The 57,671-nt window shown below is 41.9% G+C and carries 44 protein-coding genes and 1 pseudogene; 28 read left to right on the forward strand and 17 right to left on the reverse strand.

From position 1 onward, the window contains the following. Positions 1–2 precede the first annotated feature (2 nt). Positions 3–2,123 carry a catalase gene (locus tag V7K48_RS30205; protein WP_335078254.1) on the forward strand — a complete coding sequence of 707 codons (2,121 nt, stop codon included), beginning with the start codon at positions 3–5 and terminating at the stop codon, positions 2,121–2,123. 319 nt (positions 2,124–2,442) lie between these two features. Continuing rightward, positions 2,443–2,910 carry a hypothetical protein gene (locus tag V7K48_RS30210; RefSeq protein WP_335078256.1) on the forward strand — a complete coding sequence of 156 codons (468 nt, stop codon included), beginning with the start codon at positions 2,443–2,445 and terminating at the stop codon, positions 2,908–2,910. A gap of 73 nt (positions 2,911–2,983) precedes the next feature. Here V7K48_RS30210 and V7K48_RS30215 read toward each other — a convergent pair whose 3' ends face one another. The 7 genes from V7K48_RS30215 to V7K48_RS30245 form a co-directional block, all read right to left on the reverse strand. Further along, positions 2,984–3,871, reverse strand: a complete 888-nt coding sequence (locus V7K48_RS30215) for a hypothetical protein (protein ID WP_335078259.1) — start codon at positions 3,869–3,871, stop codon at positions 2,984–2,986. 49 nt (positions 3,872–3,920) lie between these two features. After that, positions 3,921–4,430: a hypothetical protein gene (locus V7K48_RS30220; protein ID WP_335078261.1), complete on the reverse strand. Its 510-nt coding sequence runs from the start codon at positions 4,428–4,430 to the stop codon at positions 3,921–3,923. A gap of 353 nt (positions 4,431–4,783) precedes the next feature. After that, the gene (psbA, locus tag V7K48_RS30225; protein ID WP_273764150.1) at positions 4,784–5,866 is read right to left on the reverse strand and encodes a photosystem II q(b) protein; all 1,083 of its coding nucleotides are present in this window, start codon (positions 5,864–5,866) and stop codon (positions 4,784–4,786) included. A 303-nt stretch (positions 5,867–6,169) separates the two neighbouring features. Next, positions 6,170–6,841: a hypothetical protein gene (locus V7K48_RS30230; protein ID WP_335078394.1), complete on the reverse strand. Its 672-nt coding sequence runs from the start codon at positions 6,839–6,841 to the stop codon at positions 6,170–6,172. A gap of 192 nt (positions 6,842–7,033) precedes the next feature. After that, the gene (locus V7K48_RS30235) at positions 7,034–7,711 is read right to left on the reverse strand and encodes a DUF2834 domain-containing protein (RefSeq protein ID WP_335078263.1); all 678 of its coding nucleotides are present in this window, start codon (positions 7,709–7,711) and stop codon (positions 7,034–7,036) included. A gap of 133 nt (positions 7,712–7,844) precedes the next feature. Next, positions 7,845–8,975, reverse strand: a complete 1,131-nt coding sequence (hrcA, locus tag V7K48_RS30240) for a heat-inducible transcriptional repressor HrcA (RefSeq protein ID WP_335078265.1) — start codon at positions 8,973–8,975, stop codon at positions 7,845–7,847. 437 nt (positions 8,976–9,412) lie between these two features. After that, complete coding sequence (locus V7K48_RS30245) at positions 9,413–9,772, reverse strand: rhodanese-like domain-containing protein (protein WP_335078267.1); 360 nt, start codon at positions 9,770–9,772, stop codon at positions 9,413–9,415. A 211-nt stretch (positions 9,773–9,983) separates the two neighbouring features. Between V7K48_RS30245 and V7K48_RS30250 the strand changes: the two genes are divergently transcribed. The 4 genes from V7K48_RS30250 to V7K48_RS30265 all read left to right on the forward strand — a co-directional run bounded on the left by V7K48_RS30250 (position 9,984) and on the right by V7K48_RS30265 (position 13,934). After that, on the forward strand, positions 9,984–11,645 hold the full coding sequence (locus tag V7K48_RS30250) for a DUF3352 domain-containing protein (RefSeq protein ID WP_335078269.1): 1,662 nt from the start codon (positions 9,984–9,986) through the stop codon (positions 11,643–11,645). Between the two features lie 458 nt (positions 11,646–12,103). Further along, positions 12,104–12,304 carry a hypothetical protein gene (locus tag V7K48_RS30255; protein ID WP_335072327.1) on the forward strand — a complete coding sequence of 67 codons (201 nt, stop codon included), beginning with the start codon at positions 12,104–12,106 and terminating at the stop codon, positions 12,302–12,304. A gap of 679 nt (positions 12,305–12,983) precedes the next feature. Next, entirely contained in the window at positions 12,984–13,313 is a 330-nt protein-coding gene (locus V7K48_RS30260; RefSeq protein ID WP_335078271.1) for a hypothetical protein, read from the forward strand. A 72-nt stretch (positions 13,314–13,385) separates the two neighbouring features. Next, entirely contained in the window at positions 13,386–13,934 is a 549-nt protein-coding gene (locus tag V7K48_RS30265; RefSeq protein WP_335078273.1) for a GIY-YIG nuclease family protein, read from the forward strand. A 154-nt stretch (positions 13,935–14,088) separates the two neighbouring features. On the opposite strand, the gene tmk is transcribed toward V7K48_RS30265, so the two are convergent. Continuing rightward, complete coding sequence (tmk, locus tag V7K48_RS30270) at positions 14,089–14,751, reverse strand: dTMP kinase (protein ID WP_335078396.1); 663 nt, start codon at positions 14,749–14,751, stop codon at positions 14,089–14,091. A 616-nt stretch (positions 14,752–15,367) separates the two neighbouring features. On the opposite strand from tmk, the gene V7K48_RS30275 reads away from it, so the two are divergent. The 5 genes from V7K48_RS30275 to V7K48_RS30295 all read left to right on the forward strand — a co-directional run bounded on the left by V7K48_RS30275 (position 15,368) and on the right by V7K48_RS30295 (position 26,198). Continuing rightward, positions 15,368–18,169: an ATP-binding protein gene (locus V7K48_RS30275; protein WP_335078275.1), complete on the forward strand. Its 2,802-nt coding sequence runs from the start codon at positions 15,368–15,370 to the stop codon at positions 18,167–18,169. Between the two features lie 180 nt (positions 18,170–18,349). Next, positions 18,350–21,757 carry a leucine-rich repeat domain-containing protein gene (locus tag V7K48_RS30280; protein WP_335078277.1) on the forward strand — a complete coding sequence of 1,136 codons (3,408 nt, stop codon included), beginning with the start codon at positions 18,350–18,352 and terminating at the stop codon, positions 21,755–21,757. 190 nt (positions 21,758–21,947) lie between these two features. After that, positions 21,948–24,107, forward strand: a complete 2,160-nt coding sequence (locus tag V7K48_RS30285; RefSeq protein ID WP_335078280.1) for a hydantoinase/oxoprolinase family protein — start codon at positions 21,948–21,950, stop codon at positions 24,105–24,107. Between the two features lie 10 nt (positions 24,108–24,117). Then, the gene (locus V7K48_RS30290) at positions 24,118–24,564 is read left to right on the forward strand and encodes a GNAT family N-acetyltransferase (RefSeq protein ID WP_335078282.1); all 447 of its coding nucleotides are present in this window, start codon (positions 24,118–24,120) and stop codon (positions 24,562–24,564) included. 68 nt (positions 24,565–24,632) lie between these two features. Beyond that, positions 24,633–26,198, forward strand: a complete 1,566-nt coding sequence (locus tag V7K48_RS30295) for a hydantoinase B/oxoprolinase family protein (RefSeq protein ID WP_335078284.1) — start codon at positions 24,633–24,635, stop codon at positions 26,196–26,198. Between the two features lie 134 nt (positions 26,199–26,332). Here V7K48_RS30295 and rlmJ read toward each other — a convergent pair whose 3' ends face one another. Next, on the reverse strand, positions 26,333–27,223 hold the full coding sequence (gene rlmJ / locus V7K48_RS30300) for a 23S rRNA (adenine(2030)-N(6))-methyltransferase RlmJ (RefSeq protein ID WP_335078286.1): 891 nt from the start codon (positions 27,221–27,223) through the stop codon (positions 26,333–26,335). Between the two features lie 18 nt (positions 27,224–27,241). Next, positions 27,242–27,397: a hypothetical protein gene (locus tag V7K48_RS30305; RefSeq protein WP_335078288.1), complete on the reverse strand. Its 156-nt coding sequence runs from the start codon at positions 27,395–27,397 to the stop codon at positions 27,242–27,244. Positions 27,398–27,725: 328 nt separating this feature from the next. Between V7K48_RS30305 and V7K48_RS30310 the strand changes: the two genes are divergently transcribed. Next, positions 27,726–28,088 (forward strand): hypothetical protein, encoded by a 363-nt coding sequence (locus V7K48_RS30310; protein ID WP_335078290.1) that lies wholly within the window; start codon positions 27,726–27,728, stop codon positions 28,086–28,088. A gap of 887 nt (positions 28,089–28,975) precedes the next feature. On the opposite strand, the gene V7K48_RS30315 is transcribed toward V7K48_RS30310, so the two are convergent. Beyond that, positions 28,976–29,431 (reverse strand): hypothetical protein, encoded by a 456-nt coding sequence (locus V7K48_RS30315; RefSeq protein ID WP_335078398.1) that lies wholly within the window; start codon positions 29,429–29,431, stop codon positions 28,976–28,978. A 138-nt stretch (positions 29,432–29,569) separates the two neighbouring features. On the opposite strand from V7K48_RS30315, the gene V7K48_RS30320 reads away from it, so the two are divergent. After that, the gene (locus V7K48_RS30320; RefSeq protein WP_273765083.1) at positions 29,570–29,929 is read left to right on the forward strand and encodes a VOC family protein; all 360 of its coding nucleotides are present in this window, start codon (positions 29,570–29,572) and stop codon (positions 29,927–29,929) included. A 92-nt stretch (positions 29,930–30,021) separates the two neighbouring features. Continuing rightward, on the forward strand, positions 30,022–31,338 hold the full coding sequence (locus tag V7K48_RS30325; protein WP_335078292.1) for a recombinase family protein: 1,317 nt from the start codon (positions 30,022–30,024) through the stop codon (positions 31,336–31,338). Between the two features lie 193 nt (positions 31,339–31,531). Here V7K48_RS30325 and V7K48_RS30330 read toward each other — a convergent pair whose 3' ends face one another. Beyond that, entirely contained in the window at positions 31,532–32,452 is a 921-nt protein-coding gene (locus tag V7K48_RS30330; RefSeq protein WP_335078294.1) for a ribonuclease D, read from the reverse strand. A gap of 479 nt (positions 32,453–32,931) precedes the next feature. Between V7K48_RS30330 and V7K48_RS30335 the strand changes: the two genes are divergently transcribed. Continuing rightward, complete coding sequence (locus tag V7K48_RS30335) at positions 32,932–33,390, forward strand: BON domain-containing protein (protein ID WP_335078296.1); 459 nt, start codon at positions 32,932–32,934, stop codon at positions 33,388–33,390. A 396-nt stretch (positions 33,391–33,786) separates the two neighbouring features. Here the strand turns inward: V7K48_RS30335 and V7K48_RS30340 are convergent, their stop codons facing one another. The 3 genes from V7K48_RS30340 to V7K48_RS30350 form a co-directional block, all read right to left on the reverse strand. Next, entirely contained in the window at positions 33,787–34,809 is a 1,023-nt protein-coding gene (locus V7K48_RS30340) for a zinc-dependent alcohol dehydrogenase (RefSeq protein WP_335078400.1), read from the reverse strand. A 117-nt stretch (positions 34,810–34,926) separates the two neighbouring features. Beyond that, positions 34,927–35,112 (reverse strand): hypothetical protein, encoded by a 186-nt coding sequence (locus tag V7K48_RS30345; protein ID WP_334970049.1) that lies wholly within the window; start codon positions 35,110–35,112, stop codon positions 34,927–34,929. Positions 35,113–35,168: 56 nt separating this feature from the next. Further along, a complete protein-coding gene (locus V7K48_RS30350; RefSeq protein ID WP_335078298.1) occupies positions 35,169–36,239 on the reverse strand; it encodes a glycosyltransferase family 4 protein in 1,071 nt (356 codons plus the stop codon). Between the two features lie 458 nt (positions 36,240–36,697). Between V7K48_RS30350 and xth the strand changes: the two genes are divergently transcribed. Then, the gene (gene xth, locus V7K48_RS30355; protein ID WP_335078300.1) at positions 36,698–37,480 is read left to right on the forward strand and encodes an exodeoxyribonuclease III; all 783 of its coding nucleotides are present in this window, start codon (positions 36,698–36,700) and stop codon (positions 37,478–37,480) included. A 172-nt stretch (positions 37,481–37,652) separates the two neighbouring features. Here the strand turns inward: xth and V7K48_RS30360 are convergent, their stop codons facing one another. Both V7K48_RS30360 and V7K48_RS30365 read right to left on the reverse strand, forming a co-directional pair. After that, positions 37,653–38,765 (reverse strand): T3SS effector HopA1 family protein, encoded by a 1,113-nt coding sequence (locus V7K48_RS30360; protein ID WP_335078302.1) that lies wholly within the window; start codon positions 38,763–38,765, stop codon positions 37,653–37,655. Positions 38,766–38,923: 158 nt separating this feature from the next. Further along, on the reverse strand, positions 38,924–40,180 hold the full coding sequence (locus tag V7K48_RS30365) for a phosphotransferase (protein WP_335078304.1): 1,257 nt from the start codon (positions 40,178–40,180) through the stop codon (positions 38,924–38,926). Between the two features lie 903 nt (positions 40,181–41,083). Between V7K48_RS30365 and V7K48_RS30370 the strand changes: the two are divergent. The 12 genes and pseudogenes from V7K48_RS30370 to modA form a co-directional block, all read left to right on the forward strand. Continuing rightward, positions 41,084–41,239, forward strand: a pseudogene (locus V7K48_RS30370) (IS701 family transposase); the annotation flags it as partial. Between the two features lie 243 nt (positions 41,240–41,482). Further along, positions 41,483–41,968 carry a gluconokinase gene (locus V7K48_RS30375; RefSeq protein WP_335078306.1) on the forward strand — a complete coding sequence of 162 codons (486 nt, stop codon included), beginning with the start codon at positions 41,483–41,485 and terminating at the stop codon, positions 41,966–41,968. Positions 41,969–42,104: 136 nt separating this feature from the next. Next, positions 42,105–42,443, forward strand: coding sequence for a DUF1815 family protein (locus tag V7K48_RS30380; RefSeq protein ID WP_335078308.1), 339 nt, complete (start codon positions 42,105–42,107; stop codon positions 42,441–42,443). A gap of 424 nt (positions 42,444–42,867) precedes the next feature. Then, entirely contained in the window at positions 42,868–43,764 is an 897-nt protein-coding gene (locus tag V7K48_RS30385; protein WP_335078310.1) for an inositol oxygenase family protein, read from the forward strand. Positions 43,765–44,845: 1,081 nt separating this feature from the next. After that, entirely contained in the window at positions 44,846–45,859 is a 1,014-nt protein-coding gene (locus V7K48_RS30390; RefSeq protein ID WP_335078312.1) for a substrate-binding domain-containing protein, read from the forward strand. 140 nt (positions 45,860–45,999) lie between these two features. Further along, complete coding sequence (locus V7K48_RS30395) at positions 46,000–47,046, forward strand: ABC transporter substrate-binding protein (RefSeq protein WP_335078314.1); 1,047 nt, start codon at positions 46,000–46,002, stop codon at positions 47,044–47,046. Positions 47,047–47,512: 466 nt separating this feature from the next. Beyond that, on the forward strand, positions 47,513–49,066 hold the full coding sequence (locus tag V7K48_RS30400; protein WP_335078316.1) for a sugar ABC transporter ATP-binding protein: 1,554 nt from the start codon (positions 47,513–47,515) through the stop codon (positions 49,064–49,066). Further along, positions 49,063–50,058, forward strand: a complete 996-nt coding sequence (locus tag V7K48_RS30405) for an ABC transporter permease subunit (RefSeq protein WP_335078318.1) — start codon at positions 49,063–49,065, stop codon at positions 50,056–50,058. Before V7K48_RS30400 ends, V7K48_RS30405 begins: the two co-directional genes overlap by 4 nt. Positions 50,059–50,392: 334 nt before the next feature. Then, on the forward strand, positions 50,393–51,793 hold the full coding sequence (locus tag V7K48_RS30410) for a sugar porter family MFS transporter (protein ID WP_335078320.1): 1,401 nt from the start codon (positions 50,393–50,395) through the stop codon (positions 51,791–51,793). 333 nt (positions 51,794–52,126) lie between these two features. Continuing rightward, complete coding sequence (locus V7K48_RS30415; protein ID WP_335078322.1) at positions 52,127–53,173, forward strand: Gfo/Idh/MocA family oxidoreductase; 1,047 nt, start codon at positions 52,127–52,129, stop codon at positions 53,171–53,173. Positions 53,174–53,301: 128 nt separating this feature from the next. Next, positions 53,302–54,915, forward strand: a complete 1,614-nt coding sequence (locus V7K48_RS30420) for an iron uptake porin (RefSeq protein ID WP_335078324.1) — start codon at positions 53,302–53,304, stop codon at positions 54,913–54,915. Between the two features lie 710 nt (positions 54,916–55,625). Further along, positions 55,626–56,513 carry a molybdate ABC transporter substrate-binding protein gene (gene modA / locus V7K48_RS30425; protein ID WP_335078326.1) on the forward strand — a complete coding sequence of 296 codons (888 nt, stop codon included), beginning with the start codon at positions 55,626–55,628 and terminating at the stop codon, positions 56,511–56,513. Positions 56,514–57,671 lie beyond the last annotated feature (1,158 nt).

Genomic DNA, 57,671 nt, shown 5'->3' on the forward strand with positions numbered 1-57,671 from the left:
ACATGACTGAACACAATCCGATCAACGAGCAAAGCAAACAGAAGGATCTAGACTCTTCTCGTCAAGAAGCCGGAGAATATCTGACCACCAATCAGGGAGTCCGGGTTAACAACACAAATGATTCCCTCAAAGCTGGATCGCGTGGTCCCACATTGATAGAAGACTTTCACTTCCGCGAGAAGCTGGCACACTTTGACCGAGAGCGGATTCCAGAGCGGGTAGTTCATGCACGAGGAGCAGGTGTTCATGGGTACTTCCAGCCTTATGAATCCCTGGCAGAGTATACAAAGGCAAAATTTCTCCAAGATCCCTCCGTTAAAACTCCGGTCTTTGTTCGATTTTCGACGGTTGTCGGATTTCGGGGTTCAGCTGATACTGCCCGCGATGTGCGTGGATTTTCTGTCAGATTCTACACTGAAGATGGCAACTATGATATAGTCGGCAACAATATTCCGGTCTTTTTTATCCAAGATGCGATCAAGTTTCCTGACTTGGTTCATGCTCTTAAACCCGAACCACACAACGAGATACCCCAAGCGGGAACTGCTCATGATAACTTTTGGGACTTCATCTCGCTGATGCCGGAATCAATGCACATGATTATGTGGATACTGTCCGATCGCACCCTTCCCAGAAGTTACCGGATGATGCAAGGGTTTGGTATTCACACTTTCCGCTTTGTCAACGAACAAGGCAAAGCAAGGTTTGTGAAATTTCACTGGAAGCCGATTCTGGGCGTTCATTCAATAGTGTGGGATGAGGCGCAGAAAGCAGGCGGAAAAGACCCTGATTTTCATCGCCGAGATTTAGGGGATGCGATCGAAATGGGCGATTATCCGGAATTTGAACTTGGTGTGCAGATTGTGGAGGAAGAGGACGAATTTAAGTTTGATTTTGATATCCTTGATTCCACCAAGCTGATTCCCGAAGAACTGGTTCCTGTAAAGCCAATCGGCAAAATGGTACTCAACCGCAACCCAGACAACTACTTTGCCGAAACGGAACAAGTTGCTTTTCAACCTGCCAATATTGTACCAGGCATCGACTTCTCGGATGACCCACTGCTGCAAGGTCGGATCTTCTCCTACGCTGATACGCAAGTACACCGTTTGGGAAGTGCAAATTATACCGATCTACCAATTAACCGCCCCGTTTGTCCGTTCGATAATAACCAGCGGGACGGCGTTATGCAGTACAAAATTCCCACTTCAAAGGTGAACTACTACCCCAATTCCCTCGGTAATGGTTGCCCGATGACGGCTCCGGAAAATCTCGGCGGCTTTGTCAGCTATAAAGAGCGGATGGAAGGTAATAAAATTCGAGAACGCAGCCCTAGTTTCCAAGACCACTTCAGTCAGGCAACCTTATTTTGGAACAGTTTGTCTGATCCGGAGAAAGAACACTTAGTCAAAGCCGCACATTTTGAGCTGGGCAAAGTGATGAACCCTGCCGTCAAAGAGCGGATGCTGGAGTTATTTAACTCTGTTGATCATCAGCTGGTAACCCGCATTGCTGAAGGACTGGGCTTACCTGCTCCTGGCGAAGTAACACCAAATCATGGGCAGAAATCTCCGGCACTCAGTATCCAAACTATGCTGGAGTTGATGCCAGAAAAAACGATTAAGAGTCGCCGGATTGCAATTCTAGCGACGGATGGTGTAAATGCTCAGGAACTGGCCGCACTCCAGCAGGCACTGAAGCAGCAGGGCGCTCATGCGAAGGTCGTTGCGACTCATGGCGGTAAAATTAAAGGCGATGATGGTCAGGAGATCCCAGTTGAGATGACCTTTGTGACGGCTGCTTCTGTGATGTTTGATGCGGTGTATGTACCTGGTGGAGCGCAGAGTATCAAGATGCTCAAGCAGCAGGGAGAAGCGGTTCACTTTATTAACGAGGCATTTAAACACTGTAAAGCGATCGCCGCGACGAGCGAAGGTGTCGAACTACTATCGATGGCTAACCTTGAGGGCGTGAAGTTGTCACAGGACGGGGTGCGCTCTGAAATGGGTGTGGTGACTTCTGGGCAAGCCTCTGACTTGAAATCGATAGCTGATGATTTTATCAGTGCGATCGCTCAACATCGCTATTGGATGAGATTTCAAAAGGAAATGGTACCTGCATAGCCACTTGCTTGACTTTGTGAACGGTAACTAATCTTAAATGGGACAGAAGCAGGGTAAACCTAACTTCTGTCCTTTCCATTTTTACAGCCGCCAATATATATTCTTATTTAGAGAAGTTTATTGATATTAAGTTAAATAGCCGTATGTTTAATGCACCGTTGTGCGCCCCTACCTTCTAGCTCATTCCCCAAAGAAGCGCTATAGTTTGTTGAGTTCCATTTGCGGAACTCGCAGCAATATAAATTCATTCTTCCTCTATACCCATAAAGTATTGTAGATATCGTTAGTCTGCAATCCTTGGCTCTGAATTTTTAAGAAAATGTTACGACTTTATCATTTATTACTAGGTTCTATTTTGCTGGTGTTAATACCACTGGGAGCAAAATTTGTTCTCCCCCAATTTTCTCCACCCAAAGAGGTAAAATCCCCTACCGTTGCAAAACTTCCCAACCCTAATGAGGAAAATATCTGGCAGAAAATCCTGGGAAATGCTGCTGCTCCAGCTAACTGGCAAGTTGCCGCTTGTAAGGGAAATGCACCTTTATTGTGTGTCTCCTCCAAAGAGGAACGTTTGGGTACAGTTGAGATTAACGTTTACCCATTAGCAAACAATGAGGATTTCCAAAAGAAACTCATAGCAGCTGGTATTCCACCTGGCTCCCAAACGGACTACCAAAGTTCCAAATACCAAACCCAGGTATTACTAGCGCTCAAGGCTTGGGTTGAAGACCAATACGCTGTTTTTGCAAAAGACCGTCAGGGTAAATATGGAAAAATTCAATTTTAAATTTTGGATTTTAGATTAAATTTCAATCTAAAATCCAAAATCTAAAATTCCCACTCCCCAGCCCCCAATCAACCTAAATCTCAGCCACCGCCCGTTCAATCAAGCGACGAGCTAAAGTTTGCGTGCCCGTGTGTTCATAATAATTTGTTGCTACATCCAGGAACGCTGCGAGGTAGTCTAACTTGTCATCCGCAATATCAACAAAACTTTGCAAGTTGGCAACTACCTTTTGTGGCGTTAAATTATTGTCGTTAACAATACTACTCATCCAACCTTTAACTGAGTCAAAACTTTCGCCAATAAAGTTAAGTTTACTACCAGCATTGTTCCCTGGAATCACATCTTTAATGTTTTGGAAAGTCGAGTTTTTTTCTAACTCCTGTGGATTTGTTTGATTAAGCCCAGATATCGCTTTGCTGATGAAGTCTGGGCCCAAAGGGATCAAACCATCAACACAAACTAATGCCACCATGCGGATGAGTGACTCACCACTATACTCACCTAAAGAGACGACAAAATCCCCAATACTGTCTCCAGGAATGCCGTTAATTTGGCAGAAGGCTACCAACTCAGCTACTAATTTTAATGTCAGATCGATGGTTTGAGCTTTGTCAGGTTTGGGAGTGACAGAGTTTAAAAAACCCAACAAAGGAATTTTCTCGCCAACCTTGTTAGCTAAAGCTGCTGCACCAATAGCTCTATCTGTACCATCAACGGTTTGATATAACCACAAGGCTGTTTGGTATCCTTGGGATTTGTCGTTGAATAGATAAATCGCTCTTTCACCAATTTGCTGAATTAAATCTTCGTCATCTTCGCCAGTAACCGTCTTAATAGTGTTGACAAAGCCGACAGTATTTTGCCACTGGCCAGGAGCAACAAAATCAAGGGAATTCAACATAGAAATGGTCAAGCCGCTAGTTGGTAATTGATCAACCAACTCAAAAATCGATTTGCTCACAAAAATCTCCTTATTTAGGTTTTGTTATCTTTAATGTTGGTAATGCAGCTCATTTCAGGCTAGCTAGACGACTAAGATTAAACTTCTCTAGCCAATCTGCGCGATCGCTAGCTGTAAATGAGGAATCGCGAGAAAGTGCTTTTACTTGGTACTTTCCTACCAAAATTGCAGTTTGCGTCTTACCAACTTCTACTGCGGGATAACCACCAATTTTTTTGGTGCTTTTCGAGAACTTGGCTACTGTACTTGGTGTACTGGTGGTATCAGAAATAGACAGCAACGCTACTTCTTTACCGCCTTTTTTCAACTTCGCTTCCGCAAAGCCTTTTTTCTCTTGGGTATAGACGCGCTGATAGCCATCACCTGCATTAGGGAAAAGTTTATTAAATTCACCACCCTGAGTTGCGGTCTTAGTCACCGCTTGACCTTTTCTTTGTTGAGTACTTTCCTTTTGCGTCTGGTCAAAACGTCCAGGTGCTTTGGCATTACAAGCTGTTGTCAGTAGTAACACTGACAGCAACAAAGCAGCTACCGCTTTCCGCCCACAGTGTAAAATCATTCTTGGCTTTTCCTTATACTTGAGCTTTGAGGCAATTATCTGCGCTGCTAGCAATTATTACCCGTAAAATTTACTTTTTGATCATTATTGCTTAAGTTCTGAACTATAACGATCTAGTTTTGATGCAACACCGATCAATATTTTTGCACTTCAAAAAAGTGTCCAGTGCTATGCTTAATGTCCCAATACGCTTGGGTTAAGAAAATTCCTCAGTGGAGGCAGGGGAAGAAAAATAGGCTTATCTAAACCATATTGGCTTAACGTCCCAATTAACCCAATGCAAAAACGCCCCCCCTTTCGGGAGAGCGTCTTTTATTTATAGATCAGCGTGAACAGCGGATCTCAGATTATGATTAACCGTTGATCGCAGGAGCGGTTAGAGCTACAGGAGCAAAATCACCTGCTGCCAAATCTAAGGGGAAGTTGTGAGCATTGCGCTCGTGCATTACTTCCATACCCAGGTTAGCCCGGTTGATTACATCTGCCCAAGTCGCAATTACACGACCTTCAGAATCAATGATTGATTGGTTGAAGTTGAAACCGTTCAAGTTGAACGCCATTGTGCTGACACCCAAGGCGGTGAACCAGATGCCGATTACAGGCCACGCTGCTAAGAAGAAGTGCAAACTGCGGCTGTTGTTAAAAGAAGCGTATTGGAAGATTAACCGACCGAAGTAACCGTGGGCTGCAACGATGTTGTAGGTTTCTTCTTCTTGACCGAACTTGTAACCGTAGTTAAGAGATTCGGTTTCAGTGGTTTCACGAACCAAGGAAGAAGTAACTAGACTTCCGTGCATTGCAGAGAACAAACTTCCACCGAATACACCTGCTACACCTAATTGGTGGAAGGGGTGCATTAAGATGTTGTGTTCTGCTTGGAAGACGATCATGAAGTTGAATGTTCCGCTTATACCCAAGGGCATACCATCAGAGAAGGAACCTTGTCCGATTGGGTATACCAAGAAGACTGCACTTGCTGCTGCTACTGGTGCTGAGTAGGCTATAGCAATCCAAGGACGCATTCCTAAGCGGTAGGATAGTTCCCATTCACGTCCCATGTAGCAGAATATGCCAATCAGGAAGTGGAAGATTACCAATTGGTAAGGACCACCGTTGTACAACCACTCATCTAAAGAAGCTGCTTCCCAAATTGGGTAGAAGTGCAAGCCGATAGCGTTGGAGGAAGGTACTACTGCACCGGAGATGATGTTGTTTCCATAAATTAAGGAACCTGCAACTGGTTCACGGATACCATCGATGTCTACTGGAGGTGCGGCGATGAAGGCGATTACGAAGCAGGCGGTGGCTGCTAGCAGGGTGGGGATCATCACTACGCCGAACCAACCGATGTAAATCCGGTTGTTGGTGCTGGTGATCCACTCGCAGAATCGATCCCATACGTTGGCGCTTTCGCGACGTTGAATGGTTGTTGTCATTGTTTTATAAATGCGATTATTTGTGAATGAATTAGGTAGGTTTCACTACCTGTTACACATCTTAAATAATTTATTGCGTTTTGTAAAGTACTTTCAGAAAAAATTTTCTCTTGGAATTTACGCACCGGAGTAGAAAATCCCCAATCCACTGAAAAAAGGGAGGCTCTGCGTAATCAACAGTAGCGATGAGAGGGATATCTACGACGGGCTACCCTACGCACTTTTATCATCTAGGTGCGTTGCCTCCAAAACTCCCACACTTCCTCCTGGCATTGAACCTCGGTGATAAATAGAAGAAATCTATTACCGATTAGCTATCAGCGATTCTTCAGGAATAGTTGATGGTAGGGGCGGGCGCAAGCAAAGATAAGCAAGTGGCCCAAGTAGCGGGACAAACGCTACTGCCCAAAACACCTGGGGATTATTCCAGTGGCGACGAGCCATATCATGGATAAGGATTGTGGGGAATAAAAGACAAAAAAGGCAAAATGCCAAGCTCATCCCATTAATAAAGCGATCGCCTTGGAACTGCTGGACAAAATCTCCCCAGTCACCTAAGGCAAACGCATAGGCGAACAAGCCAACAGTGCTTAAACTCAAAACAATCCCAAAAGAACGAGAATCTAGGAGCCGTAAAAAAGCATCTTTTTGTCCAGAAAATTCTTGATTTGGTTCACGAAAAGCCAAATAAGGTAAGAGACCAAGCACTCCTGACCCTATTGATGCCAAGGCAAAAGGCCAAAAATGAATCCGTTGCATCCTACCATCAATGAACAACAAACCACTGTAAATTAGTAGCCAGATACCCACCAGAGAAAATAAGGAAAGGATAATTGGATTTATCGCAAGCCACTGAAGAGTAAATATATTTTTCAGTAGCATTAGCGTTTCTTCTAAGTGCAGGGGCGGTGCTAACAGTAAAATATAGGCGATAAATCCAACCCATAGTAACCACAATGCAACTTTTCTATTCATCATCTTTAGATGGCGTGCATTTAACATAATTACGAATTATAAATTAGTAATTTTTGAGTCTAAATCCCCCTTTTTGTAAAATGCTGCCTTTAACTTGCTTAAGAATAGGAATACGTATGTACGTGATTGTTCTTTCAGTTGGGGATTTAGACCCCGACTGAAACTATCTTTAATTACGAATTAAAAATTGCTTTAATTTGCAGCTGGCTGCTGACTGGGCATTGCCTCTATGCCCACTTCTGGTAGAAGTGGACGCACACATAAATAAATCAATGGCCCGAATAGCGGTATCAAAGCTGCTAACCAGAACATCTGTGGATTTTTCCAAGCGCGACGCGCCATATCATCCCCTACTAATGCGGGAAATAATAGGCAAAGTAGACAGAAATCTAAACTGATCACATTGATGAAACGGTTATTTTGCCACTGTTGCACAAAATTACCCCAATCTCCTCCTCTTAAACCATAAACAACTAGAATAACCGTGGCTACAGTCAAGACAACCCCAGTCACACGAGAATCTAGTAGCTTGAGCAAGGCATTCTTTTTACCGACAAACTTATTATTTGGTTCCCTAAGGGCTAAGTAGGGTAACAAGGCAAATATCCCAACTGCGAAAGAGGCGATCGCAAATAGCCAAGCAGGTATTTTTTGCCCTCTACCGTCAATCAATACTACTGCACTGTAGATGAGAGGCAAGATGCCCATGAGGTTGAATAGTGCTATGACTAACAGGTTAATGCCTTGCCACTGGCCAGTAGAAAGGTTTTTAATTAACTCGAATGTATCAGGTTGCTCAGGAGGAGCAAGGAAAAAAGCATAGGTAGTGAATCCCAGCCACAGCACGCCAAAGGCAATTTTTCTAACCATAGAAGAGTTAAAAACTATTAATTATTGATTTTCCCAATATAAATTGGGCTTATCTGCCTGCTATGGTATTATTCTTTTGTCTAAATCCGTAGCAGCTTCTCTCCAGACATCACCATAATCCGATTAGTCACTATTAGGGATTGAAATAACTGAAAGCTTCTGAGAGGTAATCAGCAGCAGATGCCACGACTGCGATCGCACCTTCATAATCTAGACGCGTTGGCCCCAAAACTCCCACACTTCCTACTGGTATCGAACCTCGGCGATAGTTTGAAGAAATTAAGGTGCAGGTGCGTATCGGTTCTAGTGGGTTTTCTGTACCAATACGAACCGTTACCTTTGGTTTACCAGCATCCTCCGGTTCTGGTTCCTCAAATATTAATCGCCACAATTGGTCTTGTTCTTCTTCCAGCAGGTGGATAATCGTTTGTACTTGCTGTAACTGGGAAAATTCCGGCTGGCGCAAAACTTCTGACACACCCCGGACCATAATTTGTGTTGCAGTTGGTGCAAGAGTGCGACGGGTCAATTCCGCAACTGAATTTTTCAAGAATTCCCCATAACGCTGGAACTCCTGATCTAGTTGACTCCAGTCAAGATAGGCTAATTCCAATAGACTTCGCCCCCGTAAGTGGCTATTCAAAAAGTTAGAAACAATCTGCAACTCGCGATCGATTACCTCTGGTTCGCGTTGTGTTTCCTCTGGTACTGGCGACAAATCCATCAACTTGGAATGTGTCTCATAACCATCTGTTACCACAATCAGCATGATCCTTCCGGCTTCAATTTGCACTAATTGCAGATGTCGCACTAGCGCTGTAGTTGTTTGCGGCATAGTGATCAAGCTAATGCAACCACTCAAGGTTGCTAAAATTTGCGCGGCTCCTTGCAGTAGGGTTTCTAAACTCCAATCTTCCCACTGGAGACGTTTTTGCAGTGCCACCTCTACTTCGCGGCCTAAAGTTTCGGTTCGCGTAGCGTCTGTCTGCGACACGCTGCGCGAACGCAGAGCAGGTGTAATTAGCTGGTCAACATAAATGCGATAGCCTGAGTCTGAAGGTACACGTCCGGCGGAGGCGTGTGGTTGGTAAAGTAACCCAGACTTTTCTAAAACGCCCATCACATTGCGAATTGTGGCTGAACTTACACCCAGGTCGTACTCATCAACCAAAGCTTTTGAACCAACAGGCTCTGCTGTAGCAATATAGTGACGTACCGTTGCCCAAAGTATATGCTGTTGTCGATTTGTTAACTGGACTTCCATATGGCATGTTTTACTGAAGGCAAATTTTAATCAAACTCTGAAAAAATTTCTGTATTTGATCGCAAACAGAGATTATTAATAATTAATTAAGATAGCAAATTATACACTTGTATAATAATAAGTATTTTTAAAATTTACGTCCAGCATTTTTTGAGAGTACGCTTGAAATATGAGCTAGGCTTGGACTGCAAAAGCTGCCTTTAGTTATATTAATAACAGTATTTTTGCATAACTTTCAGATTATAACAGTATGATTGAATACGTATTTTTATGGAATAGCTGATATGTTTGGGTCGAAAAGCTCCGTGAATATATACTCACTAGCGAAAGGTCTAAACTTTACCTTCAAAACCCTAAGTTGATACAGTTCTATTTTTAGAATAGCAGAAGCCAGCTGGAAGAGTAAGTCCCAGCTGAGTCATGAATTCACTCAGAAATTAATACTGGGGAATTGAAGGATCTATTAATAAGGAGTAGGCATCAATACCACCTGAAATGTTTTGAACATTTGTAAAACCTTGAACAACTAACCACTGACACATCTGGGCAGAGCGGATGCCGTGGTGGCATAGCACTAAGGTTTCAGCTTGGGGATTGAAGAGAGTAGGTACTTGATCTGCCCATTCAGCAAATTGACTTAGGGGTAAGTTAACAAAACCCTCAATGCTAGCGATCGCCAATTCTTGTGGTTCGCGTACATCTACTAGCTGAATACTTGCATCACTACTAGATAGACGTTGTGCCAGTTCTTCTACACTAATTTGGTTCATGGGTTGACTAAAAGAGTTCCCTGTCATCAGGTTTGTGTAAACAGTCCTAATACTATTAATGGTGACAGAAAATCTCTGCCTTGGCATGAGCATCCATTCTCAAAAGGACGCAGGGATATCATGATCACACGGGGACATTTTTATTCTTTGCGTCTTCCCCTCTCTGTGTGTCCTCTTCATCAAAAGGCTGGGCTTTCTGCTTAAATGGCTGTAAATTGTCTTTTTTAATAGGTTTAATGTGAATAGGCAACGTTCATTTATCGGTTTTATCGTCGCAGGTGCGATCGCCCTATTAGTGATTGCGATCGCTGGCTTTTACTGGTTTTTCGCCAAAAGTCCGGCTAACCTCATTGGTTCTACCTCTGGGCCTAGTGCAGCCATATTCGTGTCGAAACTTTCACCTGTAATGGTTTCATTGCTGGCGAATCCTGACCGTTTGCAGGCGCTGGAGCGTGAAGAGGAACTATCTAAACTCAAAACCAGTTTATTCGCCAAGAGTGGCATAGATTACAAACAAGACATTCAACCCTGGTTAGGGGACGAAATTACATTAGCTATCACCACCTTAGATATTGATCGCGATCGAGAAAACGGACAGCAGCTAGGGTATTTGTTGGCACTAGCAACCAAACAACCGGAGAAAAGCCGCGAGTTTGTCGAGTTATTGTTTTCCAAACGGGCGTTAGCTGGAGCAAACTTAGCTGTTGAACAATACAAAGGCATAAAGTTAATTTCTGACAATTCTCCACCAGAGCAGGACTTACTTGCAGGTGCTGTTGTCGGTGAAGGCTTTGTGTTATTTGCCAACGATCCGAAGGTGTTGCGAGATGCAATCAATAACGTCCAAGCGCCCGATCTGAATTTGACCAGTTCGTCTGAATACCAAAAAGCTACCAAAGAAGTGCCCAAAGGGGGTTTAGCTGTAGCTTTCTTGAATCTTCCAATTGTGGCAAAATGGCAAGGGTTAGAGTTACCAGAACAACTTTATAACAGCCAAATTATATCCTTAGCGTTGAACCCCAAAGGATTGCTAGCGGAAACCACCTTTCTGACTTCATCGGAAATTCTCGCTCCATCTGCACCGCTATCTAAACCTGTGGGAGCCTTGCAGTATATTCCAGCGTCCGCAGGTTTGGCAATTTCCGGCTCAAATTTGAGTAATTTGGGTAACAGTGATTTAGGCAAACTCTGGAAACAAGCAACAGCAACTTTATATGGTTCTAAGGAAGATGTGGTTTTTCGGTTAGCAAAACCTTTGGCGGATGTTCAAAAAAGCTGGGGTATAAATTTCCCAGAGGATATTTTCAGTTGGGTAGAGGGTGAATATGCCATAGCATTGCTAACAGCGAAAGAGCAAATAACCCCTGATTGGATTTTTGTGGTGGAAAAATCCGAGGCTGTAGAACAAGGCGTTGCTCGTTTGGATGCGATCGCTTCATCCAAGGGACTGAGCATCAGCCCTCTGACTATAGATAAGCAAAAAATCTCCGCTTGGACAGAGTTAACTACGGCTACAAAAAAAACCAATGTCAAAGAAGGAGCATCTTTCAGTATTGAAACAAAAGTGCGGGGATTGCATACAACTTTAGGAAATTACGAAATCTTCACCTCTGACTTAGAGACAATGAATGAAATTCTCACAGCCAAGAATAATTCCATAATTGATAATCCCAATTTCAAAGATAGTATTGCTGCAATTCCCTTACCAAACCAAGGCTATATATATCTTGACTGGACAAAGAGCCAGAATTTATTAGAGCGTCAAGTACCGATTCTCAAGTTAGTGGAAGTCTTAGGTAAACCATTTTTTAACAACTTGCGATCGCTCACAGTTAGTAGTTATGGAACTGACACGCGATCGCTCAAAGGTGGTGTCTTCTTCAAACTCCATAATTCGTGAGATTTTCACATCTGTTCAAGGTGCAGAAGGTAAAAGAATTTTTTACCTTCTGCATTTTCTTGCCTGATCATACTTACGTATATTACTTGTGCTATTTGCTACTTTGTATTAGATGCCATCTTGGTTATGACAAGTCTGCTATGAATAGCTGTGACAGCAACTCTTTTAGATTTGCCAACCGGGAAAACCATTTACTATTTACGGCCAATAAAACCACCTAAAAGCAATTTCAAAACCATCTTAGACATCCAACCCGTTTCAAGTTCTCCCTTAACAACAGCAAGCGTTCTCAGGTTAACAAATTCTATATTTATGGATTTTTGTCAGCATACATGAGTAGTACTAAACAATACTTTCGATAGAGGGGCGAATCAGCCATAACTATATTCTGGATAGATGCACTCAAACCTTAAATTTTCTTAAGGTAATACTAAGAATAAATGATTAGGAATTTAATCATGGCTGAAGAACAAAAACAAAAATCTGATAATCAAGAAACTACGCCCAGTTCTTCTGGTGGCTACCAAACCCCCGTCGACGAAAGTATCCGCAAAACTGGTGATGCTGAAAAGAGTGATGCTAAACCCTCTGCTACACCAGAAGCACCAGGAGAAGATGGTATAGCAGGTAGCCCCAATCAGGGAACTGAGTCACGTTAATTAGTTTGAACTTTCCCAAGTTTCAATCATCTATTAAGTTTTTCTTGTAATCTGGATTTAGTAAACTTTGAGTGGATAGTTGTGGTTTATACCATGATTATCCACTCATTTTTATGATATGAGAATCGTTTTTAGCGAGGGTAGGGGCTGGTGTGGTAAGTGCGTAGGCGCAGCCTGCACAACTCTTGGAGAGGCTGCGCCTACGCTTAAGGCGCAGCCTAAGAAGAGAAGCTATGCCGCAGGCTTTACGACTGTGCTCAGTACAAGTCAGTGACCACTGTAGGCATCACTTCGTCTTATGGCGTTACTATAGTGCCATATTATACTATTATATTTTGATTGTACTCCATGCTGAAGAAATGATTTTCCTTGTATTTAGTTATGGATTTGATATTAATTTTTCTAAGTATAATATCTGAAGTTTGTCAGCACAGCGTTAAGAAGAAATCGCCTATCCTAAAAAAGCTGCTAAACTTCACGATTCTTAATCATGCCAGCTTCCTCCTATGGCTGACAGAAGTCCCACAATCCAATAGGCTGATCTTAAAGCGGTGATTTTTCACAAAGCTTATCTGCATAAAAAGGTAGGCTTCATTGTCCAATACTTTTGGATAACTATGTGTAAAATCTTGCCTAACCTCTATCATCACTTAGTGGTTAATAACTACCTATACAGAAAATGCCCCTTAAAATCGTCCACAACTTTGATGGCAGTTTCACTCTTGAAGCACAAGCTCAAAAAACTCTATTCAATTTATTGACAAGCGTTGCTTTCTTAAACCAAATTTCTCAACAGTTGCAGTGTGAGCAAGTTAAATTTACAGAATTACTTTTCCAACCAGTTCCTTATAGCTTAACTACCACTAAAGGAATGCCAGCAGAATTTGAGAAGTATCATGAATCTGATGAATATACCATCATCAATGTCCCACCAAATTTCATGTTTAGTGCCAAGATTTTTAAACCCAGTCGCCTTTGTGCAATTTACCAAAAATTGGGTAATGGGTAATTATTAAAATAATCTTTTCCTAGTTAGCAATTCTCAATTCTGAAGGCAAATAGTAAGTTTGATATTTGATGTATGACTCTTGAAACGAATCTTTCTTCTTTGGCAACCCTGGAATACATTCCTTACATTGACGATCGCGGCCAATTACCCGAACAATTTCAGAGTAAAATTGGGGTATATGCTATTTTTAACCAAGAAAAATTACTCCAATTTGTAGGATACTCCCGTGATGTTTATCTCAGCCTTAAGCAGCATTTAGTCCGTCAGCCACAGCAATGCTATTGGGTCAAAGTTCAAACTATTGAACGCCCTAGTCGCACAATTTTAGAAAATACTGAAAATGCTTGGATTGCTGAAAATGGCAGTGTGCCCTGGGGAAATGGGGATAACAAGGAAAAATGGACTCATCCCATTGATGTGAAAGTGATAATGACACCTGAAGAACAGGCAAAATATCAAAATCCAGCTAATGATGAATTAGCACAAATAAAAATTATTAAAAATGTGGCACGGAGAGTAGAAGCAGAGATTTCAACACAATTGCTAGAGATGCGAGGTTTGCAAATGCAAATTCGTTTCAATCCTAAATTGAAAGAAGAAGGTTTACTAGATTTGAAATGAGGTAGTTATGGGGAAAACTATCATTTTAAAACCCTTCATATAAATGAAGGGTTAATAGCGTTAGGACAAGGAAATTATTTCACACAATTCCTTAAACAAGAAGTTTACTACTTTACTGATCCTCTGATTAAAAACTTTTAGGTTTATTTTTGCCCTACCTCGCCAAGTGCAGGCGATGGTCGCTTTGCGAACCGCCGAAGGCATCGCACAAAATTTCTTGAATTACTTGTTGTACAGCTTCTTTACTCAAGCTGCCATTTACTTGAACAATTCGTGAGGGATAGGATGCTGCTAAATGTGCGTATCCTTGCTGAACTCGCCGATGAAAAGCGATTGTCTCTTGTTCAATCCGGTCTAATCTTACTCCATCTAAGAGTTTGCGGGCCAGTCCTACTTCGACATCGACATCTAACCAAATAGTTAGGTCACTTTCTAAGCCACCAGTAGCAATATAGTTAAGCTGATTGATTAAACTCATATTAAGACCACGACCATATCCTTGGTAGGCAATGGTAGAGTCAGTGTAGCGATCGCATAAAATATATTTCCCTGCTGCGAGATTTGGTTTGAGTTCTTGTTCAACGTGTTGCGATCGGTCAGCAGCATACAACAAAAGTTCTGTCACTTGTGCAACTGGTTTATCCTCTGCCTTCTCTAGTAGCAAGCGGCGAAGATGTAAGCCTAGTTCTGTTCCCCCTGGTTCACGAGTAACAACCACAGAAATACCCAGACTTTCCAACCACTCAGAACAAAGCTGGATTTGGCTGGTTTTGCCACAGCCTTCCACCCCTTCAAATACAATTAATTTGCCACCCATGCTATTTTGTGTTCGCTGCAATAAACTTGTTCGCTGACGTTTGATCAAGAATAGTAAAAAGTAGTTAATCAACATTAGGAACTTCGCACTGTGCTTGAGTTTCAAGCTCTTAAATACTGATTAGACAGTCAGGGCATCAATGGTTGTCTGGTCATCAAGTACCAGCGCTTCTTGCAGCAAGGCTTTGTTTATGTTGAGCGGTGTAGCTACGATCGCTCCTGAATTCGACGACTAACTAAATCAATGTTATCGCACTTTCTCTTCTTTGCTTCATCCAAGAATCAGGAGCGATCACTCTCTCAAGGTGATTTATCTCATTTCGAGCCACGATCACTCTTTACAACTCCCCTACTGAAACAATTTCACTCGCCATTCAAGTTCATCCTTCACATCATTCAGGAGAAGCAGTTCCAGGTGCGATGTCTACGACGTCTGGTCAAACCAACTTTTGGATGAACCAGTAGCCAGGAGTGACATTCCCACTTCCACCTTCATTGTTGATCTATTGTGACATCTAACCATAACTTTGGGCTAAAAGTCTCTGTTCAGAACATTTAGAAGATGGGAACTCTAGCTAATAAGCTCAATTACAGTATCCCACCCTGCACTGCCAATCATGTCCCATCCTGCTCATGCCACTTTGGGCCAATCTTCTTACCCTCGCTTGACTAGAAGTCTGAGTGCTGTTGAAAGTTGGGGCTTTGGTTTGACAGCTCATATTTCCTGGACAGCATTAGTTCCAGCAATTCATGATGCTCTCGGTTCCCAAGCTATTTTTGTCTGGATACCTGCGGTGATTTTTGGAATGCTGCTCAACTATCAGGTAAAACGCTTGGGTATGCATTTTAGGAATGTGGCTGGAGGAACACCTAACTATGCTACTAAGCTGCTGCAAAACTACTCCGGACTAGCTCGCTATGCCGCAATTGGATACCTCCTCAACTGGGTTTCCTACTTAGCAGTTAATACGATCGTCCTCAGAGATTTAATTAAAGTGAATTTGGAGGCACTGAGTATTACCTGTCCAGAAAGATTTTTGGATATTGGCTTTACACTGTTGCCGTTTATCGTGGCGTTTAGTGGGACTCGCGCCCTGAGTATTTTACATTTGTTTTTTGTAATTCCAGCCTTTGGATTGCTAATCACCTTCTGTGTGCAGGGTCTTGGCTGGTTAGCGTTCTCTGGTGATAGTCCTGGGTTTTTTCCTAGCAATTGGTCATCTTTGGGCTTCGTGGATTGGGCTAAGTGGTTCTTTTTCGTCACCTATGCAACCTACAGCTGTGAAACGGCTTCTTCCTTTGTTGCTGATAGCCGCCAACCCACCCAGACGCTGCGCTTTCTAGATTTTGCAGCTTGGATGATGCCACCCATCTTTTTAGGGGGGTCTTGGGTAATGATGCGGTTAGCAACAGATCCAAGCCTTAAAGACAATGCTTTTCTGAATCTTGTGGCGGCTTCTCAGCCCTTTTGGGGAAAATCAGCGGCTATAAGTGTTTCCTTTTTGCTAGTAGCTGCAAGTCTTTTAGGTTCGGCAACGGTCGTTTCTAATTGCCCTCGAATTTTGTATCAGCTGGCCTTAGATAACCATCTCTCACCAGTATTTTCCGTTGTATCACGTCGGGGTGTGTTTGTCCCAGCATTGACATTGACATTGGTGTTGTGTTTGATCTATCTGATTTGGGGAGATGTAGCGCGAATCGTGGCTGTTGGTAACATCGGTTGGTTTGTCTCCTTTATGTTATTCCATTTGGGGCTTTGGCTGAGGCGCGATCGCCCGGAAGTTTTGTTCCCTCGCATATCTCTGGGCATTCTGCTGTTAGAAGTTGTGGTGCTGTTGGTGGGTGGATTTGCCTGGGGTTGGCTCAACTTGCTCATTGGGCTATTATTTCCTATTGGTGTCATGGGAATAGATGCAGTGATTCGCCGCGTGGTCTTTCCTCCATTCCATCCCGGTTGGTGGATGCGACGATATCGCACGCGCCCTGTGGTAATTATCAAGGACTCAGTAGTTCTCCAGGTGAGTATCCTGATTTTTTTACTGTGCAGTGCATTGGGAGTTGGCTGGTTATTTGGTGTCAAACTTAACAAAGTTGCAAATGCGGCGGGTGAAAATCTATTTGTGGTGCTGCTAATGAGTGTGGCATTTGTGGGAGTAGCGATCGCCTGTTGGACAACTTTACCGCAAGTGGTGGCGATCGCAGAAGCCCGAGAAGCTGCCGAACACCTCTTTACCGTCGCCCAAGATGGTATTTTAGTTGTGGATGATCGAGGCATTATCCGACAGGCTAACCCTGCCACTGAATCTTTCTTTGGTGTCAACCCATCTGAGTTGCTGGGAGATCATCTCAACAAATGGCTACCCGCATTAGTCTACTATCCAGACCAGTGGACAAAACGCAGCGAACAAACCTTACTCTGCAATGGGAAAAACCAAATCCTGGAAGTTTCGATCTCAGACCGACCCCATCAGGATTTTCAGGAGTATGTTGTCATTCTCCACGACATTACCCAGCGCAAACAAGCAGAAGAGATTTTGCGACACTCAGAAGCACAATTGCGCCAAGAGGCAAAGCACCTAGCATCTCAACTGGTACACAGTGAAAAAATGTCCAGCTTAGGGCAGTTAGTAGCAGGTGTAGCGCACGAAATCAATAACCCAGTTAACTTTATTTATGGCAATATCACTTTTGCCAATCAATATATCCAAGATTTACTTAGTTTGTTGCAATTATACCAGCAAAACTATCCTAATCCAGTCACCGAAATTCAAGAAGAAACAGAAGCCATCGACTTAAATTTCGTGATGGCAGACTTGCCAAACTTGCTAACTTCTATGACAGTTGGTGCTGAAAGAATCACAGAAATCGTCCTATCTCTACGAAACTTTTCCCGCTTGGATGAAGCAGAGATGAAAGCTGTAAATATCCATAATGGTATCGATAGTACATTGATGATTCTGGAACATCGCCTCAAGGCTAAATCTGACTCTCTAGCAATTGAGGTCATTAAAGAGTACGGCGACCTACCATTAGTAGAATGTTACGCTGGACAACTCAATCAAGTATTTATGAATCTTCTGGCAAATGCGATCGATGCAATTGAAGAGTCATTAGTCATTAGTCATCTGTCACTTGTACAAGATAGAGGACAAATTCGGATTCATACTAAACTCACCATTGAAAAGCAAGTAGTTATTCGCATTGGTGATAATGGTTTAGGTATTCCAGAAAACGTACAAAAACAATTGTTTGAACCATTCTTTACTACTAAACCAGTTGGTAAAGGTACTGGGTTAGGTTTATCTATTAGTTATCAGATTATCACCCAAAAACATCAGGGAAAATTACAATGTATTTCTGCTCCTGGACAAGGTACAGAATTTGTAATTGTAATTCCGCTAAACCAGCAAACTATTTAATTGTCAACATCATCTCACGTAGTTAAATTTTTAACAAAGTAAAATTTTTACCTTTGGCGTTGCTTGCTGTTTATTAGAATGTTAGGCTGAGATTTTCTGGCTAAACCACCTGTATAGCCTGTTACGCAGAAAAAGTCTGGCTATTACTCCGATTTTGATTGTGAGAAAAAGGATTTGGTCATGGCACAAGATAAAGCTTATCGGAAAGCAGAGCAGCGGATTAAAAAGGCACGGCGAGAGGGAGCAATAGAACTTGATCTCAGCGATATGGAACTCTCTGAGATACCAGAGGCGATCGCATCCCTGACTCAGTTGCAAGTGCTTGACCTCGGCGACAACCAACTGACCGAACTGCCAGAAGCGATCGCATCCCTGACTCAGTTGCAAGTGCTTGACCTCGGCGACAACCAACTGACCGAACTGCCAGAAGCGATCGCTTCCCTAACTCAGTTGCAAACACTTAAACTCTTCAATAACCAACTGACCGAACTGCCAGAAGCGATCGCATCCTTGACTCAGTTGCAAGAACTTAACCTCTCTGGCAATCAATTGACCCAACTGCCAGAGGCGATCGCATCCTTGACCCAGTTGCAAACACTTAAACTCTTCAATAACCAACTGACCCAACTACCAGAGGCGATCGCATCCCTAACCCAGTTGCAAGACCTTAACCTCTCCGAAAACAAACTGACAGCACTACCAGAGGCGATCGCATCCTTGACCCAGCTGCAAGACCTTAACCTCTCCAATAACCAACTAACGGAACTGCCAGAGGCGATCGCATCCCTAACCCAGTTGCAACAGCTTAACCTCTCCGAAAACAAACTGACGGAACTGCCAGAGGCGATCGGCTTTCTCACTCAGTTGCAAGAGCTTCACCTCTTTTTTAACCAACTCACGGAACTGCCAGAATCAACCAAAAATTTAACGAAACTAACTGTACTGTCACTTTCTGTAAATGAATTTGTCTCGTTTCCGAACGTAATTACGAGCTTGCAAAAATTGAGAGAACTTTATGTGATCCACAATAAAATTGAGCAGCTTCCTAATGAATTCGGTAATTTAACACAGTTAATAAAACTTTGCTTAGGAGGAAAGCAGATTTCTTCTAATGCGTCGTTTGCTGAACAGGTTTATGGGAATAATCTGACATCACTGCCTCACAGTTTTACTCAACTTGCTCAACTAGTTGAACTTAATCTTGACGAAAACCCCTTGAACCCTGAACTAGCGGCAGCATATGAGCAGGGACTCGACGCTGTTATGGCATATCTTCGGGCAAAGGTAGAAGCGCAGATTGTGCTGAACGAAGCCAAGCTGATTCTAATTGGTGAGGGTGAGGTTGATAAGAGTTGTCTGTTGGGTGCATTGCGAGGGGATGAATGGGAAGATGACCGCTCCACGACTCATGGAATTGAGATTAAGCCTGTAATCGTCACTGATCCTGACAGTGGCACAGAAATCACGTTGAATGGTTGGGATTTTGGCGGTCAACGGGTTTATCGACCAACGCACCAGTTGTTTTTCAGTGCGCCTGCCGTATATCTGGTGATCTGGAAACCACGGGAAGGCCCCCAGCAGGGCTTTGTCAAAGAGTGGATTACGCTGATCAAGAATCGGGAACCGGAGGCAAAGGTGCTGGTGGTTGCAACGCACGGTGGACCCGGACAGCGACAACCGGACATTGACAGACAAGAACTTTTGGATCAATTTGGCAAAGATACAGTAATCGATTTCTTCCATGTAGACAGCAAACCCAACAAAGATACAACGCATTGCACTGGGCTTGCAGAATTGAAAGAAGCGATCGCTCATGTCGCTGCATCTCTTCCCGAAATGGGGCGTTCCGTTCCAGCAAAGTGGCAGCAGGTGCGGGAAATTTTGCAGGCAAGTGACAAAGCCTATCTCCCCTACGATGATGTCATTGCCATCTGCGCTGAACAGGGAATCGATAAGGAGCAAGCAGAACTGTTCCTTCGCATTTCCCATACACTGGGGCATTTCATCCATTATCATTACGACCCAACACTACGCGATATCGTCATCCTTAAACCCGACTGGCTGGCAAAGGCGATCAGCTTTGTGCTGGATGATGGAATGACACGCAAACGCAATGGTTTGGTGGAATTTGAGTATCTTAGCCAGTTGTGGAGCCATCCGCCATTTGAAGGCGAAGAAGGCTACCCCTTAAAATTGCATCCAATCTTTCTGCGATTGATGGAACGCTTTGATCTGTCCTACAAAGTGGTGTTTGATCCGTCAGAAACTAGCAATACCAGCCTGATTGCTCAACTCGTTCCTGATACACGCCCGGAGCCATTGCCCAATTGGGGAGAGCAACCAGAAGCAGGAGATAGACAACAAGTGCAAATCTGCCGCATTGTGGACAGTCGCGGACAGTTTGCAGTGGCAGAAGGGTTGTTTTACCAGTTGATTGTCCGCTTGCACAAATACTCACTTGGACGGGCTAATTACGAAGACAGCATTCACTGGCAACGGGGCTTAATGCTTGACAATGACTATAATGGTCGAGCATTGCTGGAGTATGTTGGCACTGATGTAAAAATCACAGTGCGGGCAGCCTATCCTGAACGGTTCCTGTCCTATCTCACCGAAGAGATTAAATGGCTAGTCGAGAATTTCTGGGAAGGGTTGCGTTGTAATGTGATGGTTCCCTGCATTGCACCTTGCAGCATGAATGCGCCTGGAAACGGACTGTTTGAGGTACAGAAACTAATTGAAAGCAAAAAGAAAAATCGTGATGAGTTCCCATGTCCCATTTCCGGGTGTGGTGAATGGCAAAACATAGATCGACTGCTGAATAACGCACCGACTGCTCAACCCCCATCCCAAGAAATTGGTATTGAGCAGTTCCGATACATTGTAAAAGACGAGCTAAACATCATCCGCAAAGATTTGGTTATCTTAGATCGTCGAGATCAAGCACGCTTTCAGTCATTGTCTCAGAAGCAACGCACCATTTTAAGCCAGGTCGATCAGCAGTTTGCAGTACTGATGCAGATGCTCACCGATGAAGCCAAAGACGGGCCGCGCCTGTTCAGCTTTAAGCCCGTAGATCCGAAATTTTTTGATAGTCGCAAATGGCTCAGGGCCAAGTTTCAACTCACCCTCTGGTGCGAACACGCCCGTCTACCACTTCCAGCCTTAAATCCCGACGATCAAAAGAAAGGAGTCTATGAATTAGATTTGCCCCGCGAGTGGTTCACCAAAGTAGCCCCCTTTCTCAAACTGTTGACAACAACTCTCAGCCTAATCTTACCTGTCGCAGCTTCTGCAACCAAGTTGATACTTGATGATACCGCATACAAAGGCATTGAAGAACAACTCGAACTGGGACAGAAAACTACCGAGTCTTTCTTGAAAGGAGGCGATATCGCTTTTGCTGGGCAGTCGAAGAGTGAATCTTTCTTTTTGGAAGGCGATGCAATCCGCGCCCAAGGCTCTATCTTACGAGAATTACACGCCCTTCTGAAAGGAAAAGACCCTAGTTTCGGCGGTCTGGTGCGGGTGCAAAACAAACGCCGTGAATTTTTGTGGGTTCATCCTCAATTTGTAGATGAGTATTAATTTTGGGGATGAACTTTTTTGATGTCGATTTGGGCTTTGACTACACCTGAATCATCTGTGCGTTCGATCCGAAAACCAAGTTTTTTACAAACTTTTTGCATGGCATAATTGTCATGAAATTAAAGACCAAGTAGAGCAAGCATTAGTTTAATTTGGGCTAATTTTTCATGATTATACAGGAAACAGAGTAATGTTGAAGGTTTTTGCTGACCGTGGTGGTACATTCACAGATATTGTTGCCGTTACTAATAATCAGGCAATTATAGATAGACTCTCAAGATATCCTGAACGTTTTTTAATTGTGACTCTGCCTAATCGGCAATGGATTATAGTTTACAAACTGCTTTCAGAAAATCCCGAACAATACCAAGATGCAGCCATCCAAGGTATACGGGATATTATGGGTATTTCCGGCAACGAACCTATTCCTAGTGAAGCAATAGAAGTGATAAAAATGGGGACAACAGTAGCAACAAATGCGCTGTTAGAAAGGAAAGGAGACAGGGTTGTTCTTCTGATCACCAAAGGGTTTAAAGATGCGTTGCGAATTGGCTACCAAAACCGTCCTAACATCTTTGCCCGTAATATCATTTTACCAACTATGCTTTATGAACAGGTGATAGAGATTGATGAACGTTATGATGCTCATGGAAATGAATTAATTCCGATCAATGTTCAACAAGTCAAAAAGGACTTACAAGCAGTTTACAACACAGGAATTCGGAGTTGTGCTATTGTTTTTATGCACAGCGATCGCTATCCTGCCCACGAACAACAAATAGCCCAACTTGCCCAAGAAATCGGCTTTATACAGATATCCGCATCCCATCAAGTTAGTCCGTTAATGAAGTTGGTTAGCCGAGGGGATACAACAGTAGTAGATGCTTATTTGACTCCTATTCTCCGTCGCTATGTCAACCAAATAGCGAGTCAGTTAAGAATGGGGAATGGGGAATGGGGAATAGGGAATAGGGAAAATAACCACTCCCCACTCCCTACTCCCCACTCTCTGATTAAATTAATGTTCATGAAATCTGATGGAGGTTTAGTCGCAGCCCAACAATTTCAAGGCAAAGATAGTATTTTGAGTGGCCCGGCTGGCGGTATTGTCGGCGCAGTTCAAACTAGTAAAAGGGCAGGTTTCGAGTTAGTTATTACCTTTGATATGGGAGGAACAAGTACAGATGTTGCCCACTTCAAAGGAGAGTATGAACGACAACTAGATTCAGAAATTGCTGGGGCGCGGATGCGAGTTCCCGTATTAGCAATTAATACTATTGCTGCTGGAGGCGGTTCAATTCTATTTTTTGATGGTTCTAGTTATCGTGTCAGTCCTAAATCTGCTGGCTCGAATCCTGGGCCTGCTTGTTACCGACGTGGTGGGCCATTAGCGGTTACTGATGCCAACGTGATGTTAGGCAAAATCCACCCGCAATATTTTCCCTCAGTTTTTGGAATTGATGGCAATTTACCTCTAGATAAAGATACTGTCATTCAGCAATTTACACAATTAGCCCAAGACATTCAAGCTGCGACATTAAATCATTGTACTCCTGAACAAGTAGCGGCTGGATTTATAGCGATCGCAGTGGAAAACATGGCGAACGCAATTAAAAAAATCAGTCTACAACGGGGTTATGATGTCAGTCAATATGTGCTTTGTTGTTTTGGCGGTGCAGGCGGTCAAGTTGCTTGTTTAATTGCTGATACTTTGGGGATGAAAAAAATATTTCTTCACCCTTATGCTGGTGTTCTTTCTGCTTATGGAATGGGATTAGCTGATGTCCGGGCAATTAGAGAAGGGGGAGTAGAACAACCTTTAACCCAAGGATTAATCTCTAAATTATACCAGTTAATAGAATATTTAGAAACTCAAGCTAAAAGTGAAATAAATGAAGATAATATCCAGGCAGAAGTAGTCCGCAAAGTCAACTTAAAATATGAGGGGACTAACTCTACATTGTCCGTTAATTTTACTGATGAAGTAGCAGTGATGCGGCAACAATTTGAAGCTGAACATAAATCTCGTTATGGTTTCATTCAATTAGAGAAAACCTTAATTGTTGAATCCGCCTCAGTGGAAGTAATTCAGAAGATGGAGACTCCCGAAGAACCTGTAATTATTCGGACTCGCCCTTTAGATGAAGCTCCTGCATCTGTTGAAACAGTAAGGATGTTTAGTACTGATAGATGGTATGATACTCCTGTTTATCGGCGGGAAGATTTACAACCAGAAGATAGGATTAATGGGCCTGCAATTATTGTAGAAAAAATTAGCACAATTGTAGTTGAACCTAACTGGAACGCCAGATCAACTGAATGTAATCATCTGATTTTAGAACGTCTATAAACTGGCTGTTGTGCTGGAAAATACTCACCCTCACTACACTAAGCTAAACACGGTACGGTTTTACAACAAACCAGATGCTTGCTACAGTTACGGTGCAAAGGCTTACGAAGAGTCTGCACCAACCCCCGAAGATGGTAAACGTCTTGGCAATAGCCTAGCAGCAGGCGGAATCGCTGTACTTGCTTGTGTTGCCGCAACAGGCGAACCTGTGGGGGCAGGAGTGTGTTCCGTACTGGGAAATCAGACGACAGAAATCGCTGGTATCGGTGTGCGTGTTGCTTTTCGCCGACGCGGCATAGCAGCAGCCTTAACAACCCGGTTAGTGCGAGAAGCTTTCGACGCAGGTGTTACGGTGGCGTTTCTGATGGCGGCACATCAAGAGGAAATGCGAATTTACATCTGCGCTGGGTTCTCTACAATAGGCGAAATTTTGCACATATCGCTTTCGCCCAAGTAGACAGCGATAGTTAAGTAGTAAATATTGAAGTGTTTAAGCGATTACTACAAATTTTTTAGGAGTTAAAAATGTACACAACATCTCAACCCGATCCCGTCCGCTTAGAAATATTCAAAAACCTCTATCAATTTATTGCCGAACAAATGGGGATTGTTCTCCAAAACACAGCAACGTCTGTAAATATCAAAGAAAGGTTGGATTTCTCCTGCGCTATTTTTGACTCTTCTGGATTATTAGTTGCTAATGCCCCCCATATTCCTGTACATTTAGGCTCAATGAGTGAAAGTGTCCGGAGTTTAATTCATGATAAAGGTGACACCCTAAAACCGGGAAATGTCTATTTATCAAATAATCCCTATAACGGCGGTACACATCTTCCTGACGTAACTGCAATTACCCCTGTTTTTCTAGAAAGTGGAGAAAATTCTGCATCCCCTACTCCCCTATTCTACGTCGCTTCTCGTGGACACCAAGCAGATATCGGTGGAATTACTCCCGGTTCAATGCCTCCCCATAGTACCACAGTTGAAGAGGAAGGAATTCTTTTTGATAATTTTCTCTTGGTTGAAGAGGGAAATTTTCGAGAATCAACAGTAAGACAACACCTCTCAAATCATACTTATCCTGCTCGTAACCCTGACCAAAATATAGCTGATTTGAAAGCACAAATTGCCGCCAATGAAAGGGGAGTTCAAGAACTGTGTAAAATGGTGGATCAATACGGACTTGGGACAGTTCAAGCTTATATGAATTTTGTGCAAGCTAATGCTGAGGAGTCGGTGAGAAAGGCTATCAATCTTCTCAAGCATGGCTCATTTATTTATGAAATGGATAATGGAGCAATAATTCAAACAAAAGTTACGATTCATCAACAAAATCGCAGTGCTACCATTGATTTTACTGGTACATCTAGTCAACTAAATAGTAATTTCAATGCTCCTAAAGCTGTAACTCAAGCAGCAGTCTTATATGTCTTTCGGACTTTGGTTGATGATAATATTCCTCTTAATGCCGGTTGTCTTAACCCTCTAGAAATTATTATCCCGGTCGGCTGTATGCTGAATCCAATTTATCCAGCAGCAGTAGTAGCAGGTAATGTAGAAACTTCTCAAACCATTGTTGATGCTTTATATGGCGCTTTGGGTGTCATGGCTGCTTCTCAAGGAACAATGAATAATTTTACTTTTGGTAATGAGCAATATCAATATTATGAAACTATCTGCGGCGGCTCTGGGGCAGGAATTGATTTTGATGGAACTGATGGTGTTCATTCTCACATGACTAACTCCCGGTTGACTGATCCAGAAGTTTTAGAAACCCGTTATCCTGTACTTTTAGAAAGCTTTAGTCTTCGTGCCGATAGCGGTGGTAAAGGAAAATATTCCGGTGGTAATGGAGTTGTCCGCCGCATCCGTTTCTTAGAACCCATGACAGCTAATATTCTCTCTAGTCATCGGGTTGTCCCTCCCTTTGGATTAAATGGTGGGGAAGCCGGAATTGTTGGACGCAACTGGATACAACGTCAGAATGGAATTGAAGAGAATTTAGACAGCACAGCAACAGTAGAGATGAAAGCTGGGGATGTTTTTGTGATAGAAACTCCTGGAGGAGGCGGATTTGGTAAAGCCTCCTAGTACCAGTAATTTCCGCTGAATTAAAAAGCAGACGCCTTGATTTTGTAGGATTTTCAAATAACTTGGCAACTGGCTGTACTTTGAAGATGCTTTATAATGATTTGTATTCCACATATGTGAAAATTGCTGAAACTCTACTTCTCAAATGTAATTGCTTGATATCGTAAAGCGCCACTACTCCCACTTGGAAAAAGTGCATTTTCATATATAGCAACTAACTCTTTTCCAAGTTGCTGACAATTCTCTACTGAAACTTCGCTGAGATTACTGGCAACAATTCCACACCTTAACACTCCTGGATGTTCATCGAAGATTGGATCATCTATTGCAGCTAAACTTACGTCACCACACCAAATTCGTGTTTCTATTAAACTCACTTTATATTTTGTAAAAGAGAACTTTATTTCATTGATTAAAGTGTCTCTGTATTGATAGGAATCATAACCATACCAATACAAGACTTTTAAACCTTGCTGACTCAATTGGCTAAATAAGTCTATTGAATGCAGTCCGTTAGCAGACCGTATAAATGGACGGAAAGGATCAATATGTACAAATGTGCTTGAAGCATCTTGTACTGACAACTTCGCTGCTTTTTCTGCTAATGTATGAATTCCGTCTGCGTGAATCACCTCAACAACTTTTGATGCCCCTTCAACATCCGCTACTTCTTGAATATTCTTCAAGCTTTTATTATCTATATCACAAAACAAAAATTTAGATTTGTTTTCATGCAAAAGTTTTAATGCAATCAGCGGCGAACCTGGGTAGCTAGATAATTGTCCATTTTGTTGGTAAGTGTTAAGAATATGCTTGTATACCGACGCTTCAAGCGTTGGAGATTCGGTTGTATGCTCTATGAAATAAAACACTCCATAATCCCTTTCAAGAGAATGTGTGAGGGTGTACAATGCAGAACCAGCATGAGATTCCCAGTACGAAAATGGCTTTTCAACTCTCAGAATTTCAGCTAATGGCAAATGTTTCCAAATGTCACCGATTCTTCCGAAGTGTCTATTTGTCATATTGATTTGCAAAAGATTTTATCTGTAATAACACTTATCAATCCAAATTCGCATTTCTTCTTCAGAACCAAAACAAGCCGAGCGTCCTGTGATTGGATCGTAGGCGTGCCAACAAGAAATGTGACCACGCCGATCAGATTCCTGCCACACTTGCAGGTCAGAACTACTAGTCATCCATATGACAAAATGTTGCCAATATTTTCGTAAATTTAACAAAAAATTAAATTTATTCATAGTGAAAGCGCCTGATCAACAGTAAGCTATTACTTTTACTTTCACGTAATAATTTTCAACTGAGAAGGTACAGTTTTGGCAGATTTTATCTAGTGCAGTTCAGCGCCATCCCAACTGGTATAGTAAAGAATCTCGCAACTGTACTAGGTAAACTTGGTAAAAATAGTTTATATTGCCAGTATTGATGATTATTCAGTCATTAACGAGTGCGCCAAAATGAAAATTTTATTAGAACGACAATCACACAAACCCATTTATTTGCAGATCTATGATCAGCGATGCCTACGGCGGGCTACGCCTACGCACTTGTGTACTTGATCGTGGTACGACAAAGTTTGAAGTACTCCAACACGACTTCGGAGTACCTCAACACGACTTTCAAGTACCTCAACACGATTTTGGAGTACCTCAACACGACTTTCAAGTACTTCAACATGACTTCGGAGTACCTCAAGACGACTTTCAAGTACTTCAACACGATTTTGGAGTACTTCAACATGACTTCGGAGTACCTCAACACGATTTTGGAGTACTTCAACATGACTTCGGAGTACCTCAACACGATTTTCAAGTACTTCAACATGACTTCGAGGTATCTGTTGCTTATATAGCAGTCCTAAATCATTCGTAAGAATTTGAGATCGTTTTAACCTCCCGTAATCCTGCCTTGGTAAGCTACGGTGTATACACAAGTCTGAAATAGGTTACTCACCTGGTTTTTTGCGTCAGTTTTACCCCACCCTAACCCTCCCCTTGTGAAGGGGAGGGAACAAGATTTCTTATTTTCCGCTTTTATAAGGGGGAATTACAAGATTTGTTATTTCCCCCCTTTATAAGGGGGAATTACAAGATTTCTTATTTCCCCCCTTTATAAGGGGGGATTAAGGGGGGTAATTCGACTGTATATACACGGTAGCCTTGGTAACGGGGGACGGCTCAGACATTGAGATCAAAAGTGCGATGCCTGCTCTGGGCTACGCCATCGCCTGATATTGTAGATTGGGTTGAGGAACGTAGCAAGATCCCGCAGGGTAACCCAACATGATCAAGTTTTGTTGGGTTTCGCTGTCGCTCAACCCAACCTACAATTATCCTTAACCCAAGCGTATTGGCTCAGAACTCGGAAGGTCTAGCTCTTATCTCGAAGCTTTGAGATGGGAACATGAAACTAGAATATTAGACCTCTTGCAAAAATCCTTGAATCACCCCTCCCTAACCCTCCCCTTGTAAACTATTTATTACCCGGATCTTTCTTAACATGGCTGAAAAGCAGACAAGATAAAGGTTATAGAAAATGATATTCTTGTGTGGCTTGACAAAATAAAATAATTATGTAGATGGTGATAAATTCCGATAAGTGCGATCATTAACTAGCCTTTCACACTTTTATTAAGTATCTTGTTTGATTGTTAAGAAAGATGCGGGTAATGGATAGCCTTTTAGGAGAGAGGTTTGGAGAGAGGTCAAAATATATGCCATACACAAAGCATCCAGGGCAATGATTTGCAAGGTATCGCATCAGTTTCCTGGTGCTAGAATTGCAGAATTGCCAATAGATGGTTCGGTGTATTCGCAAAAAATATTCAAGCCGATTTTGAGGATATATAAAACAATAACAGTTGCGATCGCTGGATCAATTGGCAAACCGTGTGCCGTCGCTACACCAACAAGGGAGATAATCAACCCTGTCAGCAAGGGCGAACTCCCTGGATTTTTTGTGTAATCTTTAAGTTGACCACGAAAACCATCATCGCCACAAAGTTCTTCACGCAATACTTTTAGTGTTACTTGCCAAAGTGATTTACTTTGCTGCATCAACGGTTGCCCATTTTTCTCAATCCACAAATCCTCAAAAGCGGTTTCAACTTTGCCATTGTGTTTTTCCAAGTGATTCAATGCGTGCTGTGCAGGATCGTAATCTTGTAAAATCTCCCGTGCAGCATTCATTTCCGTATGACTTAATTGAGCATCCATCATTTATCCTCATTTTTTAGTTTGTTATTGGGCATTGGCATGAGGCATTGGTTATTATTATTCTCCCCTGCTTCCCTGCTTCCCGCAAAAGTTCAAACTACGTCAAAATTTAGATAAACGCGATCGCACTTACTGATAATGCAGATTACCCAAAGTCTCCATACAGCAATTCTTGTCACTGACTTAGAACGCTCCGAACACTTTTATGGCAAAGTATTGGGATTATCTAAAATAGATCGTTCCCTGAAATACGCTGGTGCATGGTATCAAGTCGGCAACTATCAAATTCACCTGATAGTCGCAACCACTGTCCCCACCGAAAACCCAAACGAAAAATGGGGACGCAATCCCCACGTCGCCTTCTCAGTAACTGACTTAGATGCTGCCAAACAGCAATTCCTCAATCATAACTATCCAATTCAAGCCAGCGCTTCCGGTCGCGCTGCCTTATTCACTCAAGACCCTGATGGAAATATTATTGAGTTGAGTCAGCAATGAGAGGGAGTGGGGAGTGGGGGACAAGGGAGAATTATTGAAAAAGTCTCTACCTTGTTTTGTCCTAATGACCAATGACCAATGACAAATGACAAATGAAAATCATTGCTTACTCTTATACCAATCCGCTATTAGAATCTGCTCCCGATCAAGCCGATTGGGGATGGGAGGTGGATCGGGTTTATGAAGATTTGGGCAAGCCAGAGTCCTGCGGACACGCTGCGCGAACGCAATTACAACAATTATTTACTGATTGCCAAACTGAAGGAGCAGATTATCTCTTGATTCGTCGGTTGGAAGAATTAGGGGATACTGTAGAGGAAATTAGCGATCGCTTGAATCAACTCGAAGCAATGGGAGTAGCGATCATCGCCACAGAACAGCCCTACACTTCCGAAAATTACCCTCTGGGCGCTGACTTGCTGAATTTGCTACACGCAATCCAACGTCGACAACGTAGTCGTCGCATCCGTGAAGGACACGCCCGTAATCGTCTCGATGTTGCACCGCCACCGGGCAAAGTTCCCTACGGCTATCGCAGAGGTAAGGGAAAATATACCATTGACCGCAGTACTTCACCAGTAGTCAAAGATTTTTTTGAACACTTTTTACTCTATGGTTCCTTGCGGGGTTCAGTTCGTTACTTGGCGAAAAAATACGCCAAAAAAATCTCTGTTACCACAGGAAGACGCTGGCTGACTAATCCTGTTTATCGCGGCAATACAGCTTACCAAAATGGTGAAATTATCTCCGATACCCATATTCCGATAATTTCTAAGTCAGAAGCAGCTCAAGTTGACCGACTTTTACGCCGTAACAGCCGTTTACCATCCCGAACTGCTAGTGCGCCGCGTTCTTTAGCTGGGTTAGTAGTCTGTGCTGAGTGTCAGTCACACATGACAGTTACTCGTGTCACCCAACGCAATCAAGATAAGGAGTATCTTTATTTACGTTCTACTAACTGTCCTCAACGTCCCAAGTGTAAGGCTATTCCTTACCAAGATGTTTTAGAACATACAATTGAAACGGTTTGCCGTGACTTACCCTTAGCTGTAGCGGGGATGAATTTTCCTCAGTTGGATGCAGTCAAAAATAGTTTAGGGCAAGCGATCGCTCGTCAGCAAGAAATACTTGCTCAGTTACCCGCTTTAATTGAAACTGGAATTTTAGATGTTGAAACAGCAAAGTTAAGGGCTTACAAACTCCGCACAGAAATTTCTGCACTCGAAGCAAAGTTAGCGACTCTTCCTCCAGTTAACTTGCGTTCTGTTGCTCAAGCTGTTTCCATTCCACAATTTTGGTTAGATTTGTCAGAAACAGAACGACGATTTTACTTTCGAGAATTCATCAGGCAAATTGAGATTACTCTTCAGAATAAAGAATTAAAACTACAAGTTATTTTTATTTTTTAAATAAGTAAACCACGCAGTAAGATTCTATTCTCGTTAAGAGTCTCCGACTGGGATACCCCTCATTGAGGCTCCGCCTACCTTACTCGCAACAACCCAATAAACAGCATAGCCAGAGGCTCTTAACGAGGTTTTAAAGGGGTTTTACCGTTAAGTTGACACCAATGAGCAATGTTCACTACGACATGTGAACAATTTACTCATCCTCAGTTTCACTCTCTTGAGTTTTAGGAGTTAGCCGCCAAGAGGTGGTTTTGTCAATATCTACAGACAGATATTCCAGATTTTGCCCTAAATCTTTTTGGAGTTTCTGAGTTAGTGTGATTGGAAAATCTAAATTAATATCTTGGGTTTGTGCTAGCCTTGCCAATTCTATAAAAGTAGCTTTGACTGTAGTGCGCTCATAACTAGTCAGCTTGTAATCAGAAGTTTCTGATATATTCTGAGCCTGCATGGCTTTTTTTATGCGTTCTTGCAAATGCTCAAATTCTGAATTCAACAACTTCCATTGTTGCTCAAGTTGCAAGTATCTGGTATTTAGTGATATTAAGTCTTCCGTTGCGGGGTCGGGGCTGGCTTGGGCTTGTAATCCTAACAGATTTGAGTGGATTTGAGCAAGATAAATACAGTCTAGGTAAGCATACTCTATCTGTTCTTCAGTCAGGGGACGTTTTCCCCAATCGCTTTTTTGTTCTTGTTTATCAATATTGTTAAAGCTACAAAGTGCCATAGCTATGGTTTTGAGTTGGTAATTTGGTAATGGCAAGAGATAGTAGGGAATTTTTTTTGCCATTTCCAAAGTGCAAGTAATATTTTTGGCTTTCTTGTTACCGAGAAATTTTAGATCATAACTAGCCTGGTGAAAAACTTTTTCAATGGCAGAATTTATCATGATTTCTTGAATAAATTCAGCTACAATATTAGATTGATCTAGCACATCTAAAAGGTAGACGCGATCGCCACTCATATCTTTAGGATTATCTAATACCTGAATCAGCGATAGTCGGGGATTACGACTTTTATAGTCTGCTACTTCTGTATCTATCCACAGCGTTTTAGCATTGGTATATTCAGCAACAATGGCACGAATTTCGCAGACGGAAGTAAGGTACGGCATTGGCCAATATTTCCTGATATTTAGGGCATTATTAAGTAAGCCATAGTTTTCTAAAGTAACATTTTGTTGGTAATTTTGCTGGTACAATATTGCAAAAACGCTGAAGTTTTAAATTGTCGCAGCTACGCCCGTCATAGACATCGCCAAACTGACTCAAATCTGATAACATCGAGTCACCACTGTCAGGTTGCATAGTCTACCCTCAAAAAAGCTCCTTAGCATCTACGTTAATATTGACACGGAGCCACGACTGTATGCACTATATTGGTTAGCAGCCGTCAGGAAAATTGAATTGGCGCTTTTCAAAACTGGCTGCAAAATCTTAGCCTCAAGAAATTGTCCAAGTTCCAATTTTCAGTAACCTGAGAACTTACTTGGGCACTTTTGCTACTTCAGCTTTAATTGCTTTTTAACATCTGCTCCTCACCATGACACACACCTCAATTAATCGCTTCAAATACTCAATTCGGAGATAGATAATGAAAAAGCTAATTCCATTACTAGTTAGTAGTATTTTGGTAGTTGGTACTTTTGGCTGTCAAGAGGCAAGGGAAACTGGTTCGGAAACTCCTAGCACTTCTAATGAAGCCGCTCAAGCACCTGCAAAACCAGCTTCTCAGACAACTCAAACTGCCAAAATTCCAGGAAAAGAAACGACTCCTTTAGCAGCCAGCACAAACACTAAAGTTAAAACCGATTCTGAAAAAACGGCAGCAACAAAAGCTAAGAGTGACTTAAAAACTGAAGTTAGCAAAAAGTTAAACAAAGGCTTACCAGGCAATAAGTTACAAGTTGAAAACAAAGAGAGTGAAATTATCCTCAAAGGCACAGCAAGTTCTCAAGAAGAACTCCAGAAAGCTGAAACCTTGGCTAAAGAAGTTCAAGGTGTGAAGACGGTAAAGGTGGAAGCAAAAGTTGAAGCTGGCAAAAAGCCATAAAAGAATAACTAAAGCTCTCAGTTAACGGTAGACTAGCTAAATCAGCTGACATCATCATAAAACATAAACAGGATTTACGTCTGTGTAAACCCTGTTTTTTTTGCTTAAATAAGGGTGAGGAATTGGCAAGATAAAACTTCTTTATTCAATATTTTGACCACGTTTTATGCATTTAACTTTAATGTTTAATTACCTCCTGTAATTATTAGTTGACAGTGAATAGTTAACCCTTTCAAGGTGACTCATAAAATCTCTGCTTTCCTCTCTGCGCTCTCTGCGCCTCTGCGGTTGAAAAATAATTTATTTAACCTTATTAGGCGCAGAGAACACAGAGAAAATAGGAATCCTATACATAGTTTGGCTAGACCCAGATCATCTGCTGTATCCAACAAAAAACTAAGGAATCATTGCTACCTTAATAACTTGACGCGCCTTCATCTCATAAAACACCTGTTCTAAATCTTTTAATGGCCGCTGCTCACTAATAAGTAACTCAAAGGGAATATTGCGACTAGCAATCAGTGCAAGCGCCTCCCGCACATATTCTGGTGTATTATGAAACACGCCTTTAATAGTAAGTTCACTGTAGTGTAGCTGTTCTGTATTCACGCTAATGCTAGTATCTCGTGGACATCCACCGAATAAGTTGACTGTTGCACCAGGACGGGCGCAGGCGATCGCAGTTTCCCAAACACTTGGTACACCAGTTGCTTCAATCACTACATCTGCACCCCATCCTTGGGTGAGTTCTTTCACCACACTGGGAATATCCGGGATTTGATGATAATTAAAGGTCTGAGTTGCACCCAATTTGTGACCAATTTCTAGCCTGTGGTTATTACCTCCCCACAGTAACACCTCAGCTTTCCCACTCAACGCCGCCACAAACATCAGCCCGATCGCCCCATCTCCTAAGACAACTACTTGATCTTTGGCTTTGACGTTAGAGCGGGCTACACCATGCAACACACAAGCTAAGGGTTCTGTCATCGCTGCCAATTCCCACGGCAACTCATCAGGAATCTGCAACAAATTATGCTTTACTATCGGTGCGGGAATTTTCAGATATTCTGCAAAAGTCCCATTATTCCAGGTCAGATTTGGACATAATGAATACTCTTGACGTTGACAAAAAAAGCAATTTATGCATGGGGCAGAATTATTAGCGACGATGCGATCGCCCACTTGCCAACCAGTAACACCTGCTCCCAAGGCAATAATTCGCCCAGCAGCTTCGTGACCAAACAGCGTCGGCGGTATCAGCATTTTGGCATGACCACCACGGCGCCAGACTTTCAAATCCGTACCACAAGTTGTTGCTACCCCCACTTGGATCACAACTTCGCCAGCCGCCGGAGTGGGGTTAGCAACCTCCTCTAGGCGTAAATCTTTTTGACCATACAGTAACGCTGCTAACAAAGCTTTAAACCTATCAATTAGCTCCATTCAATTTTATCAGTTGAAGCTATTTGATAGGTTTAAACTAAATCAGTTTTGATTTTTAGTAGGCTTTTATTAATCTAAAATGCCGTAAAACTAGGAATTCACAGCTGGCTGAGGAACCACTCCAGTGTTCCGGGTTTCCACATTTGGCAAGCGAGTAACAGTTAATAGCGGTACTTCTTGTCGGCACGACAGGCAAAACCAATATAGTTCACCATGACGGGCATGACGCAGGAGGGAACCACCGCAGCATGGACAGGTGTTGGCTCTTGTACTCATCCTAATGTCCTCCTTGAAAAAAGTTATTGTTTAAGCTGGATAAAAAAAGTAATTCATTAAAACTGGATTTTAGCTGCATGAATGCGGCCATTCGATTCTATGCGGTCTTTAATAATTTGTCTGTAAACAGCTTCGTATCCGTTAACCATTTGGCTAACACCAAAGTTGTTTTCCACATATTTTCGACAGGTTTCACGATTGAGTTCCAAAGTTAGTGGAATAATTGCCGCCATTTCTGCATAGCTTTTGCAGATAAAACCTGTTTTATCGTGGGCAATTACCTCAGGTACAGAGCCTAAATTCATGGCAATTACTGGTGTACCCGTTGCCATTGATTCAATCATTACTAAGCCAAAAGGTTCTTGCCAGCTAATGGGAAAAAGAGTTATAGCAGCATTGCCCAGAAGTTCAGCCTTTTCGGCGTGGTTAATTTCGCCTAGATATTCGATTTGCTGACCATCTATGAGGGGGGCAATCTCTTGTTCAAAAAACTTGGAGTCTACTAAATCTACCTTTCCTGCCATCTTCAAGCGCCAACCAGTCTGCTTGGCAATAGCGATCGCATGTTGTGGCCCTTTTTCTGGCGAAAAACGACCTAAAAATGCCAAATATGGAGGTTCTGACGGTTGGGCTACAAATGGATAATCTGCTAGCTCAATTCCGTTATAAACCGTGCCAATATAATTGAGATCGATTTGACGCTGCGAGTTACTAATGCTGACGTATGGTTGCTTTTGGTGGTAACTAAATGCTTGACGGTTGTCCTTTGTAAAATTACCGTGCAGGGTGTGCACTGTAGAAGTTACTGTTATCAAACTCGCTAAAGGTAATGCCGAAATCCCTAAATGAGAATGGATAATATCGAATTGGGCAGCACCTTGGTAAACTTGGCTCAGTTCCAGCATTTCGTACACTGCATACTCTTTGACATTTGGGTCTAAGCGCAATGCACACGGATAAACTGCTTCTAAATGAGCCAAAGTTTCAGAATCACCAGAGGCAAACAAAGTTACCTCATGACCACGACGAACAAGTTCATCGGTCAAGCGACTCACTACCAGTTCTATTCCTCCATAATTAGGAGGTGGAACCCTTTCCCATAAGGGGGCGACTTGAGCGATTTTCATAAGTTTTTTCGGTTCAGTCTCTGAAATTGCTCTCAATATAATGAGTTGAATCATTATTGTATGAGAACAGAGCATTTGTACTTACTCTTTTGACATTTAAATTAACCTAACAGGTTACCAAAAGCGTAATAACGATTAACCGTACCGCAAATTTTCTGCAGACAAATCGTAAAGACTATCGGCAAAAGTCAACTCTGAGCTACACTTCTAGCCTAGAGGCAATCAGTTGATTGTTGCATCTGTCTTCGGAATCATAATGAAGTAGAATATTTTGTAGCAGAACTTACAAAAATGAATATTTTGTAGCTGACAACACTAAAATATTTAATGGGATCAAGTCATTAAAGCTTAGTTTATACGTAATTGGGAAATAGAACAGAAATTATAAATGTTAAATAATTGTACAAAAATTACATAATTTGTAATTGGTAATTTGTAAAAACTCTGATAACTAACTAATGAAAATCGCTACTTGGAACGTCAACTCAATTCGCACTCGCCTCGAACAGGTTACCGACTGGTTAACCCTGAATCCCGTTGATGTTCTCTGCTTGCAAGAAACCAAAGTTGTGGATGCCGAGTTTCCGCGATCGCCTTTTGAGCAGTTAGGCTATAACCTTTATATATCAGGACAAAAATCTTATAACGGCGTAGCTCTGATTAGCCGCCAGCCACTCCTAGACGTAACTAGCGGGTTTAGGGCGATTTTGCCAGATTTACACCACGAATGGGATGAGCAAAAGCGGGTGATTACAGGTGTAATTGATGGTGTTCGGATTGTAAACTTATATGTTCCCAATGGCGCAGCAGTAGGAACTGAGAAATATGAATACAAACTGCGCTGGTTGACAGCGCTACGCGAGTATTTGCGATTGCTCGTGCTGTCACAACCTGCAATTTGTGTATGCGGAGACTTCAACATCGCCCTGGAAGATAAGGATATTCACGAGCAAGTGAGTACAGAAAATCATATTATGGCAACAAATACAGAGCGCCAAGCCTTACGGGATATTCTGACACTAGGATTTGCTGATGCTTTTCGCAAATTCACCACAGAAGGTGGAAATTATAGCTGGTGGGATTATCGCGCCGCCGCCTTCCGTCGCAACTTAGGTTGGCGGATTGACCATCACTATCTCACACCTATTCTGTATGAGCGTGCTAAAAGTTGTATCATCGATGTCGCACCCAGAAAATTAACCCAACCCAGCGACCATACGCCAGTGATTGTTGAATTTTGAATGGGCCATTGAGTACTTGTACTGAGCGTTGCCGTAAAGCCTGCGGCATAGCTTCGCTTAAGGCGCAGCCTAAGAAGAGAAGTATGGGGCATTAAGCAAAAAGAGTAGAGTTTTTATGCTTGTTCACGAGTATCAAAGACTCATTCATGAATCTTTTGTTGTCTTATTCCCACTACGATGATAGATTTAGGTCAGTTTTAGAGAGCGGGTAATATATATCCTTAGAACTGGGATTAAGATAAGGACGCTGCAAGTCGATTGTATGGTGTGTAAAGTGTTGGTCAATAACCCTCATCCGCTCCTCCATCGCATTCTTACCTTTTTGCCAAGCTTCCAATAAAGCATTAGCGACAATTTGGCAACGGTTCATCCCAAAACTTTCTTGTGCAGCAAATTTTTGGGTTGGTTCCTCGGCTAAACCTAACCCTGGTGCTAAAAATTTTGTAAACAAGGGAATTTCAGGCTGGAAATAGGATTGATTTTCTGGATAAATAGCTTGAAGGATTGTGCGAATTGCTGGATAGTCGGGGAGTTCAAAGTAGAGTAGCCCCGAATCATAGCGTCCGTATGCACAGGGATTGTGAAGAACCTGAAAGCTAAAAGGAATCGAGGCTGCATTCAATTGCAGTGTCAGGCTTCCCATGAGAGCGATCGCACCAGATGCCGTAAAGTTAAAGTAAATTCGCCCTGCTCCCAAATCAGCATCAGGGTTGCTTTGCCGTTCCTGTCCGACATTACTAACTGCCAAGTAACAGCCATTTTGCAGTCGATTTTTGGGCATCCAGATTGCTACCATGTCACCCACTTTGGTAGATTTCTTGCTGGATTCTAGATGGCAGTTTGGCTCAACATAAAGTGTTAAACCGCCTTTAGTCACCGCCATAGTCCCATCAGGTTCTTTCCGCAACACCTGCCATCGAGGGTCAAAGTAACCTATGCCGTGATTACACTCGTGTAATTGCTCGTAAAAGTTCCAATCAATCTCCAAAATGGAATTATCTACTAAATTATGCTTTGGTGGGTGATTAGTACTATCAGTATTGACAGCTAAAGTACTTTGCAGAGAGCCATTGTAATAGATTCCATAGAGATAGTTTCGCAGCAGTAGAGTGAGATACTTATGTTGTAAATCTACGGAATTTTGCTGAAATCTATCGGCTATTTTAGTCGGCAGAGCAAAGGGTTGATAATTGGGATGGTAAATACAAAAATTTGACTCAATCTGGATATTCTTAGCAATATCGAATAGAGAAGTTAGCGGTTGATTGATAGAGTAATTTAGCATTAATCCATTCAGAACTAAAACTTTAAAATCCAAAATTATGAAACCACTCTGCGGCAAAAATTATCTGATATTTATGATAGGCTAAATAACATGCAGAACCATTCAAAATGTCTAATTTAATGTTATAAATAGCTTTTAAATTGTTCTGCCCCCTGCCATTAACAACCACGGAGCCGAGTTTTTTCATAATAAATGCGAAGTAACTGCTGCTCTTTTACAGGTTGAGGAAGTTTATGGATTTTTGCCACAGGATTCAGAATTTCAGACAATGATATCCCAAAAATAGTCAGTACAGCTTGCTCTGGCATAATCAGTAAACTTTTAGCTACTTGCAGCATACAAATGTGAGCATTATTAAAGTATTTCTGGCAGGTAATTATCTCCTGAATTTGATGAATTAGTCCCAGCCCTGCAAACTGGATAACGCGCGAAATAAAATCACGGCGGTATTCCAAAATCATGGGGAAAGCATTTATATAAGCCCTAATTAGGGCAATAATTGAAGGTTGTAAAATCTCTAAAGGTGTCAAAGCCAGATGTAGAGATTCTTCTAATTTAATAGTGGGGTCTACTACGAGACTGTTGAGCCAAATTCCTAAATAGCTTGCTAATAAAGTTCCTAAATCAAAGGCTGGATCTCCCCAAGAACAAGCTTCCCAATCAATTAGTCGGACTAGGCAATTGTCTAGTTTCTCCCACCTTGAATGAACCAAAATATTGTTCAATTTCAGGTCGTTGTGAGTCAAGCAGCAAGGATTCCAGTCATATGCCAAATCTGCGATCGCTGATTCCAAACTCTCATACTGTTGATAGAGAACATAGAATTTCAGCGCATCCGTGGGAACAGTTCCAAAAATCTCCGGCCCAATTGACTCTACCCCTTGTGCCGGATTGTAAAAGCCATAGCGAAACTCTCCTTGGGGAGCAGTTGCCATAAAATCCCTATATTCTCGGCGGTTATAGGTTGCGCGATGCAGTCCTGCCAAAGTAGTGCCGAGCGCAGAAGCAATTTCTTGTGGAAAAATATCATTGTTGTGGTAGAATATCGCAAGCTCCAGATATTCACTTAGGTAATTGCGGACGAGGATAGAATTTTGTTCGTCAAAATGCACTACCAATGGTGCGTAGTTTACCGCCGTAGGCATCGCTGAAATATTGCCGAGAACTGGAAACTGCTGGAGCAACTGGTGAAACAGCCATTCCTTAAACAACTCATGGGGCGGCGCATCATTGTTGATGTTACGTTTTTGTTTAAGCAGTAGTTTCCGATTATCTGCTAGAGTCACTAGTAAATCGAAATTGTTATTGCTACTTCCTGGCAACTCAGATTTATCTGATGCGCCATCTTCTGAGCTACACAGACCCGCATCTTGCAGATACTGCATAACGTTATGAGAAGACAGTGATAATACCATGTATTATTTCCTACTTCATAAATTACTTAAACTTATCTGTGTCAAATTTGCTTGGTCTTAGCAGCTTTCGGTAGATAGTAACTAGTGCGTGAATAATAATAAATATTTGTACAATCTACCAATATCCCATATTTGGGAGAAAAACCTGCCAAAATGGCACCAAGTCGTTTACAATAGCTTTAAAATTTGCTCCTAGATACCGTGACATCTTTACACTTTATCAGTATAGTTACTTAGATATATCTAGAGCAAGTTTTGTGGTTGAGCCTTTTGATGTAGCTGCATCTGCTTTTTTTGTGGCAAAGAAGCATCCCCAGCAAAAAACTGATTGGCGGCAGATGTTGTTTGATATTCAGTAGTCATCCTGAAAGCAGCGAAGAATTTCAGCAATCCTTCGCGATACGAAGCATGACATTCGACGCTATTATTTTTATTTATCATCACAAAGCTAAAAAAACCGGACTTTTTAGGCAATTAGTAATTATTTTTTTCTTTAATTTTCAGAAATTATGTCTGGAAACCTTGTGATAACGTCATTTGTGTCACCTACAAATTGTAGATGACTATAGGCGATCAAAGATAACGGCTACATGAGTGCATCCTATGTAACTGTACTTTTGTCAAGTATGTTAAAGGACTTCCAAATAAAAAACCTCTAATATCATGTCCGCCAAATTACCCATAATAAAAGAACCCCACCCTGCAAAAGCTACGCTTTAGCTTCCCTCCCCGCCTGCGGGGAGGGGTTGGGGGTGGGGTTCTTCGGGTTTAATAAGCAATCAAGCGGACATGATATAAGAAGGTTTTACTACGTAAAACCGTCCCTCTCCGAGTCGGAGAGGGAAACAGTTGAAGGAAAGTTCAAGGCAGGGAGAGGTTTGTCGAACTCACGTTTAACTTGGCAATACTCTAAATAATTTTCGCTTAATTGTCCAACCGCTCTTTCTATTTTGGTTAATTTATCCCTGGCTAGATATTTTCCCCAATTCCGGTTTATTGCTTGGATTCAATCACCTAATTAGTGCAATGAATCAATTTAAACCTTTTTATTATTCTGGAGAATTTAGTTTATTTACTACTTGCTTAATCCGGAAAGTAACAGAAAAGGGGTACATTTGCTACGTTAGCGATCGCCTCTGGAGTCACACCAGATCAGGTGGCGTTGTGGATCGGCGATCACGAGACTACAGTCTTGAAGTATTACTGTCACCTAGAAACAATTTCGGCTGAGTGCCCAGACTTTTGATTTATGCTACTCAAATGCTACTCAATCACTCTTAGAATTGCTGGGAAAAGCCGTCTATGATTATTGTCGTAATGGGTGTATCCGGTTCTGGCAAAACCACTATCGGAAAACTGCTAGCAGACTCGTTAAAATGGGAGTTTAGCGACGCTGATGCTTTCCACTCGCCAGAGAATGTTGAGAAAATGCGACGCGGTATCGCTCTGAGTGAATCTGACAGGACGCCTTGGTTGCAAGATTTGCAAACAGCCATAAAACATTGGTTGCAAGAAAATAAAAATGTGGTGCTGGCGTGTTCGGCTCTAAAAGACAGCTATCGGCAATTTCTGGTATTGGATAACGAACGCATCAAGCTAGTTTACCTCAAAGGGTCTTATGAGTTGATTCAAAAGCGGTTGCAAGAGCGTCACAATCATTACATGAGCGAAAAACTCCTCAACAGCCAGTTTTATACTCTTGAAGAGCCATTATACACCATATCTATGGATGTTGCACAGCCACCCCAGGTAATTGTTCAAAACATTAGAACGGCTTTGGGTATTTAGCTTATTGGTTACAACCACAAGATTAAGATTAATCACGTCTCAAAAAAAACACGAACTTTTGGCAACTAAATCAGATCAGATATCAGTCTAAAGAAATATCAAAGCAACCACATAAGAGAGTGGTGGGAGAAAAGTAGTGTTTTTAAGATTAGCGCAACAACATCAGGAATTTGTCCAAGACTTGGTAATGAACCTGCAAGCCTTGACAATTATACTTGAGCGGCGTGGCTATACTGCATCTTGTTATACATGCGGTGACCAAATGAAGAGTGCTTCATTTCTGGTTAGCTTGGGAGAAAAGCACCTGATTCGGTTTTTAGTATCTGATTACGGGATTACTTGGATGGAATTGTGGGACGATCGCGAATTAATGAAGTTGGAGGGTGCAGAAGCAATAAACCAGCTACAAGAGTTGGCTAATATTGTCAAGCATTCTCATGCCATACAATTGACAAATTGTCACTCCCTTGGCTGAGTTCCACAAAAAAGTTAACATATGTTTTGCCCACGTGTGCAAATACTAATCAAAGTATCATTTAATGAATTAACAAAGAAGACATTATCTGCCGCAATAGTCAGCTAGCAATCAAGCTTTAGAAGGATAAATCAATTAAAGGCATCAAAATCTCTGACAATTAGCGATCGCACAAGTGCTTTGTCTTAACTTATGATCACATTTTATTTAGTTTGTCAATGTTTTGCCTAATTCATAATTGATTCTGAGCGGACAAAACACTTGAGGAAATAAATCATCACAGGTATCTAAAAATGAAAAGAAACTTAACATCCATTTTTGCACACGTGTGCAAAAATAATTCCAATAGAGATTTTGCACACCTGTGCATAAGATGCGGTGCGAAAGTACCATTTAATAAATCAATATCGACAAGTAAAAAGATATGTCTCAAACTTTAAATAATGTTATTGACCAAGCTCAAAACAATCCCTTACATTCGTTAGAAGAATGGGAAGAAGACTTACTTAATCGCTATCCCAATCCACACAGCATAGTTAAAGAAGGTAAAACCACCGAAGAGTACAGGAATTACGAAGCGCCTATTAGAGACACGGTGAAAGAGTTCTATCGGTTAAATCATATCAATCAAACATATGATTTTGTATTAGAGAAAAAAGAATACTTTCGGAAGTTGGATAAGAAAAAAATGTCTGTCTGGGATGCATTAGAATTTTTGAATCAATTGGTTGATGATTCAGATCCTGATACAGACTTAGATCAGTTACAACACCTATTGCAAACATCAGAAGCCATTCGCGCTGATGGTCACCCAGACTGGATGGTACTTACTGGCTTGTTTCACGATATGGGGAAGGTACTTTGCTTATTTGGTGAACCTCAATGGGCCACAGTAGGCGATACCTATCCTGTGGGTTGTGCATTTTCTGATAAAATTGTTTTTTCGGAGTTTTTCAAAGAAAACCCTGATTCCAATAACCCTATATATAACACCATATATGGTGTTTACGAGCCGAATTGTGGCTTGAGTAATGTACACATGTCATGGGGACATGATGAGTATGTATATTACATGATGAAAAACTATTTGCCTGAATCTGCATTGTATATCCTCCGCTATCACTCATTTTATCCTCAACATCGTGAAAATGCTTACGAATATTTGATGGATAAACACGACAAAGAAATGTTTAAATGGGTGAAGTTATTCAATCCCTACGATTTGTATTCAAAGAATCCTAATCCTCCCGATTGGCAAAAATTAAAGCCTTATTATGAAGATTTATTGGCTAAATATTTACCCACAACCTTGAAATTATAAATTTCTGCTAGTAGGAAAGGCAAAGAATTTAAAAAATACCATACAGACATTATAACTGATTGGGTTTGTAGAGATTCTAATTGTTTTTCCCTAATGATGAATAACAATTCTTCAGCAAGCCTAAAACGAGTGGAATATTTTCCAAAAAATAATAGCATATTGCCGCTTAAAAAAGTATAAAACATCTGTGCAGATGTCTTAAACTTTATAGCTGCTAGCTTGACTTTTCTTTAATTCCCAGACTGATTGAACAGGCGTAAACTACTGAACACATCTGTTCTTTGACATCTTGACAACGGCGGTAATGGGGTGAGAATAACTTTTTTAGGGTTCCTTTTCCCTGTATCCAAAGAATTATTCTGGTCGAGATAGAACAAGACTAACTCTAGCAACTTAGTATAACAAATAAGCGCACTTTACATGCATATTTGAGTCAACTCTGAAAATTAGGCAACAGGATTTTTATTTATGGTGATGGTCTATAATTTTCTACCCCTAAAAGATAGATTTAGAAGCAAATATTTCCTTCCTACAGTATTAACTTTTCTCAATTTAACTTGAGTAATATATGTTAAGTTTTTTAAACTCTCTGGAAGCTGAAAACTACTTAATTTTCGCAAATGCTCCAGTAAGAAAAGTTGAGAATATATAGATGGAAAATAGTTTTATTGACTTTGTAAAGTTCGATAAACGTGGATCATATTTGGAATAATGCAGGTTAAACTAAAATAATCTCAAAGAAAAGACAAATTTGCAACTTTGATAACATCAAATTCTACTAATTTTAGTTAAAAGCTATTTTTAGCCTCCGCACTTCCAAATATAGAAAGACAAAAAATGTGATTTTTTCACGTAGGTAGTGCTCCTAGTTTTGGTTTAACAAACAAAACATTTAATTTAGTTAATAGGGCTAATTCAAGTTAGGTGATATTCTCAGACTCTTGAAAGGAGTTTAAATTCCCAAAGCCAGCAGTATTGCTAAGTTATGTCTAAAGTTTTCAGACCTAGCTCATCTTGTGATCAATTGGCAGATTTATATCTTACTGACATTTTTCAAATTTAAATCCGTTGTTAGAAATAGATGAATACCAAGAGAATTTCGCTCATAGTTGGCATATTAGGTTTCGCTGTTGTTAGTTGCACAAATGGCGCTCAAAATGACAACACTGCTACTAATACTGGTACTAACATTGCTACCAATATAAGTGCAGAGAGTCAGGCTAGTGCTGCAAATAGAAAATTGCAAACAATCGGCGTTGCTTTGGGTGACTTGGGCAATCCCTTTTATAATGCAGTGCAGAAGGGGGCTGAGACAGAAGCTAAGAAAATCGGGGGTAATATCAGAGTTAACGCGGTTTCCAGTGCCTTTGACTTAAACCAACAAACTAACCAAATCGAAAATTTTACTGCTGCGAATACTGATTTAATTATCCTTAGTGCTGTTGACAAAAAAGGAGTTAAATCGGTAATTGACCAAGCAAGGCTTGCAGGTAAGGTTGTGATTGCAGTAGATTCAGCCGTTGATGCAGATGTAGATGCGATGATTAGCTCCAATAATACACAAGCTGGTGAAATTGCTTGCCAATATATTGCCGATCGCCTCAAAGGTCAAGGTAGTGTAGTTATCCTCAACGGGACTCCGATGGACTCAATAAATCAGCGAGTCAGTGGCTGCCAGAAATCCTTGTCTAAATATCCAAATATCAAATTAATCTCTAAAGACCAAAACGCTGAAGGGACTAGGGATGGAGGACTAAGAGTCATGAGCGATTTGCTCACAACCTTTCCGAAAATTGACGCCGTTTTTGCCACTAACGATCAAAGCGGTGTGGGCGCAGATTTAGCAGCTAGACAAGCTAGACGTAAAGAATTATTTATTGTTGGGGTTGACGGATCGCCAGATGCAACCAAAGCAATGGAAGACAAAGATAGTGTATTTGCTGCAACTGCTGCTCAAAATCCCGCAGGAATGGCGCAAAAAGCGGTTGAGATTGGCAACGATATCATCCAGGGTAAAAAACCTGAATCACCTGACATTCTGATTCCAGTCAATTTGGTTACTAAAGACAACCTTAGCAGTTACAAAGGCTGGTAATACTAATTTGTAATTCGTAATTACAATACACAGAAAAAGGCTTGATACAGGAGGGTTACAATACTTTACCCTATTTTTTAAAAAATACATCGTTTCCAAATTTGGTGTAAGGAAGAATGACTTCTAGGAGATATTTGAATATGAAAAGAATTACGTTCACCCTTGGTGTTGCGCTTCGCATAATTGCAGCTAGCATATTAGGTCTTGTCAGTGGTAGTCTTGTCGGCTGTACAAATGGTTCTCCCGATCACAACACTGCTACTAACACTGAAACCAAAACTGCTACCAATACTAGTGCAGAAACTAAAACCGCCACTGGAAATGGAAAATTACGATCAGTTGGCTTCACAGTTGGTGATTTAAGTAACCCCTTCTTCGTCCTTATGGGGCAAGCAACTGAGGCAGAAGCGAAAAGAATTGGCGGTAAGGATGTCAATGTTACCGTAGTTTCCAGTGCCTATGACCTCAACCAACAAGCCAATCAACTGGAAAATTTCACAGCTGCAAATACTGATATCATTATTCTGAATGCTGCTGATAAAAGTGGCATTAAACCAGCAGTTGAAAAAGCAAAACTTGCCGGTAGAATTGTGATTGCGGTAGATACAGGTGCTGAAGGAGGTGTGGATGCCACCATTACTACTAATAATGTCCAAGCTGGAGAGGTTGGTTGCAAATATATTGCAGACCGCCTTAAAGGCAAAGGCAATGTAGTAATAGTTAATGGCCCGCCAGTGGACTCAGTGATCCAGCGAGTTAGTGGCTGCGAGAATGTATTGTCTAAATATCCCGATATCAAAATCCTCTCCAAAAACCAGAATGCAGAGGGTAGTCGGGATGGAGGACTCAGAGTTATGAGTGATTTACTCACAACTTTTCCGAAAATTGATGCTGTTTTTGCCATTAATGATCCGAGTGGAGTTGGTGCAGAACTAGCAGCTAACCAAGCACAACGTAAAGATTTCTTTATTGTTGGAGTTGATGGTGCGCCAGAAGCAATCACTGCGATCGCTGCCAAAGATAGTTTATATGCTGCAACTGCTACTCAAAATCCCCGAGGGATGGCCCAAAAAGCAGTTCAAGTTGGCAACGACATCTTAAATGGTAAAAAACCTGAGTCACCTACCATTTTGATTCCAGTTAAGTTGATCACAAAAGATAACGTCAGCACAGAAAAAGGCTGGTAAATAATAAAAATTGTGAATTTGCAATTGAAAATTATGTCTAATATGAATCCTTTGATGCATTTGTAAAGTTTTTGCACATCCGAATAATGTATGGCGGTTTTCACTTAATTTAAATACAAAACCTAACCCCCAGCCCCTTCCCTACAAGGGAAGGGGAGTTAGATCAAAGCCTCTCTCCTAAAAGGGGAGAGGTTTGGAGAGAGGTCAAAATTCTATATACTGCAACCGAGAACCGCTATATATGTGCATCAGCGGGAATATCGGAGTGCCAATTTCTAGTACTCAGAAATTTCCCAGACAGTTTCCATCAACTAACGTTCACAACGAAGGATGAAAATATCTTTCCCCCGCTCCCTATTTTCAAACTAGTAGTCAGCTTTTAAAAGATGATTTTGTGATCAGGGATAAGTTGATTAATTCCTAACTCACAATTGCGAATTTTAAATTTTTTTTACAGGTTCTGCTCATGACAACAAATATTGAAACCTCATTTCCTGATGCGCCAACTACCACCCCAGTGTTAGAGATGCAAGGGATTACCAAACGATTTCATGGTGTATCTGCGCTCCAAAATGTTAATCTGACGATTTATCCAGGAGAGGTTCACGCCCTCATGGGTGAAAATGGAGCAGGCAAAAGCACATTGATGAAAATCCTGGCTGGGGCTTACATTGCCGATGAAGGAGAAATTTGGATCAATGGCCAACCCCTGAAAATTACCGATCCGGCGACAGCACGCAAGGCGGGGATTAATCTGATTTATCAAGAACTGAATGTTGCACCTAATTTAACCGTTACCGAAAATATGTTTATGGGTAGCGAGTTGCGGCGAGGTCAGTTTTTAGACCGCCAAGCTATGCACCTGGAAGCAGAGCAAGTGCTGCAAAGCCTTGGAGCCAATTTTACAGCCCAGACTATAGTTGGTACCTTGTCGATCGCCGAACAGCAGCAAGTAGAAATTGCGCGAGCGCTGAAGGACAAAAGCCGCGTTTTGGTGATGGATGAGCCAACAGCAGCACTGTCTGATCGCGAGACTCAGCATTTATTTGAGGTAATTCGCAGACTACGAGACGACGGCATTGCTATTATCTACATCAGCCACCGCATGGAAGAAATATATGCCCTAGCTGACCGAATTAGCGTGCTGCGGGATGGTCAATACATTGGCAGTCTCACACGGGATGAAATTTCTGCACAGCGATTAGTGCAGATGATGGTCGGTCGTTCCATGCAAGACTTTTACGAACATCAACGCCAAACCAATCCTGGGCCAGTGGTGCTGGAAGTCAAAAATATCAGTGACGGACGCAAAATTACCCCGACTAGTTTTCAAATTCGCGCTGGAGAGATTGTTGGTCTAGCGGGGCTGGTTGGTGCAGGACGCACAGAGGTATCCCGGCTGATTTTTGGTGCTGACCACAAAGCAAGTGGTGAAGTATTCCTGAATGGGATGAAACTTAATATTAATACGCCCAGTGATGCTATTACTGCCGGCATTGGCTACGTCCCGGAAGACCGCAAAGACCAGGGTTTATTTCTGGAAATGAGTTCCCGTAAGAATATTGCCATCAACACACTCAAGCAGGATGCAAAGGCTGGCATTGTTAATTGGGGTTCAGTCAATCTGTTAGCAACACAAGCAGTTGAAAGCTTTAATATTCGGCTGGCCAATCTGGAAATCAGAGCAGTGGATCTTTCTGGTGGGAATCAGCAGAAGCTACTACTAGCCCGTTGGCTAGCCATTAAGCCCAGAGTAATAATGCTAGATGAGCCGACACGGGGCGTAGATATCGGTGCCAAAAGCGAAATTTACCGAATTATCAGCGAGTTGGCAGCACAAGGTGTTGCTGTTTTGATGGTTTCCAGCGAACTACCGGAGATTGTCGGCATGAGCGATCGCGTCTTAGTGATGCGAGAAGGCCAGCTGGTAGGCGAACTGGATGGCAGTCTTGGTAAAGAAATTACTCAAGAAAAAATTATACACTATGCAACTGGAGCATCAGAGGTATTAGCATCATGAGTCAGACAGTCAGACCTCCCCATAAATTAGCCAACAATCCCGTATCCCGCAACCAGAAATCAATTAGCACTCTACTAGAAGTTGCGGGTATTTTGCCAATCCTAGTAATTATCTGCATCTTATTTGCATTCCTTTCTCCCAACTTCCTCACAGGCGGTAACATCGTTAATATCTTGCGTCAGGCATCAATCAATATTGTGCTGGCGACGGGAATGACCTTTGTGATTCTCACCGGAGGTATTGACCTTTCAGTTGGGTCAATCTTAGCTGTTTCTGCCGTAGTTGCTCTGCTGGTATCGCTACTGCCAGCTTTAGGTTGGGCAGCTGTGCCTGCTGCTTTACTGGCAGGAGTGTTTTTAGGCTTACTCAACGGTGCCCTGATCACCTTTTTGGATGTGCCACCTTTTATTGTCACGTTGGGTTCATTGACTGCCTTACGGGGTGTGGCCTATTTGATTGCTAAGGGGACAACGCTGATTAACCGGGACATAAATTTTGCTTGGGTGGGTAATAGTTATGTCGGCCCGCTTCCTTGGCTAGTGATCATTGCGCTCCTGACTGTAATCGCTAGCTGGTTTGTGTTGCGACAAACTGTTTTAGGAGTGCAGATATATGCTGTCGGTGGTAACGAACGGGCAGCCCGATTAACTGGAATTAAAGTTAATCGTGTATTGCTATTTGTTTATGGTATTAGTGGATTACTGGCAGGTTTAGCAGGCATCATGAGTGCTAGCCGTCTTTATAGTGCTAGTGGCTTATTAGGTCAGGGTTACGAATTAGATGCGATCGCTGCTGTTATTCTTGGTGGAACCAGCTTTACAGGTGGTATTGGCACCATTGGCGGCACCCTTCTCGGTGCATTAATCATTGCTATTCTCAACAATGGTTTAACCCTGTTGAACCTATCTTACTTCTGGCAACTAGTTGTCAAAGGACTAGTAATTATTTTGGCGGTAATGATTGATCGACTCCGCAGACGTTCCAGACGCTAAATAATCAAAGTTTTTAGACATTGGGCATTGGGCATTGAGAATAGGGAATGAGTCTTTGAACTCCGTTAATGAGCCTTTGAACTCCGTTAATGAGTCTTTGAACTCCATTAATGAGCCTTTGAACTCCATTAATGAGTTTTTGAACTCCGTTAATGAGTCTTTGAACTCCGTTAATGAGCCTTTGAACTCCATTAATGAGTCTTTGAACTCCGTTAATGAGCCTTTGAACTCCATTAATGAGTTTTATGCTCTCTACTCTCCTACCCCCCTGCTCCTCACTCCCAGTACAGACGCGATTAATCGCGTCTGTCTCCACTCCCCACTACTTATAACTATGTCTTCCACTACTGCTCGTCGTAAATCCAACACGTTATATGTCGTTTTGATTGCTGGTGCTGCTGCCCTCGGCGGCTTTCTGTTCGGTTTTGATACTGCTGTAATCAACGGCGCGGTTTTATCTCTATCAAAAGCTTTTAACACCAGTAGTTGGCTGACTGGGCTGGCAGTGTCCCTAGCGTTGCTGGGATCTGCCGTAGGAGCCTTCTTTGCTGGACAGATTGCAGACCGTTATGGTCGAGTCAAGGCAATGGTGGTCGCTTCGGCGTTGTTTACTATCAGTGCCATCGGCTCTGGGCTTGCCTTCAGTATCTGGGATTTTATCTTTTGGCGACTATTGGGTGGGATTGGAATCGGTGTTGCTAGCGTCATCGCCCCAGCTTACATTGCAGAATGTTCTCCCACACATTTGCGGGGAAGGTTAGGATCTCTGCAACAATTAGCGATCGTAGTAGGAATTTTTGTTGCCTTATTGAGCGACTACTTTATCGCTGTGTCAGCAGGTTCAGCAGACTTGCCGTTTTTATTTGGGGTTGCAGCCTGGCGCTGGATGTTTTGGACAGCAGTCCCGCCAGCGGTATTCTACGGGATGGTGGCTTTAACAATTCCTGAATCCCCCCGTTACTTAGTTGCCAAAGGACGGGAGCCAGAAGCTGCTAACGTTCTGACCAAGATTTTGGGGGGTGATGTGCTGCCAAAAATTGAAGAAATTCGGCAGACAGTGCTTCGAGAACGCCAGCCTAAGTTTTCTGACCTGTTAGGTAGAAGTGGCGGACTCCTCCCCATTGTTTGGATAGGAATAGGCTTATCTGTACTCCAGCAATTTGTTGGTATTAATGTAATCTTCTATTACAGCAGCGTTTTGTGGCGGGCAGTCGGATTTTCCGAAAAAGATTCCCTAACAATCACGGTGATTACAGGAGCCGTCAACATTATTACAACACTGATTGCGATCGCTTTTGTGGATAAATTTGGTCGCAAGCCCTTGCTCATACTAGGGTCGATTGGCATGACCTTGACCTTGGGCACGATGGCTTCTATTTTTGGCACTGCTCCCTTAGATGCTGCTGGCAACCCCACTCTCACCGGAAGTGCAGGTACTCTGGCTCTGGTTGCAGCTAACCTCTATGTGTTTTGCTTCGGTTTCTCCTGGGGGCCAGTGGTTTGGGTGCTGTTGGGAGAAATGTTTAATAACAAAATTCGAGCCGCTGCACTTTCAGTTGCTGCTGCCATGCAATGGGTTGCGAATTTCGTCATTTCCACAACATTTCCTCCCATACTGCAATATTTCGGTCTAGGTTCTGCCTATGGACTCTATACAATTGCGGCGGCTACCTCGTTCTTTTTCATTCTCTTTTTTATTAAGGAAACCAAAGGAATTGAGTTGGAAGATATGTAATTGACATCCATCTAGTACCGCTGTAGATAATTCCTAATTCTGATCTAAATCATTCGTTAAAAGTTAGATCCCTGACTTCTTTGAGAAGTCGGGGATCTGGATACCGCAAATTTTCACAAATCAGATAGGGTTGCTCTAACTCTTGTGGGATAGGCAAGATGCTCGCCCTGATTATACAACTAGGGATTTTCAATAAATAAACTATCCAAATAAATGAATCACTCCAGACGCAGAGAGAGGAAAAATAGAGATGATTTTTGCGTCAGTTTTGGGATATTTTTTTATTGGAAGTCCCCTAAATACAAACTCTTGCTTCAGTAAATCACTAAAAAGATGGAAACTATCAATACGGCTCTTTGTTCTTATAGTTTGTCTGGTAGGGTATTTCATGCACCGTTTATTGATTTGCATCCCGGATTTAAATTAGTTGGTTCTTGGGAAAGAAGCAAAAAGCTCATACAGGAACATTATCCTGAGGTAAAAAGCTATCCTTCTTTAGAAGCATTGCTAGCAGATGAACAAATAAAATTAGTGGTAGTAAATACACCCACCTATACCCATTATGATTATACTAAACAGGCTTTACTTGCAGATAAACACGTAGTAGTAGAAAAAGCATTCACTACAACAGTAACAGAAGCTAAAAAGCTGAAAAAATTGGCACACAAACAGGGAAATAAATTATCTGTATATCAAAACCGCAGATGGGATAGTGATTTTAAAACAGTTAAAAAAATTGTAGAGTCAGGCTTGCTAGGTGATATTATTGAAGCAGAATTTCAATTTCAAAAATATAAACTAACCCTTAGCCATAAACAACACGTAGAAGTTCCAAGTCCGGGGGCAGGAACATTAAACAATCTAGGGCCGCACTTAATAGACCAGGCTTTGCATTTATTTGGGATGCCTGATGCTATTTTTGCAGACATCCGCATAACTAGGCAGCGATCGCAGGTAGATGATTATTTTGAGTTGATATTATATTATGACAAACTGTGCGTCAAATTAAAAGCAAGTTTCCTTGTGCGTGAGCCTGCGCCTGCCTATATCATACATGGCACTAAGGGTTCTTTTCTCAAAAGCAGAGCCGATAAACAAGAAGAGTATTTAGTAGCAGGTATGAAGCCTAACACACTTGATTGGTATACAGAGCCAGAAAGTGAATATGGCTTGCTTCATACAGAAAAAGATACAAAAGTAATTCGGGAAAAAGTAAAAAGCTCACAGGGCAGTTATTTAGGTTATTACGATGCGGTGTACAAATCCATTGTTAATAATCAGCCAATTGCTGTTACTACCGAAGACGGAATTAATGTAATGCAGATTATAGAAGCGGCTATTAAAAGCAGCAATGAGCAAAAAGTAATAGCGTTGCTTTAAGTAACCTAAAAGTTTAACTCAAAATATGTAACTTTAATCCTGGTTAGTTTATAACCTGGAAGCTTTGCTTCGAGTTTAATCTCTTTAGTTACAAAGTCAGAATTCAACCATTTTCAAATAATAAATCAATGATCAAAGTTCTTTTTCATAGCTTTTTTCTCTTATTTTTGGCAATTCCAGCAGTTTGGGCAGTACCTCCAGAAGATGATTCTAATGCAGCAAATGCTAATAGGAATTTGGATGGACAAGTCAATTCTGTTTCTCAGTTTTCTGATATTAAACCGAGTGATTGGGCATTCCAGGCACTGCAATCACTGGTTGAACGTTATGGTTGTATTGCAGGTTATCCTGACGCAACCTATCGCGGCAACCGTGCTTTGAGTCGTTATGAGTTTGCAGCTGGTTTAAATGCCTGCTTAGATCGGGTGAATGAATTAATTGCTGCGGGTACTAATGATTTAGTCAAGAAAGAAGATTTGGTAGTGCTGCAAAAATTGCAAACAGAGTTTGCAGCAGAATTGACAACTCTGCGTGGGCGGGTGGATACGCTAGAGGCACATACAGCAACGCTAGAGAAGCAGCAATTTTCTACTACTACTAAGCTGAATGCTCAAATTATTACTGCCGTTAGTGATACTTTTGGTAATAGAGTAGGTGGCGATGGCGATGAATCCCGTATCTACTTTGCAAACCGGAGTCGTCTCAACTTTGAGAGCAGTTTCACAGGCAAAGATTTGTTGCGAGTCCGGCTAGAATTTGGCAACTTTGCGGGTTCCAATGGTGCAAGCCAAATTGCCGCAGCAACAGGCACAGGGATGACACGCCTGAACTTCGATTATGACAACAACGATACACTTTTTGTTCCCCACATCCGTTATTACTTCCAAGTCAGTGATTCTCTTAACTTCGTTGTTGGGCCCACAGGCATTGGTTACACCGACATTTCAACCACTGTCACTCCCGCCACAATCGCTGACGACGGCAATGGGGTTCCCTCACTATTTGGGTCATATAGCCCCTTATTCCGGCGAGGTGGTGGCGGTGCAGCCGCTAACTGGAACATTAGCAAAGACTTGGTTCTCACCTTGGGCTATTTAGCAAGCAGTCCCAATGTCCCATCGGCGAGCAGCGGGTTATTTGATGGCGGCTACAACGCCCTAGCGCACTTAGCCTATTACGGCAAGCAAGGAGCTATTGGTGTTGCCTACTCTCATGGCTATAGCCCTGGTGGAGTAGTCGATATAGCCGCTGGGACGGGTAGCACCCTATCAAACGCTCCCTTTGGCAACAACATTGCTACTTCCAACAACATTGTAGGCGCACAGGGATTCTATCGCTTCTCCCCAAATTTCCAAATCCACGGTTGGGGTGGATATATTTGGGCAAATGCCAAAAACTCTGGTTTGAGTGATATTTCCAATGGTAGGGGTGGAACAGATTCTCTGTTTGTAAACAATGGTGACAATGCCAATGTCTGGTTTGGGGCGATTGGTATGTCGTTTCCCGATGTGGGGGGTAGGGGTAACTTGCCAGGAATTCTCTTTGGTATACCACCGCGTGTCTCTAACAGTGATGTCCGTCAAGACCGAGACAACGCTTACCATATCGAAGCATTCTATCGTTACCGACTGAACGATAATATCTCAGTGACTCCTGGTTTTTGGGTGATTCTCAACCCGGAAAATGACAGCAGAAATGATACCCAGTATGTGGGTGTAATTCGCACAACCTTCGATTTTTAACTGAATGTGAATGATTTGCTTGAGCAACAGAGTGCTGAGTATTCAGCACTCTTGATGCAATCTGCTGTAAGTATTAGCCAAGGGGTACATGAGTAAATATTCACAGCAGTGGATGCGATCGCAATAACGTCTAGCTGGTTTTTCAGGAATACCTACATCGTTGCAAACAGACTGAAGTGTTGCTACTGCTGCGTCATCAGCTGCGATCGCTCAGTTGACAGAAAGCAAAATTTTTTGACTACCAGTCCGACATTGTTTGTTTCTTTGAACACCCAATTTTACCTACTGTACTATCAGTGGTGTACTTTATCTAGAATCCTTTGAGCGATCGCTTTTGAAAAGTTGCCGTGAAAAATCAGATTCATATACTTTTTTAAATAGAAAAATTATATTTTTAAAATAACTTTATACAAAATTTTCTCTTTAGTACAGATGCATTAACCTACTTTCCTGGTATTTGAATCAGTTTAATGACAGTATAAGTACATAGACTCCTGTATTTTTTATATAAAGATGCTTTTAAAGTAGTTGTAATTTATTGGACGTAAAGGTACCTTGTAAATACTGGACTACCAAAGATTGCTTCTCAGCTATGACTTCTTGTCACCCTATTTTCTGACTGGAGTGAAAAGCAAACTTTCAATGCTGGGTGCAAAATTTGGATTTCAAAAATTGTAGTAACTCGCACATTAATCTACCGTAAATATTTTATGAAGAAAAGGTACAAATTAGCACTGGCTACCGCTAGCATTGCTTTGGGTTTTAGTGTAATCCAAGCTAAACCAGCACAAGCTGCCACACTTAGTGGTCCGATTAACATCTATGCTGCTGCCAGCTTGACCGACACCCTACGCCAGGTTGAGACACTTTACAAGCAAAGCAACCCCAACGTCACCTTTATGAATACCTTTGGGGGTTCTATTGGTCTCGCTAATCAAATCATAATGGGAAAAAATCCAAATCCAGTAGATATCTTCTTCTCAGTATCCCAAGCACCGTTAGATAGTCTGCAAGATGCCAACCAACTAATAGAAGGAACCAGGCAAGACATACTAAACAACACCTTGGCTATAATCACGCCGATAAATTCAACCTTACGTATATCAAGCGTTCAAGACCTATTACCGCCGAATAAAGTGGCTATTGGTGATCCTAGATCTGTTCCAGCAGGAGTATTCGCCCAGCAATTATTTGCCAATTCCGGGATATCGGGGCAACTCAATCTTGTCTTGGGCACAGATGTGCGTAATGTACTATCATTAGTATCAAATAACACTGTAGATGCGGGCATTGTTTACACCACAGACGCTCTAACAGCACTTGATAAAGTCAAAATTGCATACACTCCGCCTATCAACCTTTACTCTCCGATTGTTTATGGCTCTGCTGTACTCAGACAAACTCAAAACCTAGATGCAGCTAAGGACTTCAACTCCTTTCTGCGCAGCCCTCAAGCATTATCTGTGTTTCAGGTATCTGGATTCACGCCTATCCCCGAACCTATGACTACTGGTGGCTCAATAGCAGTAGGTATAGTCGGCCTGATGATGAAGCGAAAGGTAAAAACAAAAGCCAAAGCTAAAGCAGCAGTAAATTAAAGGTTTTTGGTTGTATTTTCAATCCAAATTGAACTCACAACTGCAAATAGGAATCAACCCAGGTATAACCCTGACTTTTCACGGGATGTGAAAAGTCAGATTATGTTGAATCAATAGTTGCAATTCATTTTGATAAAAATCACCAAACATTCTTTCCATCTCTGTTTATTGAGATGCAGTGCAGGAGATATTTGTTTGCCAAGGGTTATATAGGCTAACGTTAGGTGCTTGAGCCACTAGCTGGATATCTCCATTAGCATTCACCCTAATATCGCCACCCTTTTGATTATTTCTAATGCGTGCATCTAGTAAAGCGCCATCTGATAGGCGAAAGATATTGGTGTTTACACTAATATCACCACTTTTGCCTTGAGAATTCTGATTTTATTCTCCTAAGAGTAGTAAAAAGGAATAACTTTTCTTAAGAAATACTTAGAGCAAGCTGATATCCAACTATTTCTTGTGGGATAGGCGTCTCGGCCGTCCTATAAACTGAGCGGGCTAAAGTCTGTTTTCAAACTCTTATGATCCTCCCTAACCCCTTTAAAAAGGCTACTGTCTACACACAAGTCTTTTAGAGTTACTAGGTAACATAGGGTGGATTAATTTTTACAAGCTGATGCATTGGCATTGTCAGTCGATGCAATAGCATTGTAAGCCGATGCATTAACATTGCAAATCGATGCATTAGCATTGTCAGCCGATGCATTAACATTACAAATCAATGCATTAGCATTGTCAGTCGATGCATTAACATTGCATGTTGATACATTGACTGTGAGGTACTAAAAATGGCTTGGTATTCGTTATGCTGTTATCGGATTAGACAGAGTGCGGATTGCAGGAGCAACATAAGGGATGCTTACTGGCAAGATAAAGTTAAAAGCTGATCGCCTTTGGACGACCTGTAGTGCGGTGGCGACACACAATTAACAGCAGGCTTACTTTATACAAGCTGACCGTAAGAAATTATTATCGTGGTTTCAAAGAGAATCGTAATTTGATAAAAGTAGGTGTGCTATTTAAGATATTCACATATAACGCAGATGATGATCCTTATGAAATACCACTCCGTCCTGAAGTCGAATGCAAAACTAATCAACAAAGCGTAGGCAAAAGTGGAACTAAGGTCTTAGAAAAAATAGAAGGGTTCGGTTA

It is taken from the genome of Nostoc sp. (assembly GCF_036919615.1).
Classification (GTDB): Bacteria; Cyanobacteriota; Cyanobacteriia; order Cyanobacteriales; family Nostocaceae; genus Nostoc.

What these genes read in the sequence shown, in the direction of transcription:
- V7K48_RS30205 (WP_335078254.1), top strand. Translation starts at nt 3, where the DNA reads ATGACTGAACACAATCCGATCAACGAGCAAAGCAAACAGAAGGATCTA.
- V7K48_RS30210 (WP_335078256.1), top strand. Translation starts at nt 2,443, where the DNA reads ATGTTACGACTTTATCATTTATTACTAGGTTCTATTTTGCTGGTGTTA.
- V7K48_RS30220 (WP_335078261.1), bottom strand. Translation starts at nt 4,430, where the DNA reads ATGATTTTACACTGTGGGCGGAAAGCGGTAGCTGCTTTGTTGCTGTCA.
- psbA (WP_273764150.1), bottom strand. Translation starts at nt 5,866, where the DNA reads ATGACAACAACCATTCAACGTCGCGAAAGCGCCAACGTATGGGATCGA.
- V7K48_RS30230 (WP_335078394.1), bottom strand. Translation starts at nt 6,841, where the DNA reads ATGAATAGAAAAGTTGCATTGTGGTTACTATGGGTTGGATTTATCGCC.
- V7K48_RS30235 (WP_335078263.1), bottom strand. Translation starts at nt 7,711, where the DNA reads ATGGTTAGAAAAATTGCCTTTGGCGTGCTGTGGCTGGGATTCACTACC.
- hrcA (WP_335078265.1), bottom strand. Translation starts at nt 8,975, where the DNA reads ATGGAAGTCCAGTTAACAAATCGACAACAGCATATACTTTGGGCAACG.
- V7K48_RS30245 (WP_335078267.1), bottom strand. Translation starts at nt 9,772, where the DNA reads ATGACAGGGAACTCTTTTAGTCAACCCATGAACCAAATTAGTGTAGAA.
- V7K48_RS30255 (WP_335072327.1), top strand. Translation starts at nt 12,104, where the DNA reads ATGGCTGAAGAACAAAAACAAAAATCTGATAATCAAGAAACTACGCCC.
- V7K48_RS30260 (WP_335078271.1), top strand. Translation starts at nt 12,984, where the DNA reads ATGCCCCTTAAAATCGTCCACAACTTTGATGGCAGTTTCACTCTTGAA.
- V7K48_RS30265 (WP_335078273.1), top strand. Translation starts at nt 13,386, where the DNA reads ATGACTCTTGAAACGAATCTTTCTTCTTTGGCAACCCTGGAATACATT.
- tmk (WP_335078396.1), bottom strand. Translation starts at nt 14,751, where the DNA reads ATGGGTGGCAAATTAATTGTATTTGAAGGGGTGGAAGGCTGTGGCAAA.
- V7K48_RS30275 (WP_335078275.1), top strand. Translation starts at nt 15,368, where the DNA reads ATGTCCCATCCTGCTCATGCCACTTTGGGCCAATCTTCTTACCCTCGC.
- V7K48_RS30280 (WP_335078277.1), top strand. Translation starts at nt 18,350, where the DNA reads ATGGCACAAGATAAAGCTTATCGGAAAGCAGAGCAGCGGATTAAAAAG.
- V7K48_RS30285 (WP_335078280.1), top strand. Translation starts at nt 21,948, where the DNA reads ATGTTGAAGGTTTTTGCTGACCGTGGTGGTACATTCACAGATATTGTT.
- V7K48_RS30295 (WP_335078284.1), top strand. Translation starts at nt 24,633, where the DNA reads ATGTACACAACATCTCAACCCGATCCCGTCCGCTTAGAAATATTCAAA.
- rlmJ (WP_335078286.1), bottom strand. Translation starts at nt 27,223, where the DNA reads ATGACAAATAGACACTTCGGAAGAATCGGTGACATTTGGAAACATTTG.
- V7K48_RS30305 (WP_335078288.1), bottom strand. Translation starts at nt 27,397, where the DNA reads ATGACTAGTAGTTCTGACCTGCAAGTGTGGCAGGAATCTGATCGGCGT.
- V7K48_RS30310 (WP_335078290.1), top strand. Translation starts at nt 27,726, where the DNA reads ATGATCAGCGATGCCTACGGCGGGCTACGCCTACGCACTTGTGTACTT.
- V7K48_RS30315 (WP_335078398.1), bottom strand. Translation starts at nt 29,431, where the DNA reads ATGGATGCTCAATTAAGTCATACGGAAATGAATGCTGCACGGGAGATT.
- V7K48_RS30320 (WP_273765083.1), top strand. Translation starts at nt 29,570, where the DNA reads ATGCAGATTACCCAAAGTCTCCATACAGCAATTCTTGTCACTGACTTA.
- V7K48_RS30325 (WP_335078292.1), top strand. Translation starts at nt 30,022, where the DNA reads ATGAAAATCATTGCTTACTCTTATACCAATCCGCTATTAGAATCTGCT.
- V7K48_RS30330 (WP_335078294.1), bottom strand. Translation starts at nt 32,452, where the DNA reads ATGCCGTACCTTACTTCCGTCTGCGAAATTCGTGCCATTGTTGCTGAA.
- V7K48_RS30335 (WP_335078296.1), top strand. Translation starts at nt 32,932, where the DNA reads ATGAAAAAGCTAATTCCATTACTAGTTAGTAGTATTTTGGTAGTTGGT.
- V7K48_RS30345 (WP_334970049.1), bottom strand. Translation starts at nt 35,112, where the DNA reads ATGAGTACAAGAGCCAACACCTGTCCATGCTGCGGTGGTTCCCTCCTG.
- V7K48_RS30350 (WP_335078298.1), bottom strand. Translation starts at nt 36,239, where the DNA reads ATGAAAATCGCTCAAGTCGCCCCCTTATGGGAAAGGGTTCCACCTCCT.
- xth (WP_335078300.1), top strand. Translation starts at nt 36,698, where the DNA reads ATGAAAATCGCTACTTGGAACGTCAACTCAATTCGCACTCGCCTCGAA.
- V7K48_RS30360 (WP_335078302.1), bottom strand. Translation starts at nt 38,765, where the DNA reads ATGCTAAATTACTCTATCAATCAACCGCTAACTTCTCTATTCGATATT.
- V7K48_RS30365 (WP_335078304.1), bottom strand. Translation starts at nt 40,180, where the DNA reads ATGGTATTATCACTGTCTTCTCATAACGTTATGCAGTATCTGCAAGAT.
- V7K48_RS30375 (WP_335078306.1), top strand. Translation starts at nt 41,483, where the DNA reads ATGATTATTGTCGTAATGGGTGTATCCGGTTCTGGCAAAACCACTATC.
- V7K48_RS30385 (WP_335078310.1), top strand. Translation starts at nt 42,868, where the DNA reads ATGTCTCAAACTTTAAATAATGTTATTGACCAAGCTCAAAACAATCCC.
- V7K48_RS30390 (WP_335078312.1), top strand. Translation starts at nt 44,846, where the DNA reads ATGAATACCAAGAGAATTTCGCTCATAGTTGGCATATTAGGTTTCGCT.
- V7K48_RS30395 (WP_335078314.1), top strand. Translation starts at nt 46,000, where the DNA reads ATGAAAAGAATTACGTTCACCCTTGGTGTTGCGCTTCGCATAATTGCA.
- V7K48_RS30400 (WP_335078316.1), top strand. Translation starts at nt 47,513, where the DNA reads ATGACAACAAATATTGAAACCTCATTTCCTGATGCGCCAACTACCACC.
- V7K48_RS30405 (WP_335078318.1), top strand. Translation starts at nt 49,063, where the DNA reads ATGAGTCAGACAGTCAGACCTCCCCATAAATTAGCCAACAATCCCGTA.
- V7K48_RS30410 (WP_335078320.1), top strand. Translation starts at nt 50,393, where the DNA reads ATGTCTTCCACTACTGCTCGTCGTAAATCCAACACGTTATATGTCGTT.
- V7K48_RS30415 (WP_335078322.1), top strand. Translation starts at nt 52,127, where the DNA reads ATGGAAACTATCAATACGGCTCTTTGTTCTTATAGTTTGTCTGGTAGG.
- V7K48_RS30420 (WP_335078324.1), top strand. Translation starts at nt 53,302, where the DNA reads ATGATCAAAGTTCTTTTTCATAGCTTTTTTCTCTTATTTTTGGCAATT.
- modA (WP_335078326.1), top strand. Translation starts at nt 55,626, where the DNA reads ATGAAGAAAAGGTACAAATTAGCACTGGCTACCGCTAGCATTGCTTTG.